The following is a 57,671-nucleotide window of genomic DNA, read 5'->3' as shown; positions in this document are numbered from 1 at the left end:
TTACCGGAACAAATGGTAAAACTACCACCTCTTATATGTTAAAGCATATCTTAGAGAGCACAGGAAATAAATGTGCTTTATTTGGTACTGTACAAAATGAAATCAACGGCAAAGTATGCAATTCTGCCAATACCACACCATGCCCGCTACAGCTGAATAAACAATTAAATGCAAGCCGGGATGAATATATCTTGATGGAAGTTTCTTCACATGGAATTGCCCAGCATCGTGTTACCGGTGTTGAATTTGATTATTGTTTATTTACAAACTTAGACCATGATCATTTAGATTTCCATAAAACCATTGATGATTATTTTTCTGTAAAAGCACGTTTATTTGACCAAATGAAACCTACTGGCAGAGCAATCATTAATCGGGGAGATCGATATGGCGAGATATTAGCAAACCGTTTATTAAAGAATAATTCCACATTCTATTCAATGGGGGATAAACCCCATCATGACCTTCACCTTACATCCATCCAAACCCGAAAAGGAACCTTCGCATTACAAAAGAATTCTATTCACACACTTCACCTTCAAATTGAGGGCAAACATAATATATTAAATGCTGCGCTAGCGTTTTTAACGGCAAGTGAGATCGGTATTCCTCCCCAAGAAATTATTCAAGCACTGGAGAGCTTTTCAGGAGTTCCAGGACGCTTTGAAAAAATCACCCACCCAAAAGGTACCACTATCGTCGTTGATTATGCACATACAGCAGATGCCTTCAATTATTGTTTAGAGACAGCGAAAGAAGAAGGGGCAAACCGTATATTCCATGTCTTTGGTTTCCGAGGAAATCGAGATACAACAAAACGTAAGGACATGATCCAAAACTCCAAAAGTAATAGCGATGTACAAATTCTTACCTTCGATGATTTAAATGATCTGAGCCAGGAAGAGATGAAAGAAGCATTAGAGCAAGTGAATGATGGATGCCTGATTATTCCTGACCGCACCCTTGCAATACAAAAAGCCATAGATGAAGCAGATGCAAATGATTGGGTATTTATTACTGGAAAGGGAGCTGAGATGTACCAGCAAGACTTTGAATTGCCGACGAGTTCAGATATTGATACTGTAAATTTTCTTGTTGAACAATAAGTGTACTCTCAAAACACATCTCCCCCAATTGTTGGAGATTTCATATAAATGCCCCACAATTGCCGGTTGTGGGGTTTTAAATATTTTTTATTTGGTACCACTTTTTATCTGAATAAAGAAAGAATAAACCAGCAGACGACGAATATGACTATCCCATAATAGGTTCTCATTCTCCATATCCTGCATATACCGAATAAGGCTAATAAAAGGGCTGTCGTATAAATACCAAGGCTTAAAAAGCCAATCATGGTTCCGAGCGTGCTGCTCATAAATAAACTTACAATAAAAAGAAAAATCGATATGATAAATAATACTGTCATTCGCACTGCATGTTTAGAACGAGGAGAGAATATAAGTGTGAGCGCATCAAGAAATAGACCAATAAGAAGACCAGCTAAGAAGACACCAGTGAATAGATGCATAGTCTCACCACTTTCTGAATTTTCCGTTTCCTTATATAATATGCAAGTTGAAAGACAAGAAACGTTTTAAATGCCTAATCCTCGTATAAAAAAATAAAACACAACCATGCTATAAAAAATGTGGCCAATCAAATAAAGGAGGATTACATCATGTCAGAACAAGTAGATGCCTATGTGTCAGTAATGCATAAATATTATAATTTTTCTCCAGACCTAGCACCTTGGGAATTCCAAATAAATACGAATACTGAAATGTTAAAGGTACTTGATTTACTTTTTAGACAAATGCAAGGATGGGAAGCAAGTGGTATGTGGCGTGCACACCTTCCAGCTGTTCCTTATCATCTTGATGCACAAAACAATGAAGTAGATAAACGGTTGGCTAAAGTTTATGCCATCATTCATGAATACGGCGATGAAGAGACTAAGAAATTTATTGAAGGAATGCCTTATTACAGTTGATGGATTGATTTACCTTCGTTACACTTATAAAAACAAGGAGTGAGCGAAGGTATGTTTACATATACAGATTTAAATGGCTTTGGTTGTGAACTCTCTTTTAAAAAGAATTCTTTTTCCATAAAACCTCAACATGTGTTGGTATTAGCGAAATATAAAGGGAAATGGTTGTTGACCGAGCACCCTCTTCGCGGTCTTGAATTTCCGGGCGGTAAGGTAGAGAAGGGGGAAATGTTAGAAGATGCGGCAAGAAGGGAAGTATATGAAGAAACAGGGGCCGTGCTCTCAGATATAGTTTGGTTTGCCACTTATATAGTTCACGCAGAAAGGCCTTTTACGAAGGCGGTATTTATAGCCTCTGTCCAAGCAATCGAACAAAATCACCAGTATAAAGAAACAGCTGGCACATGTCTGTTGGATGATGAAGAATTAGATCACTGTAACAATCTAAGTTTTTATATGAAAGATGCAGGGATGAAAAAAATGTTAGAGAAGGTGAGTGAACGTGAATATCAATGGTGATATCCATTACATGAGGGATTATCCATCGCCCAATCCAAATGTCAAACTTGCCGAGATTACATATTGGTCGGAAGGTTTAAAAGTGAAAGGGCTTCTTGCTACGCCTATACAAAATCCAAAGAGTGAAGGAATCCTATATTTGCGAGGTGGGATTCAAAATGTAGGGATGGTACGTCCTGCTCGCATTACACAGCTTGCGGCAAATGGCTTTGTCGTATTCGCGCCGTATTATAGAGGTGTACGCGGTGGTGAAGGAAAGGATATGTTTGCTGGCGAAGACCGCTTTGATGCAGTAAATGCTATCGAAGTGCTGAAGCGTTTCTGTGACAGTGAGAGAATTCATTTGTTCGCATTTTCTAGAGGTGGGCTTATGGCTCTTTGGACTGGTATTATTCGAAATGACATCACGTCCATTGTTACATGGGGAGGCGTCTCTAACATTGAGTACACATACGAAGAACGGGTTGATATGCGTCGGATGATGAAACGCGTATTCGGAGGTTCTCCTATGACCAATCCAGCTGCATATGAAGAGCGGACGCCGTTAGACCGAATAAAAGAAATTAATGCTTCTGTCTTAATTATTCATGGGATGAAAGATGACAATGTGAGTTTTAAGCATGCTGAACTACTTGAAGAGCGCTTAAAGGAATTAAATAAAAGAGTTGAAACCTGGTATTATCCCGAATTCACTCATTACTTCCCTGGTGTAGCCAATCGCAATGTCCTCCGAGGGGCATGCCAATGGATGAAACTACAATAAAATAAGTAGGTGAAAAGATGGGTTATCTTAAAGCGACAAATGATGTAAGGCATAAAAGTGATACCTTGCCGTTTAAAAAACGCTATCCTTTCTGGCAGGAATTATGGGAGGCTTATTCTGGACCCTATAATGAGCTGCAGGTGCAAAATTGGAAGGAAGAAAGCAAGGCAATTCAAGAACTGGAACAATTCAGTTTTAGTTCACAGGATGAAGGCTTAGTAAAAATTCAGCGTGTCACCTTAAATGATAAAATAAGAGATTATTTTATTCACCACTCAGCCGATTCAAAAGAACAGTTAAAATGGTTTTCTATTCTGTTCCATGATGATCATGGAATAGAAGGCATAGAAATAAGAAATTATGCAGAAGAGATTTTCTTTAATCAACTAACGAGAGAAGATGCCGAACCTATTCTTGAGATGTTTAAGAAATACGATACAGAAGCAGAATTTTTTCCAGATGACACAGATTAAAAAACCAAAAATCCCCGGCTAGCCTTTTGGCCTGTCGGGGATTTTTTTGCGATTTGGATTTACTTATAGGTTGTAAGCGATAAGTTGTAGCAATTAAACGATTGGCGCGCCTTTTTCAGAAATATCTTTTGAAATGACGCCGAATTTTTTAAAGTTTTCATGGAACATGCCAGCAAGTTCTTTAGCTTTTTGATCATAAGCATCTTTATCCGCCCATGCATTACGCGGATTTAAAACTTCTGTTGGCACGCCTTCGATTTGTGTAGGCATAGATAGACCAAAGAATGGATCTTGCTCTGTGAATACATTGTCTAGCTTGCCGTCGATTGCAGCGCGAACCATTGTACGAGTATAAGAAAGTTTCATACGGCTGCCTTCACCATAGCTGCCGCCAGTCCAGCCTGTATTAACTAAGAATACATTAGCTTCATGAGCATCGATTTTCTCACCCAACATTTCTGCGTATACAGAAGCATGTAGTGGGAAGAATGGAGCGCCAAAGCATGTAGAGAATACTGGTTCTGGTTCTACGACACCGCGTTCTGTTCCAGGAATTTTGGAAGTGAAGCCAGATAAGAAATGATACATCGCTTGCTCTTTCGTTAATTTACTGATTGGAGGCAATACGCCAAACGCATCAGCTGTTAAGAAAATAATTGTTTTAGGGTGACCACCAACAGATGGACTTGCAATATTTTCGATATTTTGGATTGGGTATGCAGCACGTGTATTTTGAGTTAATGTAGTATCATCATAGTCAGGTATGCGTGTTTCTGGATCGATTGTTACATTCTCAAGCACTGTGCCAAATTTGATAGCATTATAGATTTCTGGTTCTTTTTCAGCAGAAAGGTTGACTGTTTTCGCGTAGCAGCCTCCTTCTATATTGAATACTCCATTGTCTGACCAGCCGTGCTCATCATCACCAATTAATTTGCGATTGCTGTCAGCAGATAAAGTCGTTTTACCTGTACCGGATAGGCCGAAGAATAATGCTACATCGCCTGATTCACCAACATTTGCAGAGCAGTGCATAGACAGAATACCTTGTTGTGGTAATAGGTAATTCATAATGCCGAAGATTGATTTTTTCATTTCGCCAGCATATTCTGTGCCGCCGATTAAAATAATGCGTTTTTCTAGAGATACGAGAATGAATGTTTCAGAAGATGTTCCGTCTACTGCTGGATCAGCTTTAAAGGTAGGAGCAGAAACAATAGTGAAATCTGCTTCATGTTCTTCTAATTCTTCAGCTGTAGGGCGGATGAATAATTGATGTGCAAATAAATTATGCCATGCGAATTCGTTCACAACACGAATGCCAAGACGGGATGAAGGGTCAGCACCCGCAAATCCTTTGAAAACAAAAATTTCTTCTTTTTCTTTTAAATAGTCTACTACTTTCGTATATAATGAATCGAAAACTTCTGAAGAAATAGGTTGATTGATTTTACCCCAATCAATTTTGTCTTTAGAGGATTCTTCTTCTACCATAAATTTATCTTTAGGAGAACGTCCTGTATATTTGCCAGTTACTGCGCGAACAGCACCATCTACCGTTAAGATTGCTTCTCCACGTGAAGTTGCTTTTTCCACTAATTGTGGAACTGAAAGCTGTTCTAAAATATTGCGCCCTTGTAATAAATCATTCAGTTCATTCGCAATTTCTACTGAATTCATCTGTGTACGTACCATCCTTTTTATATTATTACCCTTGCTAAGTGGGTGAGTATTAATCATTTCGAGAATTAGTATAACACATTAAGCGTATTAGTCTATACTAATAACTCGTTATTTTTTAAAAGTTTTCTATATAAATTAATTCATTAATTTACTTTACGAAAACGCTTAACTACATCACACAACAAAATTCATCAAAAATCAACTTTTTTCTTTATTTTTTATCGAAAATTTGACTTTCTTGTTCAATTCGCTTACTATATGCTATAGAACGGATACTCTTATCCCGAGCTGGTGGAGGGTCAGGCCCTAAGAAACCCGGCAACCTGCATTTTATCAAGTGGTAAATGCGCTGGTGCTAATCTGATGCAAGGAATATTCCTTGAACGATAAGAGTGAAAGGTGCTTACGAAACATATCCTTTCCTCATTGTGCGAATGAGCGAAAGGTTTTTTTGTGTAAAAATTGAGGCAAATTGATTTTGTTTCATATTAATATATAGCATGTATGTAAGGGCACTTTCTATATCCTCGTGTTTAAAAAGCAGCTAAAGCTTGGCGTTTAATCCATTTAAACGGACATGGGTAATGAGTACCGTATCACTTTCGAGAGGATCTCGTTGATTTAGGAGGAAACCAACCAAATGACTAACAGAAGATTATTTACTTCAGAAAGCGTAACAGAAGGACATCCAGATAAAATTTGTGACCAAATTTCGGATGCCATTTTAGATGCCATTATTGCAAAAGACCCGAATGCGCGAGTTGCATGTGAAACAACTGTCACAACAGGCCTTGTCCTTGTTGCAGGAGAAGTGACGACCTCAACATACGTTGACATCAAAGGAATTGTAAGAGATACAGTAGCTGAAATTGGTTACACACGCGGTAAATACGGTTTCGATGCAGAAAACCTAGCAGTACTTGTAGCAATTGGCGAACAATCACCTGATATTGCACAAGGTGTAGACCAAGCACTGGAAGCTCGTGAAGGAAAAATGTCAGATGCAGATATCGAAGCAATTGGTGCAGGGGACCAAGGGTTGATGTTCGGCTATGCTTGCAATGAAACACCTGAGTTAATGCCGCTTCCAATCAGCTTAGCGCACAAATTGGCACGTCGTTTAACAGAGGTTCGCAAGACAGGTCAACTTGCATACTTGCGTCCGGATGGAAAAACACAAGTAACAATTGAGTATGATGAAAACAACCATCCAGTACGTGTGGATACAATTGTTATCTCAACTCAACATGATGAAGATGTAACATTAGAACAAATTCAACAAGATCTTAAATCAACAGTAATCAATAATGTAGTGCCAGCTGAATTACTGGATGAAAACACAAAATACTTCATTAACCCAACAGGCCGCTTTGTAATAGGTGGACCAAAAGGGGATGCAGGTCTTACAGGACGCAAAATCATCGTTGACACATACGGTGGATATGCGCGTCATGGCGGCGGTGCATTCTCAGGGAAAGATGCAACAAAAGTGGACCGATCTGGAGCATATGCAGCACGTTATGTAGCTAAAAATATTGTAGCTGCAGGCTTAGCAGAGCGCGCAGAAGTTCAATTAGCATATGCGATCGGTGTAGCTCAGCCAGTTTCTATCTCTGTAGACACATTTGGTACAGGAAAGGTCACAGAAAGCGAATTAGTAGAAGCCGTGCGTGAGACATTTGATTTGCGTCCTGCAGGCATTATTAAAATGCTTGATCTTCGCCGTCCAATCTATAAACAAACAGCGGCTTATGGGCACTTCGGTCGTGTTGATTTAAATGTACCTTGGGAAAATACAGATAAAGCTGAAGAATTGAAAGCTAAGTTTAAATAAATTGAATTTCATGCTATGGAGGTTTTTCCTCCTTGAAGCGATAAGCTGATTCTTATGAGAACCCTGTCACATTTGTGATAGGGTTTTTGGTTTTTATTCTCCATTATTCTTAATAGGGTGTGAACAAACCATTCTTTAAAAATAAAATGAAGACAAAATAAAAACCGTGCACACAGAGATGAATATAATTTCGGTTCATAACCTTTTCTCTCTTTGAATAAGTTAATAAGAAGTTCAAGGAGGAGAGATGGTTGAAAAAAAATGAATTCTTTTTTCTCACATGGGCTGCTTTTTTAACCGGCTTTGGTTTTGTCTTAGTTGCGATTTGGAATACAGATTGGCAACTTGTTGAGCGAGGATTCTATACTATTTTGTTGGGGTGGATTACTTTTTCTGCTTTTTCACTTGTAAAGACAATTCGCGATCGGCACGACGGAATTAAAGTAACAAATGAATATTTGCTCCTTTGTTATTTATCAACGATTGCTTCATTTGGAATAGGGATGATAAGTGTTTGGAATACAGAATGGGAGCTTGTCGAAAAGGGATACTATTGGTTAGGGATCATATTTGTCTTATACACCTCTTTCGCGCTATCAAAGGAAATTCGTGACAGACAATATGGTAAGTCACTCAAAGGCAACATCAATGGAGAGGAACAAGAAGAATAAAAGTAAAGAGATGGCCTCCCTTTTGAGAGAAGCCATCTTTTTATTATCTTTCTGAATTTTGTTGGACAGATTTATAGAATTGGCCCTTTTCATGATATTCGTTGATAATGCGGACCATGTCTTTTTTATCTTCATCAGTTAATTCCCGTACAACTTTAGCTGGTCGTCCGAAAGCCATCGTATTCGGAGGTATTACTTTGCCTTGTGTCACAAGGCTTCCTGCCCCGATGAATGCTCCCTCGCCAATTTCTGCGCCGTCTAAAACAATGGATGCCATACCTATAAGCGCACCTTTTTTTACATGACAGCTATGTAGTGTCACTTGATGGCCAATTGTTACCTCATCTTCAAGGACAAGCGGTCGGCCGGGACTTTGGTGTAAACAGCACAAATCTTGTACATTCACTTTACTTCCAATAATAGTAGGGGACACATCACCTCTAATCACTGTATTATAAAATACAGATGAGTCTGGTCCAATTGTCACATCGCCAGTGATAACGACATGATCTCCTATGAAAACAGAAGGATCGATATTAGGTTTTTTGTCGTGATAAGGGTAAATCATCGAAAATTCGCCTCATTTCAAGCTATGATGTTATTAATATCGTAACAAATGGTAGATTGGAAGGAAACTGAAATCTGTAAAATACGTTAAAATAGAGTGATACGACAATCAGTGAATTTTATCATCTCTGATTGTTACCTAACCTATCAGGTATTGATGGTCGAAATAAAGAAGTATATCATTCCAATTTTTGGTAGCTATTAATACTGGAAAAGTGAAGAATTGAGGAGCGGAATAGAATGTGGAAATGGGAAGCAGAGGGACAAGCGAAAGCTGTTGTTGTTTTTATACATAGTGCATATGAACATCATCGGAGATATCCATGGCTTATTGAAAAGCTACGTGTATCTGGCATGCATGTTATCACAGGTGATTTGCCTGGACATGGCGAAGTGAGCCGGAAAAAGAAAGCGCATGATGAAGGATTTAAAGAGTACCTAAAGTTCATTCGACAAATGATGGAGGTTGCTATAAATTATAATTTACCAATCTTTATAATGGGGCATGGCCTTGGCGCAAGCCTTGCAATGGAATTAATACAAATACGGAAATACGAATGCGCAGGCATGATACTAACATCTCCATGGCTGCACCTTACACATCAGCCATCAAAATTTTCTAATGCTCTTTCAGGGATTAGCAAATTAACAGGGAATTTAAAGATACAGCATGATATACCAATCAAAAATCTTTCACGCAGTTACGAATTTTATAAAGAACAAAAGGACGATCCCTACTATTTTTCAGGCATTACGGTGGGGTGGTATAAAGAACTGCAGCAGTTTATGAAATCATTGTGGACAAAGAGAGAAACAATTCCGGATATCCCGGTCTTGCTAATGAATGGGGGCAGCGACAAAATTGTGTCTCCAGCCTATAGTAAAAAATGGCTTTCACAACAAGAAACGTCTGAATTCCAATATAAAGAGTGGAAATCTTGCTATCACGATCTTTATCAAGAACCAGAACGGGAAGATATCTATCAATATATGGAATCCTTTATGTTTAATGCTTTACGCAATATCGGGTATATTATCTAATTTAAATTAAATGGAAGTGTGTTTTTAAGAGGTAAAATTCTTTTGAGCCACAGCAAAAAAAATATAAATCTTGGCATATGCTTTAAATTTGCATATGTCTTTTTTTTGTCACATATTCAGATTCTAGGTGGCATATCATGTGTAAATCTTACTACTAAATGAGTTGAGGAGGAGTCGAAATGAAATAGCAAAACAAATTATATATTTATATGGTAGAAAAGTAAAAAAAGATTATTTCGAAAATTTTGTTTGCAATCTATCAATATTTAAAATATATTGAATTATAAGAAAACTATAAAGGGGTTTTTTTATGGGGGATTTTGTTGCAGCAATAAATGACATTTTGTGGGGGCCGTGGATGATTTACGGCATATTGGTTGTTGGATTAGTCTTTTCAATCATTATGAAGTTTCCACAGGTAAGATTTATTAAAGACATGGTTTTATTAATGTTCAAAGGGGAAAAATCGGAAAAGGGGATTTCATCCTTCCAGGCATTATCTATTGCCTTATCAGGACGTGTAGGTACCGGTAATATCGCAGGTACAGCTACTGCCATAGCATTCGGTGGTCCTGGCGCTGTATTTTGGATGTGGATGATTGCTTTTATCGGAGCGGCTACTGCATATGTAGAGTCAACACTAGCACAAATTTATAAAGAAGAACGAGATGATCAATATCGTGGCGGTCCTGCTTACTATATTGAAAAGGGAACAGGGAAAAAATGGGCTGGTATTATTTTTGCCATTGCAGCATTGATGGCGATGGCCGTCCTAATGCCTGGTGTTCAGACAAACGCTATTTCAGATGCTATGCATAATGCTTTTGGTGTTAGCCAGTGGATAACTGGATTGATTGTGACTGTTCTATTAGCAGTTATTGTTATCGGTGGAGTTAAAGCCATTGCAACTGTAGCACAATATGTAGTGCCATTCATGGCCATTTTGTATATGATTATGGCTGTTGTTATTATTTGTATGCATATTGGTGAAATTCCACATGTATTAAAGCTTATCTTTGAAAACGCTTTCGGATTCGATTCAGCTTTTGGCGGTATGCTTGGAGCAGCGATTGCATGGGGAGTAAAACGTGGCGTCTTCTCTAATGAGGCTGGCCAAGGTACAGGAGCTCATGCGGCAGCTGCTGCGGAAGTTTCTCATCCGGCTAAACAAGGCCTAGTTCAAGCTGCTTCTGTTTATATCGATACATTATTGGTTTGTTCTGCTACAGCATTTATGGTTCTATTTTCTGGTACCTTTAATGTATTCGATGAAGCTAAAAAGAAATTTATCTTCTTAGGAGACTTCGGATCAGGTACTATCGCTGATCAAGTATCCGCAGGTTCTGCCTATACGCAATTTGCGGTAGACCAATCATTCCCTGGGTTCGGATCAGGTTTTGTAGCAATAGCCTTGTTCTTCTTTGCTTTTACTACTACAATGGCGTATTACTATATTGCTGAGACAAATATTGCGTACTTATTTAAAGGGAAAACTCAAGTCATAGCAATGTGGATTACACGTATTGTGTATTTAGCAGCCAACTTCTATGGCTCATACAAAGCGTCAACACTAGCATGGGCTCTTGGAGATGTAGGCCTTGGATTGATGGTTTGGATTAATGTGATTGGTATCCTGATTGTTGCGAAACCGGCCATTAGGGCTTTGAAAGATTATGAAAGACAGAAAAAAGAAGGCAAAGATCCAGTATTCGATCCTACTCCTTTAGGAATAAAAGATGCAGATTTTTGGGTTGAATATAATAAAGAAAAGAATGCAAAAGATAATAAAAAACGAGATGCCATTTAGGCTCTCGTTTTTTTCGTTTAATATTGTTCTTGTTTTTTATAAATGCTATTTAGCGCACGCTCTTCTTCAGGAATTCGTACATACATCATCAACATGTTTAAAAGGGTGAAGAAAATAGCCGTTAAATATGCTTGGAATATCAATGGAATGACAAGAATTTCTAGGGCGACGATGACATAGTTTGGATGAGGAATCCATTTATAGGGACCCTTTTTTACCAATTGAGCGTTAGGCAATACAATAATTTTTGTGTTCCAAAAGTGACCGAGCGATTTAATTGCCCAGATCCGACCTAATTGAAGGACGATAAATACTGCAAGTAGCCATGGCCATATGGGACTCAATGTAGATTCCTTTACCATGTACTCGATGAAGAATGAAGCCAAAAAAGCGACATGGAGCATCACGATATATTTATAGTGTGCCTGCCCAAATTCAATTGCTCCTTGGTTTTTCATATAACGCTCATTATTTCTTGCCACACGGAGTTCTACTAGCCGTTGAATGCAAATTAGTGCAAATACGATTATAAATAGCATACATTCACTCCCATTCCAATAAAACAAGTTCACCGCTAAAACCTGGTCCAAGTGATGCCATTAAACCTTTTTCGCCTTTTGATGGCTTGTTTTCCATAATATATTTCAAGACATATAAAACAGTTGGAGAAGACATATTGCCGTGATGTTTTAAAATATGAGAACTAGGTGCTAACAAGTCATTTGGCAGATTGAGAGCTTTTTCATAGGCTGTAAGAACCTTTTTGCCACCAGGATGCAAAATAAATTGTGTGAGATCTTGTGCCTTGGAATCATGAGTATTTAAAAAGTCATGCACAAAAGGGGCAAACCAATTTTCAACAATTGGCGGGATACTCTTAGAGAAAATAACATGCAAGCCGTTATCCTCGATTCGCCACCCCATTACATCTTCTGAATGAGGCATAAGACGGGAAGCATTTCCTTTAATTGAAGGTAAAGCTTCTTTTGACGAAAGTGATGCTTCGTCACCTGCAACGAGAGCGCATGCTACACCGTCACCGAATAAAGATGTCCCGATAAAATTGCTTTTATCCAAATCATCTGGCTGGAATGTAAGGCTGCATAGCTCCAGGCATACGACAAGCACTACTGCATCAGGGTGTGCAAGGCAATAATCATTTGCTCGGCTAATCCCCGCAGCTCCACCACCGCATCCAAGTCCCCAAATGGGAATGCGGACTATATCATTGGGAAGTGATAGCTGGTTCATAACGCGTGCTTCAATACTTGGTGTTGAAATGCCCGTGCTTGATATGAAGATCATGGCATCGACTGCTTCTTTTTCTACTGATGCGCTTTCTAAACAGTCCTCGATTACTTTCGCTGTATACTCTGTAGCAAGTTCTACGTATAATTCATTTCTTTCTGAAAAACTGTGTTCTTCTTTATACCATTCGATTGGCATAGCCAGTTGGCGGTTATGTATTTCGCCATTTTTGAATACTTTCAAATAACGATCAAGTTTGGCTATTTTCCCAGAAAAAAGTTCTTTTATAAATTCCTCTGCCATATTTTGAGGTAATGCGTGGGGAGGGCAGTGTGTACTAACTGCATGGATTTTGGGCATTTTAGGATCTCCTTTTTCTTCTCGTATCAAAATAGTGTACGATTTACTATTTGGAAAAATACGTATTCCCTAAAATTAATTCTATAAAACTATGCACACTGTCTAACAGAAACATAACAATATGCTACAATAATGTTAATTGAGAAGGTGTCACAATAGGTTAGGAGGGTTTTTGTGGCTCATACATATACAATGGCAAATTTTGCACAAATCGTTGGCATTAATAAATCGACGATTCGGCATTACATTTCAATATTAGAAGATTACGGTTACCAAGTAGAACGTGACGGACGAAATTATCGGAAGTTTTCAGATCAAGACGTAGCAATATTGCAAGCATATAGTTCACTGCATAAAAATAAAGGATTAACCCTTAAAGAAGCGGCAGAGGTAGTAGTAGCCCCGAATTTTAACATCCAAGAGGTAAGCATTACTGTAGCCAATCCTGATGTCATTGATCGAAAAGAGGAAATCCAGCGATATGAGGAATTGAGCCATGCGATGGAGCTATTGGCAGAGCATATCCATGGAGTAGAAGTCCAAAACGCTCAGCTAATTCAATTGATTCAAGAAGAGCGAAAACAAAATGTATTGTTGGCAGAGCAAAATGATTCCATGAAAAGGGAATTTAGGCAAGTCGTTGAATCGCTCGCGCCATTGACTGAAAAAAGGCAAAATGATAACCGCCAAATGGACCGTATTGAACAGCAAAACAGTGCAATTATGGCTGTGCTCAATAAACTGAATGTATGGCAGCATACACAGGAGATTGAACAAAATGAGGAAGATAAAAAACAAAGGGTACAAGAGAATAGTATTCTTTCTCGCTTTTTTGGAAAGTAAATGAAAAAAGAGTTGTCCATAGATTTACGGACAACTCTTTTTCTTATGCCATTTGCTTCACTTTTTCTAAAGCAATGATAAATGGCGGATCATTTTTTTGGTTGATAAACTCATATCTCAATACGTGGATATATTTTTGCGGCAATGTACTCACATATTCTATCAGCGCATCTCGTTCTTCTTTCCCACCGTGATGTCCATGATAAACAACTAGAATAATCATGCCGCCGACTTTTAAAAGCTGTAGTAAGTCTTGGATGGCTTTTAAGGTTGTGGAAGGCGTTGTAATAATTTCATGATCACTACCTGGCAAGTAGCCGAGATTGAAAATAGCTGCCTGAACCGGTTTTAAGACATGTTTTGCTACATGTTCATGTCCATCTAAAATGGCTGTAACTCGATTTTCAAGGCCTGCTTCCCGTACGCGCTCTTCTGTCGAAGAGATCGCTTGTTGCTGGACATCAAATGCATAGACATGGCCCTCATTGCCGGCTAACTGTGCTAGAAAGGCCGTATCATAGCCATTTCCTGCAGTTGCATCCACTACTATGTCACCAGGATGAACGGTCTCTTTCAAAAGAAATTGTGCGTATTGCAGTACACGTTGAAGTTTCATCGTGTTCCCACTTCTTCTTTTTGATAATGCTTTCCTTGATAACTTCCTCTACGTTCTAGTTCAGCATCGATGCCATTTAATACTTCCCATTTGTTCACAGACCACATAGGCCCAATCATTAAGTCAATCGGTCCATCACCAGTAATTCGCTGTACGACCATTTCTGGCGGAATGACTTCTAATTGATCTGCGACAAGATTGATATAGGCATCCTTGTCCATCAACTCAAGCATACCTTTTTCATATTGCTTTACAAGTGGTGTCCCCTTTAATAGGTGAAGTAAATGAATTTTGATTGCTTGTACATCTAGCTTCGCCACTGCACGGGCAGTTTCCATCATCATGTCATAATCTTCAAGAGGTAGGCCATTGATGATGTGTGTACATACACGAATGCCATGTTTGCGGAGTTTCTCCACACCTTCCACATATGTCGTATAATCATGTGCACGATTAATTAAATTGGCTGTCTTATCATGCACAGTCTGTAGTCCAAGCTCGACCCATAAGTATGTGCGTTGATTCAATTCTGCCAAGTATTCCACGACATCATCAGGTAAACAATCAGGACGTGTTGCAATGCTTAATCCCATAACACCTTCACATGCTAAAGCTGCTTCAAATTTTTCTTTTAGGACAGGAAGCGGTGCATGTGTGTTCGTATAAGCTTGGAAATAAGCCATAGTTTTGCCGTCTTTCCACTTATGCTGCATTTTCTCTTTAATTTTTTCAAATTGAACAGAAATAGGGTCCACACGATCGCCGGCAAAGTCACCAGAGCCTGCTGCACTGCAAAAAGTACATCCACCAAATGCAACAGTGCCGTCACGATTAGGACAATCAAAGCCTGCATCAAGCGCTACCTTGTATACCTTGCAGCCAAATTCATCACGCAAATAGCGATTCCATGTATAATAACGTTTCCCATCAGAGGGAAACGGGAAATCAGTATAATTAATATCAGTCATAGTATAATTTCACTCCTCAACTATCTATTTTAACATGACAACGTCAAAGGGGAAAAATTTCTTTTATCTCGCTTTAACTTTCAGTAAGACTTCTACTTCAAAACGTAAGCTTAGCAAAGAAGTTTAAGAGGGGGGTTTAACTGCCCATAAAATTTCAGTAAAGATGGGAAAAACCTTATCTCGCGTGAACTTTCACTTTATGTGAAATGCTATAGAATAGAAAAAACAATATTCTTCTATTTAGAGGGAGGAGATTGAATAGAGAAAAAACTCGAAAAAAAGTGGTTTGGGAATATCTTGGCAACTATAATTATTGACCTGCTAGAAGACAATGGAAACGGTCGTTTAATATTTGAGCTTAAATATGAAAAGATGGTTGTAAATAGGATCAAAGATTTGTTACTATTGCTTAGATATTCGAAATAAATGGGGGACTTGGAATGCCTAGAAGTGTTTGGTTATTAATCATCGGTATGCTGATTAATACTGTCGGCAGCTCATTTTTATGGCCGATGAATACGATTTATATGCATGATGAACTCGGACAGTCGCTTACAATAGCCGGGCTCGTTCTGATGGCCAATGCTGCAGCTGGTGTAGTAGGCAATCTTTTAGGCGGGTATGTCTTTGACAAATTTGGCGGCTTTAAGTCCATCATGATAGGAACAATCATATCCATTATTGGCCTTACGTGTCTTGTGTTTTGGCATGGCTGGCCGCATTATGTGTGGTTTTTGACATTGATAGGTTTTAGTGGTGGGATTGTATTTCCGAGTATGTTTGCTATGGTCGGAACAGCATGGCCAGAAGGCGGGAGAAAAGGATTTAATGCCATTTATCTCGCTCAAAATTTAGGGGTAGCATTTGGCCCAGCTCTTGCAGGTATTGTTGCAAAGCATAGCTTTGACTATTTATTTATTGCCAATCTAGCTATGTATATCGTCTTCTTCTTTGTGGCATTCACATATAAAGGGATTTCTACAGAATACGCCATTGCGCCTGCATCTGTAATAAGTGAAGGCTCAAAAGTAAAAGATCGTTCATCATTTTACGCATTGAGTATTTTGGGGATTGGTTTCTTACTTAGTTGGCTCGTCTATACCCAATGGACAACAACAATTTCATCTTATACACAAACATTGCATATTTCTCTGAACCAATACAGCTTGCTTTGGACAGCGAATGGTTTGCTAATCGTACTGGGCCAACCATTGATCAATCCGATTATTAAAAAAATGGGCGAACGGTTCAAGGAACAAATTTTTCTTGGTTTAGCTATTTTCGTCATTTCCTTTGTAGTGGTTAGCTTCGCGGGAACATTTAAAATGTTTTTAGTGGCGATTATCATTTTAACATTTGGTGAAATGTTTATTTGGCCGATTGTACCGACAATTGCCAGTACGTTAGCACCTAAGGGAAGAGAAGGGTTTTATCAAGGTATGGTCAATAGTTTCAGTGCTATAGGCAAAATGATTGGTCCATTCTTAGGCGGTGTTCTAGCAGACCAATATGGCATGAAGATTACGTTTTATGTATTAATCGGGATTCTGCTCATTGCTTTTATCCCATACATGCTTTATGATCGACCGTTAAAAAATAAAAACAAAGTGGAAAAAGAAACGGTATAATTCATTGAATTTGTTAAATCTCTTGTCAATTACAGTATATTGAATTAGAATAGGATTCAATATATGTAATGACAGCGAATGGGAATAGTAGGTTGCACTTGATTTTTTTAGAGAGTTGGCGGTAGGTGAAAGCCAGCAAATCATTCAACTGAACTCGCCCAGGAGTCGCTATGGTGAACCATTGATAGCCATTGCCGTTAATCCGCGTTAAGGAATCAAGTTGAGTGTTTTACACTAATTTGGGTGGTACCGCGGGAGATATAGGCTCTCGTCCCTTTTATAGGGACGAGAGTTTTTTTATTTTCAAGAATATGAGTATGGAGGGTCAAGAATGAATTTTAATCATCAAGAAATTGAAAAGAAATGGCAGAAGTATTGGGCTGACCACAAAACTTTTAAAACAACAAATGAAGAATCGAAGCCGAAGTTTTATGCATTGGATATGTTTCCATATCCCTCAGGTGCAGGCTTGCATGTAGGGCACCCAGAAGGTTACACAGCAACAGATATCCTTTCACGCTTTAAGCGTCTGCAGGGTTACAACGTGTTGCATCCAATGGGATGGGACGCATTTGGTCTTCCAGCAGAGCAATATGCTCTTGACACTGGAAATGACCCAGCTGAGTTCACACAAAAAAATATTGATACATTTAGACGCCAAATCCAAGAATTAGGCTTTAGTTATGACTGGGATCGCGAAATCAATACGACTGATCCAAACTATTATAAATGGACACAATGGATCTTTATTCAGCTATATAAAAAAGGTCTTGCTTATATCGATGAAGTAGCAGTCAACTGGTGTCCAGCACTTGGCACAGTACTTGCGAATGAAGAAGTAATTGATGGCAAGTCTGAGCGCGGCGGACACCCTGTAGAACGACGTCCAATGAAACAATGGATGTTGAAGATCACAGCCTATGCAGATCGTTTAATTGATGATTTGGAAGATGTGGATTGGCCAGAGAATATTAAAGATATGCAACGTCACTGGATCGGTCGTTCTGAGGGTGCTGAAGTAGACTTCTCTATTAAAAATTCAGATAAGCAGTTCCGTGTATTTACTACACGACCTGATACTCTATTTGGTGCAACTTATACAGTTCTTGCACCTGAACATGCACTTGTGGATGAAATTACAACTAAAGAACAGCGCGAGGCTGTAGAAGCATATCTAGAAAAAGTCAAAGTTAAGTCTGATTTAGAACGTACAGATTTAGCGAAAGAAAAAACAGGCGTATTTACAGGTGCCTATGCAATCAACCCAATCAATGGTCGAGAAATACCGATTTGGATTGCAGATTACGTTCTAGCAAGCTATGGTACAGGTGCGATTATGGCAGTACCAGCACATGATGAACGCGACTTTGAATTTGCGAAACAATTCAACCTACCAATCATTCCTGTATTAGAAGGTGGCGATGTTTCTAAAGAAGCCTTTACAGGTGATGGCCAACATATTAACTCTGATTTCTTGAATGGATTAGACAAAGAAGAAGGCATTCAAAAGGCAATTACATGGCTTGAAGAAAATAAAGTAGGCGAGAAAAAAGTTTCGTACCGTTTACGCGACTGGTTATTCTCCCGCCAACGTTATTGGGGAGAGCCGATTCCAATCATTCATTGGGAAGATGGCACCATTACAACAGTAAAAGAAGAAGATTTACCATTGGTGTTGCCGAAAACAAAGGATATCCATCCATCAGGTACCGGTGAATCGCCATTGGCCAATATTGATGAATGGGTAAATGTCGTAGATCCTGAGACAGGTAAAAAAGGCCGACGTGAAACGAATACAATGCCTCAATGGGCAGGTTCAAGCTGGTACTTCCTGCGTTATATCGACCCGCATAATAACGAACAATTGGCAGACCCAGAGTTATTGAAACGCTGGTTGCCTGTCGATATTTATATCGGCGGCCAAGAACATGCAGTGCTACACTTGTTGTATGCACGTTTCTGGCATAAAGTGCTTTACGATTTAGGGGTAGTACCAACAAAAGAACCTTTCCAAAAATTATTCAACCAAGGGATGATTCTTGGTGAAGGTAATGAAAAAATGTCTAAATCTAAAGGTAATGTTGTCAATCCGGATGATATTATTGAAAGCCATGGAGCTGATACACTAAGACTTTATGAAATGTTCATGGGACCACTAGAAGCATCTATTCCTTGGTCTACGAATGGCTTAGATGGAGCACGCCGCTTCCTAGATCGTATATGGAGACTCTTCATCAACGAAGAAACGAGCGAGCTTTCTGAAAAAATTAAAACATCGAATGATACAACTTTAGAAAAAGTGTATCATCAAACAGTTCAAAAAGTGACGGACAATAACGAGCATATTCGTTTTAATACTTCTATTTCTCAAATGATGGTATTCATTAACGAATGTTACAAAGCTGATGTGGTGCCTCGTGAGTATGCAGAAGGATTTGTTAAGATGCTTGCACCAATTGCACCGCATATAGCGGAAGAATTATGGGCAAAATTAGGTCATAGCGAAACCATCACATATGAAGAATGGCCAACATTCGATTCATCTAAATTAGAAGATGATGAGATTGAAGTGGTTGTACAAATCAATGGCAAAGTTCGTGCTAAATTGATGGTTTCTAAAGATGCAGGACGTGAAGAATTAGAGAAAACGGCGCTTGAAAATGATCAAGTCCAAGAACAATTGGCAGGCAAAGATATTAAGAAAGTGATTGCTGTGCCAGGCAAATTAGTCAATATTGTCGCGAAGTAATTGGCGAAATAAAAACCTTCTTCCTAGTTGGAAGAAGGTTTTTTGCTAAAATAATCCAACATAAAAACGAAACCTTCTGTGACTAAATACGTATAATTAAGGACGAAAAAAATTTGAGAAGAGGTCTATAAATGGAATCACAATTTCCAAAGGTCCTTCGTTTCTTCACTCTGTTATGGTTGTTTACAGCGATAGGATTATTTGCAGGGGTTTACGTACCACAACCGATGGTTTTGCCAATCAGCATAGTAACAGTCATCTTATTGATAATTGTTATGGTTAGCCGTGCTGCTCGGAAGGCGAGTAAATTCATATCTGTGCTGTTTGCGTTTCTAACTGGCATTACGCTGTATAGTTTGCTGAATTTCTATATTGGAGCGTTAGGCGGAAAGCTTGTTTTGCTTATATTTGGCTCTACTGCACTTATTTTTATCGTAGCAGGGCTCATCGGCTATAATACAAAACGAGATTTTTCTAACTGGTGGAAATTCTTATTCATCATACTCATCGGAATATTAATTTTTTCAGTGATTAATATCTTTGTAGGATTTAGCGATATGATGATGATCGTTCTTAGTGGAATTGGAGTGTTACTCTTCATCGGCTATACGCTATATGATATGAACCAAATTGCAAAAAGTGTCATATCGGATGAGGAAGTACCGCTAGTGGCATTAAATTTGTATTTGGACTTCATTAATTTATTTACCAATCTACTGCGACTCATCTACCATCTGAAACGAATTTTTGATGATGATTAGTAGATTAGTTTTCGGGTAAGGGATTACTATTGACGGAAAAGGGCTGTGGAATATGAAATTATTGTTAATTATTATACTTTGTCTAGTCATCTTGTTTTTATGTTACGGCCCACTCCCGACCGTTTTTATTCGCATAAGCAAGCTAGGGATTTACAAGACCATTCCTGGAAAACAGATTGCGTTAACATTTGACGATGGACCACACGGAGTTTATACACCGGAATTACTGGACTTATTAAAAAAATATCACGTAAAAGCTACATTCTTTGTAGTTGGAGACCATGTGAGAAGAAACCCTCAAATTGTTAAACGGATGGCAGATGAAGGGCATACTATAGGTATTCATCATAATCAACATGTTTCCAATTGGTTAACTGGTCCATTAGAACTGAAAAAGCAATTAACGTTGGCTAATCAGGCAATCGAAGAAGCGACAGGGGAACCGGTACAATTTTACCGTCCGCCATGGGGACATTTTAATTTGTTTACATTATTCGTCGGAAAAAAATATAAAAAAATCATGTGGTCCCATATTTTTGGTGACTGGAAAGTAGAAAAAGCACGGAATGGTTTGCTAGAAGAACTGAAGCAATATGCAAGTCCTGGTTCTATCTTTGTATTACATGATAATGGCGACACACAAGGCGCTGAAAAGGAGGCACCCTCATATATGCTGCGAAATTTGGAGCTTTTTTTAGAAGATTGTCACGAAAAAAATATAGAATTCATCACACTGAAAGATGTGTGGGAATAAGTTGCTATGAATATTGATCAATTAATGCAATATTTAAGTCTTTATGGATATGTTATTCTTTTCATTTGTTTATTTTTCGGAATTGTCGGTATTCCCGCTCCTGAAGAATCATTGTTATTTTTGACAGGAGTTCTAATAAGTTATGGAAAGCTGTCAATGGCTCATTCGCTCATTTTTATAGAATTAGGTGCCTTCATTGGTATGATAGTAGCTTATCTTTTGGGCAAATACCTAGGGGCTCCTTTCATCAATCGCTTTGGCAAATATATTGGACTCAATTCGGAGCGGTGGGCGAAGATTGAAAACAAATATAATAAGAATGCATATAGAACAATTACTTTCGGCTTTTACCTGCCGGGCATGCGTCAAATCAGCCCGTACTTTGCAGGAATAACCAAGACGCCACTTAAGCCATTTATTCTTTTTTCTCTCATTGGCAGTATTATCTGGACCATGCCTTTTGTTTTGTTGGGTTATTTTACTGCGAATACGATTTATATTAATCCGGATTATGTACCATATTTAGGAATTATATTATTTATACTATTTATTGTTTATTTTATTGTGAAAAAGATAATAGGACGATCTAAGAAAAATAAGTCAAGTAATGATTCTGATCAATGACTGTTTTTTAGTTAGAGAGAGCGGGTAATGACAGATAGTAAAGAAGGACAAATTCCCTTCAACCTTATCTTAAAAATCGTGCTATTTGAAAAGGGGTTCTTCGATATGAAAAAAATATTATTCTTTCCGCTATTGCGGATGCAATCCGGCCATCATCAAGTCGCAGATGCTTTAATGGACATGGTGAGGGGCCGCAATGAAGAATATGAGATAAAGAAGATTGATTTGATTAGTTATTGGCATCCAGGATTAGAGAAAATGCTCTCTCGAAGCTATTTGAATTGGATTCGCCTATTTCCTAACTCTTATAATTTTATTTATAGTAAAAGATACTGTACAGCAAACCAGCCAAAAAAATTCTATGAAAACCATTTTTTAAAGAAGATGGAGCAACTGATTGAACTAGAAAAACCTGATGCTATCGTTTGTACACATGGCTTTCCATCATGTCTGATCAGCCGATTGAAAATGCAAGGGAAATGTGAGGTCCCTGTTATCAATGCCTATACAGATTTTTTTATTAATGGTATTTGGGCAAAAGAAGGCATCGATTTACACTTTGTACCGAGCAAGGAAGTGAAAGAGCATCTAATTCATGAATTTGGTATCCCTAGAAAACATATTATTGTTACAGGCATACCCGTTCATGAGGAAATTAAAAAAGGGACAAGTAGAAATAAGAGAAATGATAGACCCCATATATTAGTAGCTGGCGGTAATAGCGGTCTTGGCGGGATATCAAGCCTGACTACTGAATTAAAAAAGCATCCTGAATTTCAATTTTATATTCTTTGCGGAAACAACAAAAAACTCTACGATGAAATTCATGGATGGAAAGAAGCACATATTAAGCCGCTGTCATATATTAGCTCAAGAACAGAAATGGACAAGCTATATGATAAAATGGATGCCATTATTACTAAACCTGGAGGTGTGACGATTAGCGAGGCTTTACGTAAAAAGCTACCAATCATCGTTCATTCGCATCTTCCGGGCCAAGAAAAAATTAATTTAGATTATTTAAAGAAACATAATCTTGTCGTAGAATTATCCAAAGAAATGCCTATTGAATCTCAATTAAATGCTATTTTGAATGATAGCCAAATATTGGAATCATGTGCACGTTCAATAGAATGTTATGAGGATGAAATAGAATTAGAGCTAACAAGCCAACTACATGAAGTCTTTAAATGGCTTCTTGGCAATGGCAGGACAATACAACCTGCATACGAATACAGCCCGACTCTTCAATGGGAGATGGTTAGAGGATAACCCAAATGAAAAGGCCTTAGCATGATACTCATTATGCTAGGGCCTTTTATGTTTGATGATCGGCTGAAGATGATAGAGAACTTCTTCGTCTTCCATTAATTTAAAGCCATTACGGCCAGCTTTTTTAATATCATAAAGGAGGGCGTCTGCTTTATGCATAAACTCTTCAATCTCATCGTTCGTCTTAATCTTTCCTCTATAGGCTCCTGCGCTGAATGTAAGTTGGTCTGATACCTTGGATGCTGCATTAGAAAGGTTGAATTGTTGAATATCCCTGAGCACTCGTTTATAAATAATCACGATTTCTTCCGGTCGTTGATCAGGTATCAGCATGATAAATTCCTCGCCTCCCATCCGCGCAGCAAAAGAGTTTGTAGAGAGAGCTATATGATTTAATACTGTTGCCACACGAGATAGCACCATATCCCCATAAGCATGTCCATAGTAATCGTTGTAAACCTTAAAATAATCAATATCGAGCATTAAAACGGTAAGTGTATAAGGATGAACCCGTTCCTCAAGAGCAGCTTTGTATTGATGAAAGCCTCTTCTGTTAGCGATTTTTGTCAGTTCATCAGTTGCAGATAACCGTTGCAATTCTGTATTGGCTGCAGCAAGTTCATTTGCTAATTGTCTTGAGCGAGTAGACTCCCTACATAAATATTTCTCTTGTTGAAAGGAAGTAATAAAGTTTTGATAATTAAAATGGGCAACAACAAGTAAAACAGGAGTAAGAAATATAGCCAGGTGCATCTCGAATGTATATCGAATGTATGGTTCGTCTAAAGTAAAGTAGTTTAATATATATGCGATTACTGCTACGATTAAAGGTGCTATAAAATAACGAAGACGCATGATAAAGAAACTAGCACAAATCACTAATGACATAATATAAGCAACTGTATGATGTTGATAATGAAAGTCTATTAGTGAGATACTTAAACTAAGGATCAAGAGCCAACAAATATAGTAAGCCGTAATTTCTTCGAGCTGTTTATAATAGTCAAGGCTGCCATTTTGATTGAACTTTTTTGGATTTGCTAATAGTAAGACCATGAAATTGGAAAGAAACATTAAGCCATAAGGAATTATATAAACACTATGGTAATGGGGGTAACTCTTGAAAAAGAAATGGCACCAAACTGTAGCAAGCACTAGACCTAAGCTTACCCACAGAAAGAATTTGGCCAGAGCGTACATGCGTTTGAAATTCTGCTGAGCTAATTGTTTATAGAAATTAGGATCATTTTCAAACTGAATAGAAGATGGCTCTTTTGGAGTCGTTTGCATGCAAATTATTCACCCCTTTAAAAATAATAATAATTTTGCATTCTTACTATAAGAATAGGCTTTAATATGAGAGAAATAAAGAGGTAATTAATGTATATTCATATATTTAGTCAAAAAATTGACAAACAAGTGAATTTATTCATTATCTATCGAAAAATCAATAACTAAATAAATCCGAACTAAATGTAAAATTACATTTGTTCGGTTTTATTTTAATTATTTTCTATTGCGAAAAGTATTTTGTAACATTGGTGTCCAAGCCTCATCTTTCATTTAATCGATGGATGAGGCTGCACTCATTCCAGCTATTCGGCCTGTTACAAGTGCAGATGTAATGTTATAGCCGCCTGTATAACCGTGAATATCTAAGACTTCTCCACAGAAGTAAAGCCCTGTTTTCTTTTTAGATGCCATTGTTTTTGGTTCAATCTCTTTCACAGAAACACCCCCGCCAGTAACAAAGGCTTTTTCTAAAGGCTGAGTGCCGTTGACCAACATTTCAAAACCAACCAACTCATTTGCTAGATGGCGTGCTGCTTCTGAGGAAAGTTCTGCTCCTGTTAGCGAATCGTCGATATTTGCCTTCTCCATTAAGAAGATCAGCCAGCGCTCAGGCACAATCCCTTTCCATATATTTTTTAATGCCTTTTTAGGCTCTTTTTTCGCCAAGCTTAATAGATACTGAAAAGCAGATTCTGCATTATAGCCAGTTAGCCCAGCAATCCGAATTCGGACAGGCTTGCCGCCATTTTTCTTCATTTCTTTTACAACAAATTGGCTGCAACGCAAAATAGCTGGTCCACTTAAACCAAAATGGGTGAACAACATGTCCATTTTGTGCGTTATAATAGTTTTGCCTTTTTTGTTTAAGACTGAAACTTCAGCGTCGCGAAGAGCTAGTCCTTGCAACTCTTTGCTTTTAATAAACGTCTCATTGGAGATTAAAGGGACTTCCGTCGGATATAGATCTGTTACAGTATGTCCCGCCTGCTCAGCCCAAGGATAGCCGTCACCAGTGGAACCCGTTTGTGGGACGGCTTTGCCGCCGACTGCAACTACAACCGCCTTTGCTTGCAGATCTGTACCATCTTTTAAGCGGACGCCTCTTATTCTTTCGGCATCCATCAATAATTTCGCAACGGTAGTATCTTGACGGATTTCGACTTTTAAGCGTGCTAATTCCCTAAGCATTGCCTCCACTACATCTTGGGCTCGATTGGAGACAGGGAACATGCGTCCATGGTCTTCCTCTTTCAAAGAAACACCTAGATTTTCAAAGAAAGAAATAATATTTTCATTGTTATAAACAGAGAAAGGACTATATAAAAAACGGCCATTGCCAGGAATATGTTTAATAATTTCATCAATCGGGAGTCGATTTGTGACATTACAGCGTCCACCGCCTGATATTGCAAGCTTTCTCCCTAATTTATGTCCTTTTTCTACTAAAAGAACTTTTTTATTCTCAGTGCCTGCAGCGATGGCAGCCATGAGACCTGAAGGGCCACCGCCAATTACGATTACATCATACATAAAATGGAACTCACTTTCTTTTTTTATATTTATTATACATGATAAAAGAAAACTATTTGAGTAATTGCATGGCGAGTTGTAAACTAACATTTAGGTTTATTATTTTAATGGGCAATAAAAGCCAATACGAAAAGTAGCGGCTCGAGAAATTGTCAATCAAAGCCCGGTTAAATTGGATGATTCCGAATTGGAAGGATTGTTGGGTAATATGTCTTCATTAATGAAAGGAACTGCCATTCTAACGATTGGTATGTTTTTATCGAAAGTCTTGGGCCTCGTTTATATTTTTCCGTTTTATGCGATTATTGGGCAGAAAAACGTGGCTTTATATTCGTATGCCTATGTTCCGTATACAATTATGCTATCTGTAGCCATCTCAGGCGCACCGATTGCAGTATCAAAGTTTGTAGCGAAGTATAATAGCCTTGGTGATTATGATTCAGGGCGTAAGCTTGTCCGCTCGGGCTTGCTTATTATGACCATTACAGGTTTTTTATCTTTTTTAGTTCTATATTTTATGGCTACTCCAATAGCACATATGGTCATCAAAGATGAAGAACAAATTTTTAATGTAGCTCAAATTGCCGGCGTTATTCGTTGGGTAAGTTTTGCATTGATTGTGGTTCCTTTCATGAGCTTAGTGCGAGGTTTCTTCCAAGGTTACGACCATATGGAACCAACTGCCATATCACAATTAATTGAACAAATTGTTCGTATTATTGTTCTCTTAATCGGATCTTTCTTAGTCATGAGGGTTTTTCATGGTACAGCGCAAACAGCTATTTCATTCGCTGTATTTTCTGCTTTTATAGGAGCTTTGGGTGGTTTGCTCGCCCTTTGGTATTACTGGCGAAAGTTTAAGCCAGAGTTTAATTTGAAGCTACAGAACAGCGTTTCAACAGGTCAGCTTTCTTATAAAAGTATCTATAAAGAAGTTGTGACTTATTCCATTCCATATGTATTTGTAGGTATTGCCAATCCTTTATTCCAGCTAGTGGATATGCTGACGTTTAATACAGCGATGTCTAATATCGGACTAGCAAAGGTATCGGATGATTATCTAGGAATGCTGAATTTTACAACACAAAAGATTGTGATTATACCTGTCATGCTTGCGACAGGGTTTTCTATGGCACTTGTGCCGGCAATCACCAATTACTTTACAAAGAATCAGCATAATGCCTTGATCAATACAATGGATAAAACCTATCAAATTCTTTTATTTATCACGTTGCCAGCAGTAGTGGGTATATCGATATTGTCTGCAGACATTTATCATCTGCTTTATTCAGAGAGCGCAGTTGCTTCAAGTATTTTAGCTGCTTATGCGCCGGTTGCCATTCTGTTTGCATTTTTCCAAGTGACGGCTGCGCTGTTACAAGGTATCGATTATCAAAAATGGATTGTCTTTAGTTTATTGACAGGTATTCTTGTGAAGCTATCTCTGAATATACCTCTGATTGAGGCGATGGAAACACAAGGCGCGATTCTTGCAACAGCTATTGGTTATATGGTGTCAATCGTTATTAACATCCTTGTATTGAAAAAAGCGTTACATTATAAGTCAAAAGTGGTTGTAAGAAGGTCAGTGCTTATTATTCTACTGACGCTCATTATGGCTGCCTCTGTCATCGTTACACATAAGCTACTTGTTCTGATGTTTGGTGTAGCGCATTCTAAAATTGCTGCGCTACTGTATCTCATTGTATGTATTACGGTGGGTGGTCTCGTGTATGCCTTTTTATCGCTCCGCACAAAGCTTGCACAAAAGTTGTTAGGTGATAAGATTGCAAAAATTGCACGTAAATTTGGAATGTAGGAGAGAGTTTTATGCGTTTAGATAAATTATTGTCAAACATGGGTTATGGTTCACGGAAAGATATAAAGAAATTACTAAAAACAAAGGCAGTCTCTATCGACGGGGAAGAGGCCAAAGATCCTTCATTACACGTGGATCCTGAAAAACAGAGCATAACGGTGCTTGGCGAGCGTGTCATCTATCAGGAGTTCATTTACCTAATGATGAATAAACCTGCAGGCGTCGTCTCTGCGACAGAGGATTTATATGATCAAACGGTTATTGATTTGATTGATCCTTTCTATGCGCATTTCGAACCGTTTCCTGTAGGTCGTTTGGACAAAGATACGGAAGGCTTCCTTCTTTTAACGAATGATGGATCTCTTGCACATCGATTGCTGTCACCAAAAAAACACGTGCCGAAAGTATACTATGCAACAATTGATGGCTGTGTAACTGAAGAAGATGTAGTGGCATTTCGCCAAGGTGTGGTATTGGAGGATGGTTACCAAACAAAACCAGGCGAATTAAAAATTATAAAATCAGGTGCGTCATCAGAAATCGAGTTAACGATATCAGAAGGAAAGTTCCATCAGGTCAAAAGAATGTTCGAAGCGGTGAGCAAAAAAGTAACCTATTTGAAACGACTATCGATGGGGAACTTAGAACTTGATGAGAGTTTAGAAACTGGAGAGTATAGAGAGTTAACGCCAGAAGAGATTGAACAGATCGATGGCTGGAACTAGTGAGTAATTTGTTTTTTATAAAAAAATAAGCACCAAAAAGAATGACCAAGCGACGCAGCATGGTCATTCTTTTTTTTACGTAAATTTAATTTCATTCATAACATAAGACGAATGGCCATCAGCATATTGGCTCGGTTCATCGTCTATTCAACGAAAAGCGTGAGATCCAACTCGTCGAATCTTTCTAAGATGTCATTTTCACTTTCTTACGCGTCGTTGTCCATCTGCCTCGACTTGGGCTTTCGACCAAATCATTAAAGGCTAACACATTCAAATCTCTCTGAATGGTGCGAGGAGTGATGCCGAATTCATCGACAAGGTCTTGTGTAGTCACAGTTCCCTTACTGTGTATATACATGTACACGTCCTTAATTCGATTGAGCATCCGATCAGTTGTGTGTTTCAATATTGAACACTCCTTCATCTTAATTCTAAAAGACTAGCGGACGACAATAATTGCGAGGTATTCAGGCTCCTAATTTAGTTTGCCTTAGACATCCCCTTTTCAAATTGGTTTGTCAAAAGTTATTTGACAATTTCATTATAACGAATCTTTTAGTTGATTTCCAACCTTTTGTTTGATTTAAGAAGTTTGGCACATACATAAATAGAGCCATAGACGAACGAAAATATTAGAAAATGGAAAAAGGTTCGATTTTTGGTTTGTCCTATGTGAATACTCTCAAAACAGTGTAAAATATAGTTGGAATGTAAAGGAGGAATAAAAACTATGGAATGGTTACAAAAAGCACAGGAAAGACAAGATGAACTAATTGCAGAGTTGCAAGAATTAGTGAGAATCGAAAGTGTCTTGGATGAGAGTATGGCTACAGAGGAGATGCCGTTCGGCGAAGGGCCGAGAAAAGCGTTGGATTGGATGCTTTCACAAGGTGAGAAGCAAGGATTAAAAACAAAAAATATTGATAATATGGTTGGCTACATAGAAATGGGAGAAGGCGATGAATTAGTCGGTATTCTCTGTCATGTTGATGTAGTGCCAGCAGGAAGTGATTGGGTGCACCCTCCATTTGGTGCTGTAGTAGAAGATGGCAAGTTATTTGGACGAGGCGCCATCGACGATAAAGGACCAACAATGGCTGCATGGCTTGCGATGAAGATGGTGAAAGATGCAGGTATAACATTAAACCGCAGAGTCCGGATGATTGTAGGATCAGACGAAGAGTCAGGCTTCCGTTGCGTTAAAAGATATGTAGAAAAAGAAGAAATGCCTACATTAGGCTTCGCGCCAGATGCAGACTTCCCGATTATTAATGCTGAAAAAGGAATCGCTGAGATTTCTTTCCGTCAACAAGCATCTTCAAAAGAAAACGAACAATTAATTTCATTCCATGCGGGGCATCGAATGAATATGGTGCCGGATTTTGCTGAAGCCATTGTACGCAATATGCCTGAAGAAGCTGAAGTTATTTTTAATGCCTATTTAGCTTCATCACAATTGGAAGGATCTATCGAAAAGACAGAAGAGGGACATAAATTAGCAGTAAAAGGTAAATCAGCTCATGCAATGGAGCCGAACGCTGGGATTAACGCTGCGGTAAAACTTGCTCAATATCTAAACACAGTGTTGACAACACCTCAATCTAAAGAATTTACAGGGTTCATCGTAACAGCTTTCGCAAATGAAACAAGAGGTCATGCGCTAGACCTTGCATTCACTGATGAAATGTCAGGCGATACAACGTTGAACGCAGGCATTGTGACATTTGAAGAAGGAAAAGGTGGAAGAATAGATGTCAGTATGCGCTATTCAGTAACATATCCTTATGAAGAGAAAATCGCTGCTGGTAAACAAGCGACTGCTAAACTTGGATTTGATCTAGTCGTGGATGATAATTCAGAACCACACTATGTAAAACCAGAAGAAGAATTAATTCAAAAGCTTTCTAAAGTATATGAACGAAATACGGGTGAGAAAGCGGAATTATTATCTATTGGCGGAGGCACATATGCACGTGAATTGCCAACAGGCGTAGCGTTCGGCATGTTGTTCCCAGGCGAACCAGACGTCGCTCACCAAGCAGATGAATTTGTAGTAATTGAAAATCTCGTAAAGGCTGCTGCCATCTATGCAGATGCAATCGTGGAGCTTGGAACGAAATAGTGATAGGAAACCTCCGTCTAATTTAGATGGAGGTTTTTTGGTTGTTGATGAAATAGTTGTTTTGTGAAGAGGAACCAAGACAGCATTTAAAGGAAATTAGTTCAGGAAGGATAATTGTATACCAGCAGTACATAATAAAGCCAAGTATGAAAATTAGTGTGTAAAGTAGGAGTGATCTTTCTATGTATTTTACTAAACGTTTTTTATACATAATTTTACTATCCTTTATCATGTCATTGCTTTTCTGCAAATTTGACCTTTTTGATGCCTCAGCGAAGCAAAAAGATTACACTATCTCACCAAATACGAAACCCCTCAATAAGAAAATGCAAGGCTATTCCACTTATACAAAAGAAACGAAAAACTACTACACCATTCGATCTTATTTAGAGGAGCTGGAAAAAAAGGGTGGAGGCAAGCTTGTATTAAAAAAGGGCAAATACTCTATTACCAATACATTATTCGTACCTTCAAACGTAACTATTCAACTAAATAGCGGAGTGATTTTGAAAAAGAGTATGAATACGGGAAGCGGGAATACATTAAAGCCTTCGTATTCCATGTTCCAATTGGTAGCACCTAGCGTGGTAAAGAAGATTGGCATGCAATATGATTATACCGGTTCTACTAATATCAGTATAATAAGTGATGGAAAGGCCACCATTGATTTGAATCATCAAAAAAATGTAAATGGAATAATCGCTGGACATAATGAGAACCTGCTTATTAAGAATATTCAATTCCTTAATGCGAATGAAGGGTATTTTATACAATTAGCCGGTACAAAACATGCGACCATTCAAAACAACACCTTCCTTCATCAACATTCTTCTTCCAAACCAGTCATCAGTTTGGATACAGCAGAAGAAAAGGATGGCAACTACCAGGTCAGCTGGAGTATGTACGATGGAACGCCGAATGTGCATACGACGATAGAACAAAACTATTTCTACGATATTTACCAAGCGATTAGTTCAAAAAATGCTACAGATGGAAAGCCTCAAAACAAAATCGTAATTCGAAAAAACAAAATAGCTCACGCAAGCTCGAATATGATTGTGATGAACAACTGGCGTCTTTCAACAGTTGAAGACAACACTCTAGAAGATGCAAAAGGCTATGGGGTTTATGTTTTAGGTTCCTACAAGCCTGTCATCCGTCTGAACCAATTGAAAAAAATGAAGATTCCCGTCAAGCTAGCAGAGTATACTTCGAATGGCACAGTGAGCGAAAACACGGTCACTCTTAGCAATAAAAAAGCACTTGCTTCGAATAAGGGTGAACAGCTTAAAGAATATGCCATCCCCATCGAACACGACCAGTTTTTAGAAAAAATTGAGATTACCAATCTAAAGGATCTTAATAAGGCTGTATATACTGTCACACCAAAGTCAGTTACCTTAAATAAGGAATACCTCTTACGTAATTCTTATACAGACAAGACAAAGCAGTATTACGCATTGCGCTCATACATGGAGCAGCTTGAGAAGCAAGGTGGCGGAAAGCTTGTTTTTAAAAAAGGAAAATATACAATTACCAATGTTTTATATGTGCCGTCCAATGTGACACTTGAGTTTGAAGATGGCGTCGAAATAATTAAAGGTGATCATACGGGGAGTACGACCATCAACCCTTCTAATTCCATCTTCCAGCTGATCCGGCCTTCTTTATCGAAGAAAGAGCGAGTTGTAGGTGGCCATAAAGGTGAAAAAAACATTCGCTTTATTGGCAAGGGGAAAGTGATTTTTGATCTGAAGTTCAAATTATTCAGCTTTGCGATTATCATGGGGCACAATAAAAATGTACAGATACAAAATATACAGTTCAAAAATATGAACGGCGGCCACTTTATTGAAATGGACGCCTCGGAAAATGTAATCATTCGAGATAACGAATTTTTCAATTCCATTCCATCAGCTCGACATGTGAAAGAAGCGATTAACCTAGATACGCCGGATAAAACGACTCTTGGGTGGAGTTCTGAATGGAGCAATTTTGATCGAACAGCCAATAAACGGATTCTAATTCTCAACAATCAGTTTAAGAATTTAGATCGAGCTATCGGAACTCATAAATATTCAGAGGGACATCCACATAAACAAATCGTTATTTATGGAAATATAATTGATACGACCAGAAATGATGCTATACGGATTATGAACTGGATGAACCCAACCATAGCAGAAAACGTAATAAAAAATGTGGCCAAAGGCGATCCAGAAAAACGTGGTATTCTATCTAGTGGAGCGATTCACCCCAAAATCCAATATAATACTTTTGAAAAAGTGGGCCGACCTATCCAATTTATTGCTTGGCAAAATACAGGGCCAGGGGAACAATATAAAGAAATTAAAGACAAGCTTTCAAATGCTGAAAAGGAATTACTTAAGACAAATGATTTGATAGATACAGAAGAAGTATTTGCCCGCATTAACAATGAGTATCTAGAGTACAACAATCCAGAAAAAATCTTGTTATTAAACTGGCGCTAATAATGGGTATATAAAAAACATGGTAAAATAAATTTGCGAGATACCCCCATTTTTATGGGGGGTACATAAAAAGAAAACTTCATATGGGAGGTGTTCATTTGGCACAGCTAGTAAAATTGCAAGATTATGTTTCTAGATATGAAAAAGACTTAAAGAGATACACAACCCAATTTGTCCGCCTTAAAAAGGTACAATGGATCCGTATGAAAAGCGATTGGGAGACAGGTAACATTCATGGTGAGCTTGAGGTAGAAGAAGCAGAAGAAAAACCAAAAAAGAGCTTTTTGCCACGTTTTTTCCGTAGAAAAAGTAAAAAAACACAGGATGATGAATACATCGAAGATGGTACAGAAGCTTTTTTTACAAAGAATGAAAAAGAATTAAATGGAGAGTTGGCTCCAGATATGCACGAAGAAGAAAACGCATATACATTTCAGCCGTCTTTCTATTTCGCACCGCAAACAATGGATGATTTAAAACGTATGTATATTGATCAGTTGTTTCAGTTTCAAATGAAATGGGCGAGCTCAACTTTGCGAGAGGAATCACATCTAAACCCGAGATACACACGAGATACGTTGCTGCGTGCATTTACACAACGTTTGCCAGATAGCTATTTATTATTATATCGACCTGTTTTTCAAATCAAACGGGCTCCTGTAGAAGCGGGTATTATCTTGTTAACTCCTACACAATGTCTTTGTATCGGAGTCCTGGAAGAGGAGGTCCAAGCAGCTTTTATTCCAGATGGTAGCCGCTTTTGGACGAAGAAAATTGGCAAGATTGACAAAAAGATTTTAAGTCCGCTAATTGGATTAAATCGAACAGAAAGTATTGTAAAGCAAATTTTTCGAGAAAATGGCATTGAGATGCCTATCAAAAAAATTGTGCTATCTAGAAATGGTTATATTAATGATACAAATACGAGCTTTGGTATCGAATATATCGATAAAAAAACATATCCAGATTGGTTTAGCTATTTGAAGAAAAATTCATCACCTATGAAGGCAATGCAATTAAAAGCAGCGCAATCACTTTTGCAAAACGTATTAACTACTTCGTACAATAAGATTGACCCAGGTGAAGATGCAGCTTCGCAATATTAGTAGGATTTGCAGAGATTAAAAGAAAAAAATACTGATCTTTGTCATCTTTTTGGCCGTAAAGCCCTTGACTCAACCTATAACTTCTTGAATAATTAAATGTTGATTATATGAATAAAAGAAATGAGGAAATATAATGAGAGTTCGTAATAAACCGTGGGCTGGAGATTTTATCAAAGCACACCCTGAAATCATTATACCAAATCCAGAAGAATATAAAGGAAATTGGCAAAAACTATTTGGTAATGACCATCCGCTTCATATTGAAGTAGGATCCGGCAAAGGTCAGTTTATCACCGGAATGGCACTTCAAAACCCAGACATTAATTATTTGGGAATTGAATTATTTGATAGCGTTATTGTAAAAGCTGCTGAAAAGGTGATCGCTGCGGGTACACCAGAAAATGTGCGTTTATTGCTTATTAATGGCGCTGACTTAGAGAAATACTTTACTAAAAACGATGTAGATCGCCTTTATCTAAACTTTTCGGATCCATGGCCTAAATCAAGACATGCCAAACGCCGTCTAACGCACGAAAGCTTCTTGAAAATATATGAATCCATCTTAGTTGATGAGGGAGAAATCCATTTTAAAACCGATAATAGAGGGTTGTTTGAGTATTCATTAGTCAGCCTGTCTCACTACGGCATGCTGCTAAATAAAGTCTCACTTGACTTACATGTGGAAATGCCTGAATATAACGTGATGACAGAGTATGAAGAGAAATTTTCTGCGAAGGGACAACCGATCTATCGTCTTGAAGCTCAATATCAGCTTAAAAAATAGCTAATATATTTTAACTTTCGCGAATATGAAATAGAAAAAGCGCATGGTAGATCAAGCCATGCGCTTTTTATTAGGAAGAATTTATTGGAAAACGTTTTCTACTAAAGAATAGAATAATGGCCCCTATCATAAGCAATAGATATACTCTAAGTTTTCTAAATTATGTTACAATTATAACGGTAGCTACTATCGGTGCTGTCTTAAGTTGAGACTACTAGAAGAAAAAATAAGAGATTATTATTGATTTCTTCATGAGCATAACCGATTTTTCAGTGGTCTTATTACACAAAGGGGGATTTTCAATGGATACATTTCAATTTCATGATATGACGTTAACGTGGTTAAAAGGGGGAGTAACCTATTTAGATGGCGGCGCGATGTTTGGCGTTGTGCCAAAGCCTTTATGGTCAAGAAAATATCCTAGCAATGAAAAAAATCAAATTGAACTTCGAACAGACCCGATTTTGATTCAGTATAAAGGGAAAAATTTATTGATTGATGCAGGTGTGGGCAATGGGAAATTTACAGAGAAGCAGCTGCGCAATTATGGTGTGGAAGAGCAATCGAAAATCGATGATAGTTTAAAAGAGTTAGGACTTACAACAGAAGATATTGATATTGTGCTCATGACTCATTTGCACTTTGATCATGCATGTGGATTGACCAAGTGGCAAAATGATGAATTGGTGTCTACGTTCCCTCATGCTAAAATTATGGCCTCACAAATTGAGTGGGATGAGATGAGAGAACCGAATATTCGTTCAGCAAATACGTATTGGAAAGAAAATTGGAAGCCAATTATAGGACAAGTTCAAACATTTGAGGAAGAATTGGAAGTAATGCCTGGCATTACAATGTTCCATACAGGTGGTCATAGTGAGGGACATGCTATTATCCGGCTAACACAAGCAGGAGAAACAATCATCCATATGGCGGACATAATGCCCACACATGCGCATCAAAATCCGCTATGGGTACTCGCGTATGATGATTATCCAATGACATCTGTCTTTGCAAAAGAAAAACTGGTAGACGAAATACTAAAGAACGGCTATTGGGTAAGTTTCTATCACGATGCCCATAAACGATTAATCAAATGGGATCAATCTGGAAAAGAGATTATTGCAGAATTGCCGCGTACGAGAGAGACACATACAACAGCATAACAAAAAATCCCTCATCTTATATGTAAGATGGGGGAATAGATTAATAAATTATACTTTTACTAAATCGACTACTGAACCTGTTCTTGCATCTGCTGAGAATTCAAAGTTCACGGTTTCTCCTTCTTGCACACGAGATATACCGCCTTTGTATACAGGAATTTCAATGTTTTCTTTGTAAACTGTTTCTGGTTGCATATAAATCCATGAACCATCAATAGGACCTTGTTCTTTAAAAGCTTCTTTTATATTGTTGAGAACATGGTCTGCATTTTCGTACGGACTTACTTTTTCGCCGACCCGTTTTACTACATAAGCAGCTGAAATACCAGTTGCAACGCCTAATAAGAAGTCTCCTAATTTCATTATAAATGCCCCCTTTTCATATATACAGTGTATCACAAATAGATTGAAATGAACATTCAGAGGGTAATAGGATAGGTGGTCATAAAACTTCGCAATTCGAAATATAGAAGTGGAATTTTCCTACTATTTTGTCTACAATAAAAGAGACTGTATAAAGGGAGGCTTCACTGTGAAACAAGATACATTAGAGATGTTTAAGACACTTACTGAATTGCCAGGAGCTCCAGGCAATGAACATGCTGTACGTGCATACATGCGAGCAGAATTATCTAAATACGCGGATGAAATTGTACAAGATAACTTAGGTGGCATATTTGGACTAAAAAAAGGTGACGAAAAAGGTCCACGCATTCTTGTAGCTGGACATATGGATGAAGTAGGATTCATGGTGACAGGCATTACGGATAATGGCATGATTCGCTTCCAAACACTTGGCGGCTGGTGGAACCAAGTTATGCTCGCACAACGTGTGGAGCTTTATACGAAAGACAGCAAGATCCCAGGTGTGATTGCTTCAGTACCGCCACACCTATTAACATCAGAAATGCGAGAGAAACCAATGGAGATTAGCAATATGCTGATAGATATCGGTGCTGACAACAAAGAAGAAGCTGAAAAGGCGGGTGTCCGTCCAGGTCAACCAATTCTTCCAATCTGCCCATTCACACCTATGGTCAATCCGAAAAAGATTATGGCCAAGGCTTGGGACAATCGCTATGGCTGCGGTCTTTCCATTGAATTATTAAAAGAATTAAAAGATGAGGTATTGCCGAATACGCTTTATTCAGGCGCAAATGTAATGGAAGAGGTCGGCCTGCGAGGTGCAAAAGTAGCGGCTAATATGATTAAACCTGATTTATTCTTCGCATTAGATGCAAGCCCTGCAAATGATGCCACAGGTGATAAAACACAATTTGGCCAACTAGGTAAGGGAACATTGCTTCGCATATTGGACAGAACGATGGTTACGCATAAGGGCATGCGAGAGTATGTTCTTGATACAGCAGAATCCAATAACATTCCTTATCAATATTTCGTTTCACAAGGCGGCACGGATGCAGGTGTAGTCCACACTTCAAATGATGGTATACCTAGTGCAGTAATTGGCGTTTGCTCACGCTACATTCATACGCATGCTTCTATTGTGCATACAGATGATATTGATGCAGCAAAAGAATTGCTCGTTCAATTAGTAAAAAATGCGGACCGTTCTACACTAGAATCAATCCGTCAGCAGTAGTCATAGATATATACCAGTGCTTGGATTGTGGAAACTATTCATGCCTATTTGATATAGTAAGGGGAGATTTCCTAATAAGGGGATCTCCCCTTAACTTATTGCGAGGAAGTGTTTATGATGAAAGTAGGAATTGGTACAGCAAATAAAGCAAAAGTATCAGCGGTAATTTCAGTGGTGACAAAGCATTTTCATGATATATTAACGTTCGAACATTTATCGGTTTCTTCTGATGTTTCTCCTCAGCCTATGTCTACTGAAGAGACAAGGAGGGGCGCTATCAACCGTGCGAAAAAAATGTTGGCAGAGTCAAATGCAGATCTAGCCTTCGGTTTAGAAGGCGGCGTTACGATAATAGAAGATATCATGTACCTATGCAATTGGGGAGCCTTAGCTTTGCCGAATGGCAAGGTGTTAACTGCTGCAGGAGCTCAAATTCCTTTACCGCAAGAAATTGCCAGCAAACTGACTGGCACACAAGAGCTTGGCCCAATAATGGACGAATACACAAAACAGCTGGATACTAGGCAAACTGCCGGTGCGATTGGCGTTTTTACAGATGGATTGATTGACCGCAAAGAGATGTTCGAACATATTCTTCAAGAGCTAGTCGGTCAATACTTTTTCTATCAAAAAAACTCGAAATAGCATGAAAAAACATGATAGTTGCATTGACCTATCGGGCATTCTACAATGAAATTAGTAAAAGTACGAATGGAGGAATGGACATGTTCCGTCAATGTACAAGACTAATGATTTGCAGTGCGTTTGTATTCACTGTAGCAGCATGTAGCAATAATGTGGATACAAAAATTTCAAAAGGCTTTGAAAGTGCAGACCAAGTTTTTGAGCAAAAACCAAAGACAAGTACTGCCTCAACAGAACATCTGCAATTTTATTTGCCAAAGGACTTTACGATTAAATCATCTTCGGATGAAACAAATATACTTCTTAAAAAAGGTGATGAAACTTTTTCATTATTCATTAACCCGCATGAGCCAAAGCAAAGCAAGCAGTTTTACAAGGCTATACAACAAAAGGAAAAGGATGCCATTGTAAAGGAACAGACTTATGAGAAAGACGGTCAATTTGGCTTTGCAAGTGTGTTAGAGGACGATAATCACAATTATCGGGTAGTCGCAGGTACTGGCGGAGTCAAAATTACTGGCGTATCAGGCCAACAAAATATTGACCATACGATTCCTGAGCTAATGGAAATTGCCCATTCTGTACAAATAAAAAATAAGTGAGGTAACGATTAAATGGAAACACTACAATCTGTCGAACAATTTCATGAATTAAAAGGACAAGGGAAGCATGTCTTCTTATTTACTGCTGGCTGGTGTCCGGACTGCCGCTTTATTGACCCATTTATGCCAGAGGTTGAAAAGAAATTTAGCGAATTCACATTTGTTTCAATCAACCGTGATGACTTTATTGATTTATGTGTGGAATTGAATGTATACGGCATCCCAAGTTTTATCGCTTATTCTAATGGGGAAGAAACTGGCCGTTTTGTTTCAAAGGACCGCAAAACTCAAGAGGAAATCGAAAAATTCCTGCAAGCACAATAAAATTCGCAGAGGGACAGTGAGCTATCTGGACTTTTGATAAACAGTAATTTTCCAAAAGGAGTGAGTACGATTAAAGCGAAAGAATTAGTAGCTATTTTAAAAGACCGTCTAGGGGAAACTCACTATGAATGGAAACTAGAAAATAAGACCAACAAATTGCGAATAGACCAACGTTCAACTGGCAAGGGGATGGATCTTTCTCTTGGTGATGTGCTAACTAAATATGATGAGCGCAAAGATAAAGCGATTGATGAAGTTGTCTATACCATTGAACAGACATTCGAGGCATTGAAAGCAGAAAAAGAGCAGGGATTCAAAGATCTCTCGAATGTCTATCCAGTCATTCGTTCTGGTTCTTTTCCTAAGAAGTCTAAAGAAGGACAACCGTTTCTCACCTCAGAACATACAGCTGAAACGGTTATCTACTATGCACTTGATTTAGGCACTACATATAGGCTTATAGATGAGTCAATGCTCAGTCAATTAGGTGTGCCTGCTGAAAGAGTAAAAGAATCTGCACGTTTTCAAGTTCGTAAACTTCCTACTCATGTAAAAAAAGATGAGGTAGGCGGCAATATCTTTTACTTTTTGAATGAAAATGATGGCTATGATGCAAGCCGAATTTTAAATGACGCTTTCTTAAAGGAAATGCAAAGCCAAGTAGAAGGGGATATGACGGTGTCTATCCCTCATCAAGATGTTCTCATTATAGGAGATATAAGAAATAATACTGGATATGATGTGCTTGCACAAATGACCATGCATTTCTTTTCGGTTGGGGCTGTGCCTATTACCTCATTGTCCTTCATATACGAAGATGGCAAACTAGAACCGATATTTATATTGGCTAAAAATAGAGTGAAGAAGGAGCAAGGAGAATCATGATCGTATCATACAACAAAGAATTTGTAGGGGATGTTTTACTCGTTCAGCTTTCAAGTGAACCTATTGTAAAAACAGAAATCGAAAAACATAACGACCTAGTATTTTTAAAAGAAAAGGCAACAGGTGAAGTCAAAGGCTTTAATCTATTCAATGCAAGCAACTATTTGAAAATTGAAGAAGCTGGGAATGTATCCATTACAGAGGAACTGATCTCTGAATTGAAAGATGCCGTCAATAAAAATGATGCTCATTTAGACTTTGATGTTGATCTGTCTCCTAAATTTGTTGTTGGCCATGTGAAAGAAGTATCTGAACATCCAAATGCAGACAAATTACATATTTGTAAGGTAGATGTTGGCGAAGAAGAACCTCTACAAATTGTATGCGGAGCACCAAATGTTGCGGAGGGGCAGCGCGTTGTAGTAGCAAAAGTAGGAGCAGTTATGCCTTCAGGAATGCTTATCAAAGCTTCAGCGTTACGAGGAGTAGATTCATACGGCATGCTTTGCTCAGCACGTGAATTAGCTATCCCTAATGCTCCTCAAGTTAAAGGAATTATGGTACTTGAGGAAGATGCAAAAGTGGGAGCAGCATTTGAAGTATAGTTATCCCGCCATTATAGCCTTATTGGTTGTTTAAAGTAGGGGATTTAAATAGAGCTTGAATTAAAATATATACAACCGTCTCCAATTCAATTTGGAGGCGGTTTTTTTCAAAGAGATCATCGTTAAGGAAATCTACTGTCCTAGGCTCTGGGTGTTGGATTGACCTAAAAATGAACAAGTAACTCTAGTAAAATATCCCCGCGATTTTTTTCGAATCACCAAATTCTACGTGAAAAAATAGGGAGTTGTGACAGATTCGTCTCAAACGCGTTGCATGAAGCTATTTGTTACTGCTAAAATGTAGTCAATGATTTAGAAAAGAGTGGTGCATATAATGAGTTGGTTTAAAAAAATCGTAACTCGAATTCTAGGCGACGAAGCAGAAGAAACGCCAGGAAAAAATCAGACCTACAATGAATATGAAGAAGATCAACCTTATCAATCATATGATCAATTTGAAGAAAACAATTCTGAAGATTACTATAATGAAAATGAATATGACTATACTGCTTATAGAGATGAAATGATAGAAACAGAACAATCTCAGGAACCGCATCCGTCATTTAACTTTCCAATGGTTTCAGATGAATATGTGAAAGAAAGTAATGAGGAAGATGCTGAGGACTATAATATTCCTCCAGCAGAGACGTCTGGACGCTTTGAACAGCCAAGGCAGCAGACGAAAATCCATTCAACTTGGCAAGATAGACAACAATCTACTGTAAGACCTAAAGACTATTCTCCATTTAGTCGAGAGCCTAGAGGATTAAAAGGTGTAGTGGAAAAGCAAAGTAGGGAAACCTATAACCCTTTTCGATCAAGTAACGCTAAGCCTATAAAACCAGCTCACGAGCCATACAAGCAAGAGATGAAGTATGAAAAGAAGGCATTCAAGCAAGAGACCAAGTATGAAAAAAAGGCAATTTATCCTTCTCAAGAAAAAGAGATAAACAAAGATAGAGAGAAAGAAAAAGCGGATGCGAAGCAAGTAGACTACCCAGTGAAAAAGAAGTTCGTCCCAACAGATGTGCCTTCACCAGTCTATGGTTTTAAGAGACCAAAGCCTCCAAAAGATATTCATAAACTAATAGATGAAAAGGAAAAAAAGGCAAAAGAGCCCCTTCCAAAGACAACAGAAGCTTTGATTGATAGTCATATGAACAAGCAAAAGACTATTAAAAATGAAACAACAAAAGCAGATTTACCTGCTAGCGGGTCCATAATAAAGCCTGAGTTGCCAAAAAATCTAGACAAGGGAATAGAAGAACAAGTAGGACAGGTTCCAAATAATACATCTCAACATATAGTTGAAGAAAAGACTAAAATTCAGCAATCGCCTACACTAGAAAAATTGCCTGCCAAATCAGAAAGTGAACACATGATTGTAGAAACAAATAGGAGTGGGAAAGAAGATCATAAGCATGAAGGCGAATGTAATGAAATTGTGCAAGGACCTGTACATGAAGAAAAAGCGCAGGTAATTGAAACCAACGTTGAAATTGCAGCTGATGCAATAGAAGAACAGGAAGTAATAGAAGAACAGGAAGTAATAGAAGAACAGGAAGTAATAGAAGAACAGGAAGTAATAGAAGAACAGGAAGTAATAGAAGAACAAGAAGTAATAGAAGAACAGGAAGTAATAGAAGAACAGGAAGTAATAGAAGAACAAGAAGTAATAGAAGAACAAGAAGTAATAGAAGAACAGGAAGTAATAGAAGAGCAAGAAGCAATAGAAGAACAGGAAGCAACAGCAGAACTAGAAGAACTAGAAGTAACAGAAATACCAGAAGAGATAGTACAAAACAAAAATTCAGGTAGCAAAATTCCATTTAATGTGGTCATGCTAAAAACAGATAAGAAAAAATTAGATCCATTTAGCAACATAGATATATCATGGTCAGGAAAGAAGTTGCCAATTAACCAGCCTGTTGTAGAAGGAATAACTAACCCTGTCAACGATGAGACTGTACAAGAAATAGAGACGTTGAATCGGGAAGAAGCAACAGAGGCAAATAGTGTAACTGTTGAAGAGCATGAATTACTAGAAGTACAGAAAGCTGAATTAGAAACAGTGCAAGCATTTGAAGGAGAAATACCTGTAAATGATGAAGATGAAATACCAAATGCAACAGAGCATTCAGGTAGCAGAGTTCCATTTAATGTGGTGATGTTAAAGACAGATAAGGAAAAGCTAAACCCTTACAGCAACATTGAGACACCATTGAGGAATAAAACATCTTTCAGTACTCCTTCAAAACAAGAAGCTGTACAGCCTAAAGAAGTGCCAGCAGCTTCAATGCCAAAGCAATCAGAAATAGAAGAAGAAATCCAAGAAGAGATTATCGAAAAGTCACCAGAGGTTTTGCAGGAATCTTATCCAGCTCAGATAGATACGGAAACAGCTTCTATCGAAGACAAAAAAGAGAAAGTCGAATACAAACCTTCTACAGTCAACGAGCATTTGGACGAAGCAATCGCTTATTTAAAGCCGCCTGAAGAGCAAACTGAGGATTTTGGTTGGATGGATGCACAAGGTGAAAAACTGATTGAAGCATTATCTTACTTCCAAATCGATGGGGAGATTGTTCAAATTGTGCAAGGGCCTGCAGTCACACAGTTTGAAATAACGGTAGGCCACGGTGTGAAGGTAAGTAAAATCCGGAATTTGGCGGATGACTTAAAGCTGGCACTTGCAGCAAGAGATATACGTATTCAAGCTCCAATACCTGGTAAAAGCTCAATAGGTATTGAAATACCAAATCGTGCATCACGTGCTGTCCGACTTACCGAAGTTGTAAAACATTCTTCTTTCATTAACTCAGATTCTCCTCTTGAAGCAGCACTCGGATTGGATTTGACAGGAGAACCGATGACGATTGATTTGCGGAAAATGCCGCACGGAATGATTGCAGGGGCAACAGGGTCTGGTAAATCCGTTTGCATTAATTCACTATTGGTTAGCTTATTATTAAAAGCAAGCCCACAGGATGTTAAATTAATGTTGATTGACCCTAAAATGGTGGAATTAGCGCCATTTAATCATATTCCGCATTTAGTAAGTCCTGTCATCACTGATGTGAAAGCAGCAACTGCTGCACTAAAGTGGGCTGTGGAAGAGATGGAGCGACGATACCAGCTATTTGCACATGCTGGAGCGAGAGATATTACCCGCTACAATAAAATGGTAGAAGCAGAACGTAAGTTTTCTCTAAAGATGCCTTATTTAGTCATTGTAATTGATGAATTGGCTGATTTAATGATGATGTCTCCTCAAGAAGTAGAAGAATCCATTTGCCGAATTGCACAGAAAGCTAGAGCTTGTGGTATTCATCTTGTACTTGCGACCCAAAGGCCGTCTGTTGATGTTATTACAGGATTGATTAAATCTAATATTCCTACACGAATTGCATTCTCTGTATCATCACATGTGGATTCACGTACGATTTTAGATAGCCAAGGCGCTGAACGATTATTAGGTAGAGGCGATATGCTTTATTTAGGTAACGGAATGTCTGCTCCGGTTCGTGTACAGGGAACATTTGTAACGGATGATGAGATTGAAGAGGTTACATCCTATGTAAGGTCGTTAGGCGAACCAGATTACTTATTCCAACAAGAAGAGCTACTAAAAAAAGTTGACTCTATTGAAGAACAAGATGAACTATTTGAAGAAGCCTGCCGATTCATTTGTAGGGAAGGAACTGTTTCTGTATCCTCATTGCAAAGAAAATATCGCATAGGTTATAACCGTGCAGCAAGATTAGTAGATATGATGGAGGCGCAAGGTTTTATTTCAGAATCCAAAGGCACTAAACCAAGAGATGTCTTTTTGACTGAACAAGATCTTGAAAACATATTCAACGGCTCCCATGTATAATATCACGCGTAATTCCCATACTTTATTTACTTTATAAGCATAATGTATACCGCAATAACAGGCGCTTGGCCCCACCGTTAAGTGAAAGTTTCATTTTATTGAAATATACGGATAGTTTAGAACCGCATAGTTTCATGTTATAATGGTAGTTGTTTTAATAAGGCATCGACATAAAAAGAGTTATATATAGAAGATGGCTGGTTGCTTATTTTAGACTAATCTGCCATCTCTTCATCCTTTATGCTTTTGAAAGGATTGTTGAATGACATGAAATTTATAGCGAGCCGTTACAAAGATTTGATTATTCAAGGGTAAGGAGACTTTCCCGGGAGGTTTCAACATGACAGTTTATCATTTTACAGGTATTAAAGGTTCAGGAATGAGTTCACTTGCACAAATATTATTCGATTCAGGTGAATCTGTGCAAGGGTCTGATATTGAAAAACATTTCTTTACTGAAGAACCGCTAAGAAAACGAAATATTACAATTTTGCCGTTTGACCCTGATAATATTAAGGAAGGGATGACTATTATTGCGGGAAATGCTTTTCCAGATAGCCATCCAGAAATTATACGGGCAAAGGAAATGAACTTGGAAGTAATACGCTACCACACATTTTTGGGCGAATATTTGGAAAAATTTACTTCCATTGCTATTACGGGAGCTCATGGTAAAACATCTACAACCGGTTTAATGGCTCATGTACTGGAAGGAGCTACTCCTACATCTTATCTTATAGGAGATGGTACTGGTGGAGGAATGAAAGATGCTAAGAACTTTGTTATGGAAGCCTGTGAATATAGGCGCCATTTCCTAGCTTATCATCCAGATTATGCAGTAATGACAAATATAGATTTCGATCATCCAGATTATTATAAGGATATTGATGATGTATTTAGTGCATTCCAATCAATGGCATTGCAAGTGAAAAAGGCGATTGTCGCTTGTGGTGACGATGAGTACTTACAAAAAATTCAAGCCAATGTTCCAGTTGTATATTATGGTTTTGGCTCACAAAATGACTTTGAAGCACGCAATGTAGAAAAAACAACAGAAGGTACATCTTTTGAGGTGTATGTTCGCAATGAATACTATAGTAAATTCTTCATTCCAATGTACGGAGATCATACAATCTTAAATACATTGGCTGTTATTTCGCTTTGCCATTATGAAGGTATTCCAGCAGCCCTTATTCAAGAGAGACTGCATACGTATCATGGAGTAAAACGCCGCTTTACTGAAACAGAACGAGGAAGCCGCATATTAATCGATGACTATGCGCATCATCCAACTGAGATTAGTGCGACCATAGAATCAGCCCGCCAGAAGTACCCTAATAAAGAGCTGATTGCAATTTTCCAACCTCATACGTTTACACGTACGCAAGCTTTCTTAAAGAATTTTGCTGACAGCTTAAGCGGGGCAGATTGTGTTTATTTGTGTGATATTTTTGGCTCAGCTCGTGAAAAGGGAGGCGCCTTATCAATCGAGGATTTGGCGAACTTAATTGAGGAAAGCCATTTGTTAAACAAAGAAAACATCAACGAATTGTTAAGCCATGAAAATGCGGTATTTTTATTTATGGGAGCTGGAGATATACATAAATTCCAGACCGCATTCGAAGAACTTTTACAAGAAGCATAGTAAAGAAAACTGCAGTACAGACTTTTCTGTTTCTGCGGTTTTTTTATGGTTAAAAGCGGTTATATATAAGGCAATTGGCTCTTTTATCAGCTTAGTTAGAGTTTTAACTGGCAGGAGTTCAAGAAAGTTTGTAGAATGTAATTAGGTAAGTGATGTTTAAATACACTTATTTTGTGGAAAAATCCAATATATACAGAAATGGAGGGTTTAAAAATGATTGTCATTTTATACATCGCTGCGTTGCTAGTGGGAATAGGAATTCTTATTTTGTGCATTAGTTTAGCTAAGACACTAGGCGCCTTGAAGAAAACAATGGATCATGTTGCTGGTACAATGGCTGGCATCGAAGGACAAATGCAAGGCATTACACGAGAAACTACAAACCTACTAGAAAAAACAAATCTACTTGCTGCTGATATTCAAGTGAAATCACAAGAATTGAATTCTGTTGTAACAGCAGTTAAAGGATTTGGAGATTCAGTGAAAGGATTAAGTGATTCAGTTAAACATGTCACTTCTTCTGTTAACACGAATGTCTCAAGAAATAGTGAGCAAATCGCACAAGTTATTCAATGGGGAAATGCTGTTTTAGGCATTCGTGCACAAATGAAAAAGCAAAAAGCTGCGAATACCATCTATGATGATGCAGCAACAAGTAATAATCGTAATATCTAAAAGGGGGCTACTTTTGATGGAACAAAAACCAAATTATGGCGACGTAAGAAAAATAGGTTATGAGAATCAGGATCAAACATATTTGCCAAAACCCTATGAATCACGTTCGGACGCTTTATACGCGGTAGATGAAGACAGCGTCAATATGAAAGACTTTGTCATCGGTGCTTTTGTCGGCGGTATTGTAGGGGCTGCAGCAGCTTTATTCTTAGCTCCAAAAGCAGGTAAAGAGCTTCGCAACGATGTAGTAGTACAAGCAGGCCAATTAAAAGAAAAAAGTGCTGGCATTACAAACTCTGCAAAAGAAAAAACAGCAGAGATTTCTAAAAAAGTCCAAGTGCAATCTGGCCAATTGGTTGATAAGGTGAAATCATTGAAACCAGCTGCTACTCCGCCGCTTGATGATGGAACTGTTTCTTCAGAAGGTGAAGAGCCGCTTGATATTATGGAAACAATGGAGAAAACAATTGCTGAGTATGAATCAGAAAACAATGAACCTACGGCAGTAAGCAATGCTGTAGAAGAAGCAATGTCAGCAATAGAAGAATCTCAGAAAAAATAAAAAATACGCCAGAGTTAATTACTCTGGCGTATTTTTTATGCTTCAGGTTTTTTAATTCACAGCAGGAACTAACTGAATAGATAATTGATCTCCCCCAAATATCTCTGCTTCTACAGTAGAAGGTTGGTTATTTCGAAGAAGTGTAAATGTGCCCTTGAATTGTTCGGGCATTTTCCAATCAGCATATCGAAACACATCACGGAATTTAAAGGAGTCAAGTTGGATTGCTTTTAACTCTACATGATCGTTTCTATTTAATTGTGTTGTAAAGGGAACAGGTTCACCATTAACGATAGCTTGATAGCATTCTTTTTCTAATCGTACCTCTCTCTGTTGAAAGGATACAGTTATCTGTTTAGCAGACAAAAGATTCATCTGCGCCATTACAGTTTGTACCGAGGGACACTCTCCCTTCTTAATATGAATCACATCGCCGTCTTTCACTTTAGACTGGATGGATGCAGGAAGATTGTTGACTAAAATTGAACCTTCAGCATTTTGGATAGTATAGGATTGTCCATCCAATGAAATAGGGAATGGCACTAGCCACTGGACGAGATGACTTTGTCCCGTTAGTCGTAAACACTCTTCTATGGTATGGGAATGGTCAAATACCAAAACATCTCCATCTGATAGGCTTGCAGCGACATCTGCGTTTTGTGTATTTAATCTAATGCTTGGCTCGATTTCATGCAAACTATCATTTATAGTTATTTTCGCTGGACCGTTATACTCAATAATATCTGCAATGGTAGCAGTACCGGCTTCTCCATCTTTACCTTCGATTAAATATATGCTATCACCATTTTTAATTGGTTTTTTGATACTCGCTTTTTCGTTATTTACAATGATCTCAGTCGGTTCGCCGTGACCGCCGGGTACAAATATATCCTGCCCATTTACATTGACACACATGGCTAGTCCAGGCTTTCCGTATAGTCGATTAATATTGATATTGGCAGATAGCAAGGCATCTGCAACGGTCATTTCTTTTAGCTCGAATAAGCGGACTGTTTGCTGATTCACTTCGACAGACATGTACCTGATCGGTGTATTTTTTGCAGCCATCGCAATACCAATAGGTGTCACTAGCTCAGGTGAAGCCGACACATGTTCTTCAAATGTCAATTTTTGAATCGCATCAATTCCACGAACAGCAGCACGATTAGAAGGAATCTGAAGGAATTTGCAGATTTCGGTCGTGATCTCGGGAGTCAGGCTTCCACCCCCTACCAGAAGTATTGCTTTTGGGGGAGTATGATTATTTAAATGAAAAATCTCTTGGCCAATAGCTTCCGCAAGCGATGTGACAGCAGGGCGCAAGACATCAACGATTTCTTCTTTCGGATAGCTTTGCTCAAAACCAAGAATATCAGCAATCAGCACTTCTTCCTGTGTTGATAAGGCTCTTTTCACTTCTTCTGCAACAGGGAAATCCAGTATATAATGATCGCTTAAGGCTTCTGTAATCTCATCTCCGGCAGTTGGTACCATGCCATATGCTACAACAGTTCCTTTATTTGTGATAGCGATATCAGAAGTGCCTGCTCCTATATCAACCAATGCAATATTTAATCGACGCATTGTAGAGGGGATTAGCGCATTGATTGCTGCAATCGGTTCTAACGTAAGGCCTTCCATTTCTAAATCTGCGCGCTTTAAAGCAGCAATTAACGATTCGACTACGACTCTAGGAAGGAAAGTCGCAATGACTTCTACCTCTGCCTCTTCTCCTTGCTGATCTAGCAGGCTACCAATTTCTTGGCCATCTAACCGATAGTATAAAACAGAGTAACCTACGCAATAATAATGACTGCCTTTCTTTTGTTCTTTATGCTCTAGTAACTGCTGGCTTGCTAATTGTACAGCTGCTAATTCAAGACGATGAATATCATCTTCTGTAAGAGGCTGACGGTTGATTAAATTAAGCTTTGTTGAGGCCTGCTCTGTTTTTAAGGCTCTTCCTGCTGCAGCTACACTTACTTTAAGAAGAGGACCATGTATTTCCTCTAATTCTTCTTTAATTTCTTTTATAACAGAAGAGACATGAATCACATTATGTATTTGGCCATCTACCATGGCACGTTCCTTATGCTCCTTTGAAATTAAATCAACAACATGGAACTGTTCGCCCTGTTGTTCAAGAATAATGCCGACAACGGAGCGGGTGCCGATATCTAACGCAAAAAATTTACTAAACACATACACACAACCTTTCCAAAAAATGAATATAAGTAAGAATAACTTTATCGCGTTGAAGCGTTAAAGAAAATATGCGTGACATTCATATTAAAAACGATTATAATAATCCTATTATCATAAAATGTATCATAGTTTTCAGACTTCTGAAAGGTCTGGATACACGGGAGAGAGGAGAAACGGCATGAGTCATCAAAATTTAGATCACCTGCGTAACCGCGTTGATGAATTAAACCTTGAGATATTACGTTTAATCAATGAACGTGCTGAAGTAGTTCAAGAGATTGGAAAAATTAAAGAGAAACAAGGTGTCAACCGTTATGATCCCCTTCGTGAACGGCATATGTTAAATCTATTAAAAGAACATCACGATGGTCCGCTGAGCCAAGGGACTGTTGAACATATCTTTAAGGAAATCTTCAAATCTGCATTGAAGCTTCAAGAGACTGATCATAAGAAAGAACTGTTAGTTTCACGGAAGCAGAAGAAAGAGGATACGATTGTAACGATTAATGGCGAAACAGTCGGCCAGGGCTCACCAACATTCGTATTTGGCCCTTGCGCAGTAGAGTCATATGAACAAACGGCCCTTGTGGCAGAGGCTATCAGTCATAAAGGATTAAAATTAATGCGAGGCGGGGCATATAAACCACGTACTTCTCCTTATGATTTCCAAGGGTTAGGCTTAGAAGGGCTAAAAATCCTAAAAGAAGTAGGGACTAAATATGGTCTAGGTGTGGTTTCTGAAATTGTTACGCCAGCACATTTGGATGAGGCGCTTGATTATATAGATGTTATTCAAATTGGTGCGCGTAATATGCAAAACTTTGAATTGTTAAAAGCCGCTGGTGAAACGAAGAAACCTGTGCTATTAAAACGCGGTCTTGCCGCTACGATCGATGAATTTATCAATGCAGCTGAATATATTATTTCTAAAGGGAACGACCAAATCATTCTTTGTGAACGCGGTATCCGCACATATGAAAAAGCAACTCGCAACACATTGGATATCTCAGCTGTTCCTATTCTGAAACAGGAAACACATTTGCCAGTATTAGTGGATGTTACGCATTCCACTGGACGTCGTGATTTGCTATTGCCTTGCGCAAAAGCTGCCATTGCGATTGGAGCAGACGGTGTTATGGCAGAAGTTCATCCAGATCCAGCTGTTGCTTTGTCAGATTCACAGCAGCAAATGAGTATTCCGCAATTTGATGAATTCTACAATGAAATGCAACAGTTCATGAAAAATTATCAAATCGAAAAGTAATAAATAATGGAATGGCAAGCAGTGCCACTACTTAGATTGGATACAATCTTACCTATTTTTAAAGACAAGCGGCGATTCGTTAGTTGAGTCGTCGTTTTTAATTTCTTGAAAAACGTTTTCATTCTATCGTATTATAGAGGGTATAACAAAGTGTAGCATTACATAGCGGAAGAATATTCTGCTTTCACTGTGTATTGGAGGACCCAAACGGGCAGTGATGTGCAGTTGACTTTTTATCAAAGCGAAAGGTTATACTGTCTGTTAACACGACATAAAGAAGGAGGCAAAAAATTGACCGTTACAATATATGATGTAGCACGCGAAGCAAATGTTTCGATGGCTACGGTTTCACGCGTGGTCAATGGCAATCCAAATGTGAAACCCACAACAAGAAAAAAAGTCCTCGATGTAATCGAACGCTTAGAATATAGACCAAACGCAGTAGCGCGTGGATTAGCAAGCAAAAAGACGACAACTGTAGGCGTTATTATCCCTGATATTTCAAATGTTTTCTATGCTGAATTAGCGAGAGGAATAGAAGATATCGCGACTATGTATCGTTATAATATTATCTTATCTAACTCTGACCAAAGGGAAGAGAAGGAGTTGCAGCTGCTAGATAATATGTATGGCAAACAAGTTGATGGGATCGTGATGATGAGCGACCAAGTAAGCGAAGAGCTGCAAAATAAAATGAGCCATTCACCTGTCCCAATCGTACTTGCAGGTACATTAGACGAGATGAAGGAAATAGCATCTGTCAATATTGATTATTTGCAAGCGGCCTATGAAGCGGTGAAACATCTAATTGCCAATGGCCACCGCCGCATCGCCTATATATCTGGACCTTTCTCTTCAACCATTAATAAAAAATTTAAGTTTGAAGGTTATAAGAAGGCCTTAGAAGAAGAGGGCATTGCATTAGATGAAGATCTTGTTATTGCAACTGAGGATTCATACGATAGCGGTTTGGAGGATTTTGAAACACTTAGCCAACTAGCCGATCCACCAACTGCCTTTTTCGCTGGAAGCGATGAATTGGCCATTGGCATCATCCATGGAGCACAGGATCTAGGCAAGAGTGTGCCAGAGGACTATGAAGTCATCAGCTTTGAGAATTCAAAGCTTGCACGTATGGTAAGACCACAATTAACTAGCGTTGTTCTTCCTTTGTATGACATCGGAGCTGTATCGATGCGTTTATTAACAAAATACATGAACAAAGAAAATGTAGAAGATGGCCAAGTTATATTGCCATATCGCATGATTGAAAGAAATTCTACTAAATAGTGTGTAAAGAAAAAGACGTCATTCTCTAATAGGGAATGCGTCTTTTTTATATTAATGAGAGTTTTGTTTTGTGCGTATTTGATATAGTGCTTTATCTAATATTTGTTGGTTCTTTTCACTAATCTCAGCTTTGCGTGGAATCGAATCATACATATTTTCCGGATCATCCCAAGTTGGAATAAGGCGTACAGGGGATTCTTTTTGCCACTGGTCGAGCCAAGATTGAGGGATGTTGCCTATTGGTGTACCCTTGTCCGTCATTTCTGTCCAAACCATGGACCAAGCTCTTGGTACTACGCGCCAGATATCATATCCTCCACCGCCAACTGCAATCCATTTACCATCGCAGAATTCATGTGCCAGTTCATGGGCTAGCTTAGGTATTTCTCTATAGATATTCATTGTACCGCATAGATGTGTTAATGGGTCAAAATAATGAGCATCGGCTCCATTTTGAGAAAGAATGACATCAGGTTTAAAATACGCCGTAATTTCCTTTAATGCTGTTTGATAAACATCTAAGAAAGATTCATCCTCAGTGAAGGCGTCTATCGGAAAATTAAAGGATGTCCCATATCCAGATCCATTGCCACGTTCAGTTACAGCCCCGGTACCAGGGAACAGGTAGCGCCCCGTTTCATGGATAGAAACTGTACAAACGTTGGGGTCGTCATAAAAGCTCCATTGCACGCCATCACCATGGTGGGCATCGGTATCTATATATAAAACACGTGCGTTATACTTTTGCTGCATATATTTAATAGCGACTGTACTATCATTATAAATGCAAAATCCAGAAGCCCGCGCTTTAAAACCATGATGTAGTCCGCCACCGAGATTAAGGGCGTGCTGTGATTTGCCTTGCATGACAAAGTCGCAGGCTGTCAATGTAGCGCCGACAATTTTAGAACTGGCTTCATGCATATTTTGAAAAATCGGCGTATCTTCTGTTCCGATACCAAAAGGCTCTCCAAGCTTTGCTGTTAGATGACCATGCCCTGCCATTTTTACGGCTTCAATATAGCGCGAATCATGTCCAAGCAAAAGCTCCTCATCTGTTGCATCGCGAGGAGTTATGATATCCTCATCATCTAACGCATGAAAGCTTTTCAAAAGGTCTACTGTAAGTTCAAGCCTCTTCTGATTGAAAGGATGTGTTTCAGAGAATTTATAATCCAACTGTTCAGGTGAGTATACGAATACCGCTTTTTTCATTGGCGAGATTTGGTTGGAATATTGGGCCATAGCACATCAAATCCTTCCTTGCGTAGCTCATCAATAATTGGAAGCGGATTCATTATTTTTAGCCGAATAGACAATATTTTATTTTCATCGTCTTTCGAATCCGGATAGATTAAAACACTTAATATACTTGCGTGATGATTAGCAAAAATTTTGGTAACTTCGTGTAGCGCGCCGATTCGGTCTTGGACTCGTATCTCCATTTGTGAGCTTGGCTTAGTCGCACCCGTAATTTCAATATAAGTGTAAAGTAAATCTGTTCCTGTGATGATGCCAACCAGTTCTCCTTTGCTGACGATTGGCAAGCAGCCGATGCGATGCTCATAAAGAATAAGGGCTACCTCTTCAACAAGGTCTAGAGGATGCCCAATGATAGGGTTTGTTATCATTATTTGATCCAATGTTCGGTGATAAAGTGATGTGTCACCATCTTTTAATAGGGAAGAAGGTAATGCATTTTTTAAGTCTCTTTCTGTTACTAAGCCTAAGAGTTTTCCATTCTCATCTACAACTGGCACATGGCGAATCTTACTTTCTTTCATAAGCTTTGCAGCATCTGCCATCGTGTTAGTAGGCTGTAATGTCAGTACTTGTTTATTCATAATCTCTTCAATTAACATATGGTCACCCCTTTAGGTATCACTTGTTATAGCGATTGACTATGCGTAAGGAATTAAATCTATCAATCGATGTTTGGTCCACACGTTTGCCGATTCGAACCATCAAACAATTGGCAGGATGTGAGGCAATCTCAGGCTCATCCGTTGCAGCAACCTCTAGCCCGCCTGCCTGCATCATCTTAATCATCATGTCTCGGTATTGCCAGATTGTAAGCCCTGTACGCTTTAAATCCCAATGCCAATAATATTCCGTCGTAATGACTATATAATCTTCCATCATATCATCAAGCATCGACACCTGAAGCAGGCTTTTGCCGATCCGATTTCCTCGATATTCTGAGGCGACCTCTATGGCGCCTAATTCTATTAAGTTTTCTAAATTGCCTTCCGACCATCTTTCTAATGGATCTGGATGAAGGAATGTGGCGTATGCGATAATTGTATTATCCAACCGAGCAATCATCATTCGGCCCTCTGGTCGTTTCGCTATTTCTATAATAGCAGCAAATTGTTTTTCAGGTGTCCGAAAAGCCGTCAAATCTTGATGGAATGAAAGTTTTTGTAATTCCTCTGGCGGGACAGGGCCTTCAATTATAATCTTGCCATGCGCTGTGTCTAGTTCTCTCGCATGATAACGCCGGATGTGTTCCATTCATTCACCACCTTCAGTGAGTTATTATAAGTATTATACATGACTAAAGCAGAAAAAAACGGAGGAATTAAGAATATTGTATGGATGATTTCAGAAAGGGGAATTTGTGCAATCTACAAAAAAGAATTAATATTCTTGTAAAAATGTACTATAATAAAAGATGGTTGGAGGGAGAAAGTTCAACTAAAGGGGTATTTATAGAGCTGGTCTGCATCCGCTTTCTATGGATTCATGAACAGCAAAAAAGCATTTCACCGTATGGGAGCGGTTGAAATGCTTTTTTTTGCTTTTTAATCATCATCTGGCTCAGTTTTGTGGCCGTCATCTTTTTTGTCGTCTGATGCATTGTTTGAGTTATTTTGATTGTTATTTGACGCATTTTCGTCTTTATCTTTGTCTTTATCTTTATTTGGATTTGTTTGACCCGTTTGATTTGATTGGCTGCTGCCTTGGCCGATAGACTTATCCTCTGAATTGCTAGTAGAGGAATTGTTATTCTGTTGAGTATTTTGTTTGTTTCGTGTCGTAGACTGTGTTGATTGAGAATTGCTATTTGGCTTGTTTGCTGAGCGATTTTGCGTTTGTGATTTCTTTTCTTTCAATGGTTTAGGTCCATAGATTTTTGAAGGATCCCCGCCAAACGGAGCCAACATATTTTGGATAAATGTATCCGATAAGCGACCACCAGAAAAACCAGTTTCAGGTCCGGGTACCATCACATTTGCATTGAATAAATCGGTTCTTGAGTGTCCAGCACATGCAGATGTAAGAGCATTCCCTGTATAGCCACAGAATGTTCGGCTGACTACTCCAGTAGGTTGCTTAAATGTTTTTCCTCCTGCAGTTGCAAGACCTGGGTTTGTATCATACAAGGCATTCATTAGGCGAGCCCATAATAAGTTTACACGTGTACTTGGAATGCCATAAACAGCATTGCCTTGATTTAATGTTTGTGGTTGATCATACCCCATCCAAACACCTAAGGAAATGTCAGGATTATAACCTACAAACCAAACATCATTATAGTTTGTTGAAGTACCTGTTTTTGCTGCAAAGTCTGCTCTGAATTTCAAATTGCTATTGGCGGTTGTTCCGGTGCCTGATTTTAATACATCGCGAAGCATATCAGTTGTAATATAGGATGTTTGATCACTATAAACTCGTTTAGATTTTACTTTGTGTTTATACACTACTTTGCCTTCATTATTAACTATCTTGCTGACCATATATGCATCAACAAACTTTCCTCCATTAGCAAAAGTAGCATATGCATTTGTGTCTTCCTCAACAGATATACCATTAGCTATGCCCCCGAGTGCAGCTGCATAAGCCGTATAATCAGATGGTGCTATACTTGTAATCCCGTTTTTCTTTAATAGCTCCATAGGTTTCCGATTCATAATTTTTGCGTACAAACGGACAGCAGGCAAGTTTTGAGAGTCTTTTAATGCTTCCCGGGCAGATATCAAACCGCGTTCATCTGTCTCTGTATAGTTTGTAGGCTTATATGCATTTTCCCCAACACCAATTTGGAATTTCACGTCAGGAACCGGACTTCCAGCTCCAATCAAGCCATATTGAATGGCAGGTGCATAGACGAGCAAAGGTTTCATTGTCGAACCATTTGAGCGAGTAGTTCGAGATGCATGGTTGACCTCTTTAATATTATGATCCCGACCACCGACGAAGCTGAGAATCTTACCTGTTTTATTCTCTATCACAATACTACCTACTTGAACAGGATCTGGGGTAGTGCTAACCTTACCTGTTTCTTGGTCAGTTTTTTGGGTGCTAAGTGTTGGACCATAATACGGGAAATTATTTTTAACTTCTTGCATATGATCATACATTTTTTGGTCGATAGTTGAATAAATTTTATAGCCTTTTGACCTCAGTTCACGGTCAGCTAAAATGGTGTATTTCTCTTTTAGTTTGTCTTCATTCTTTAGTCGATTTGTATCGATACCATCTTTTTTAGCTAAAATTCGTGCCATAATTTCTTTGGCTCTATATTCAATTTCATACGTAACATAAGGATACTTTTCTTCTGCTTGTACTTCAGGCTTCCTAAAGTCTTTCACAATATTATATTTTAATGCTTTTTTGTACTGCTTATCAGTTATATAGCCTGTATCGTTCATTCTGTACAATACAGTTTTCATCCGATTAATACCTAGGCGTAGGTTTTCTTTATCTTTTAACACACCTTTTTGTGTGAATGGTGTATACGCGTAAGGTGATTGTGGAATCCCTGCGATATAAGCTGATTGAGCTAGGTTTAGTTTTTTAGCACTTTTATTAAAAATACCTTGTGCTGCTGTTTCAATGCCGGCAATATTCCGTCCACTGGCATTCCGACCATAAGGAATAACATTCAAATAGGCCTGTAATATTTCATCCTTTGACATAAAGTGTTCTAAACGCATAGCTAATAGTAATTCTTTCGCCTTCCGTTCATAGGACACTTCATTTGTAAGTATTTGGTTTTTGATTAATTGCTGTGTTAGAGTTGAACCGCCTGTTTGGGTAGACGAGTTGCTAACATCTTGAAAAACACCTCGTAATACTGCTTTCGGTACAATTCCATTGTGCTGATAGAAGTATTCATCTTCTGTTGCAAGCACTGCATCAATAACATAAGGAGATATTTTGTCTAGCGTTGTTCTTTGACGCTCAAGGTCAGTCCTCATTTTTCCTAAATATTTATTGCCAGCAAAATAGAGGGTACTCGTCTCCTCATAATTAAAGATTGCTTGTCGCATTTCGC

The 57,671-nt window shown here is 38.4% G+C and carries 51 protein-coding genes, 1 riboswitch and 1 other annotated feature (2 of these 53 running past the window's edge); of the genes, 35 read left to right on the top strand and 16 right to left on the bottom strand.

The genetic code is table 11. The features are described 5' to 3' along the window. Positions 1-1,106, top strand: partial view of a UDP-N-acetylmuramoyl-L-alanyl-D-glutamate--2,6-diaminopimelate ligase gene (locus AC6CHJ_RS10965; RefSeq protein ID WP_392992622.1) — the 3' portion only. It extends 319 nt beyond the left edge of the window; the window shows 1,106 of its 1,425 coding nt (coding positions 320-1,425); its start codon lies beyond the left edge, outside the window; its stop codon occupies positions 1,104-1,106. 104 nt (positions 1,107-1,210) lie between these two features. On the opposite strand, the gene AC6CHJ_RS10960 is transcribed toward AC6CHJ_RS10965, so the two are convergent. Further along, on the bottom strand, positions 1,211-1,528 hold the full coding sequence (locus AC6CHJ_RS10960; protein ID WP_147196090.1) for a hypothetical protein: 318 nt from the start codon (positions 1,526-1,528) through the stop codon (positions 1,211-1,213). A 150-nt stretch (positions 1,529-1,678) separates the two neighbouring features. Between AC6CHJ_RS10960 and AC6CHJ_RS10955 the strand changes: the two genes are divergently transcribed. From AC6CHJ_RS10955 to AC6CHJ_RS10940, 4 genes are read left to right on the top strand one after another with little or no spacing between them, the layout of a single operon-like run. Then, a complete protein-coding gene (locus tag AC6CHJ_RS10955) occupies positions 1,679-1,990 on the top strand; it encodes a transposase (protein ID WP_498288484.1) in 312 nt (103 codons plus the stop codon). Between the two features lie 51 nt (positions 1,991-2,041). Further along, positions 2,042-2,509 (top strand): RNA deprotection pyrophosphohydrolase, encoded by a 468-nt coding sequence (gene ytkD, locus AC6CHJ_RS10950; protein ID WP_249774620.1) that lies wholly within the window; start codon positions 2,042-2,044, stop codon positions 2,507-2,509. Next, positions 2,493-3,272 carry an alpha/beta hydrolase family protein gene (locus tag AC6CHJ_RS10945; RefSeq protein WP_498288482.1) on the top strand — a complete coding sequence of 260 codons (780 nt, stop codon included), beginning with the start codon at positions 2,493-2,495 and terminating at the stop codon, positions 3,270-3,272. Before ytkD ends, AC6CHJ_RS10945 begins: the two co-directional genes overlap by 17 nt. Positions 3,273-3,289: 17 nt before the next feature. Continuing rightward, complete coding sequence (locus AC6CHJ_RS10940) at positions 3,290-3,745, top strand: hypothetical protein (RefSeq protein WP_147196084.1); 456 nt, start codon at positions 3,290-3,292, stop codon at positions 3,743-3,745. Between the two features lie 93 nt (positions 3,746-3,838). Here AC6CHJ_RS10940 and pckA read toward each other — a convergent pair whose 3' ends face one another. Next, positions 3,839-5,425 carry a phosphoenolpyruvate carboxykinase (ATP) gene (gene pckA / locus AC6CHJ_RS10935; RefSeq protein ID WP_066789099.1) on the bottom strand — a complete coding sequence of 529 codons (1,587 nt, stop codon included), beginning with the start codon at positions 5,423-5,425 and terminating at the stop codon, positions 3,839-3,841. A 278-nt stretch (positions 5,426-5,703) separates the two neighbouring features. Continuing rightward, a riboswitch (SAM riboswitch) is annotated at positions 5,704-5,821 on the top strand. 247 nt (positions 5,822-6,068) lie between these two features. On the opposite strand from pckA, the gene metK reads away from it, so the two are divergent. Both metK and AC6CHJ_RS10925 read left to right on the top strand, forming a co-directional pair. Continuing rightward, positions 6,069-7,262, top strand: a complete 1,194-nt coding sequence (metK, locus tag AC6CHJ_RS10930) for a methionine adenosyltransferase (protein ID WP_066789097.1) — start codon at positions 6,069-6,071, stop codon at positions 7,260-7,262. A 251-nt stretch (positions 7,263-7,513) separates the two neighbouring features. Next, the gene (locus AC6CHJ_RS10925; protein WP_498288480.1) at positions 7,514-7,933 is read left to right on the top strand and encodes a YiaA/YiaB family inner membrane protein; all 420 of its coding nucleotides are present in this window, start codon (positions 7,514-7,516) and stop codon (positions 7,931-7,933) included. Between the two features lie 43 nt (positions 7,934-7,976). Here AC6CHJ_RS10925 and AC6CHJ_RS10920 read toward each other — a convergent pair whose 3' ends face one another. Continuing rightward, positions 7,977-8,501 carry a gamma carbonic anhydrase gene (locus AC6CHJ_RS10920; RefSeq protein WP_066789085.1) on the bottom strand — a complete coding sequence of 175 codons (525 nt, stop codon included), beginning with the start codon at positions 8,499-8,501 and terminating at the stop codon, positions 7,977-7,979. 239 nt (positions 8,502-8,740) lie between these two features. On the opposite strand from AC6CHJ_RS10920, the gene AC6CHJ_RS10915 reads away from it, so the two are divergent. Together AC6CHJ_RS10915 and AC6CHJ_RS10910 are read left to right on the top strand one after the other, a co-directional pair. Continuing rightward, positions 8,741-9,541, top strand: a complete 801-nt coding sequence (locus AC6CHJ_RS10915) for an alpha/beta hydrolase (protein WP_150284850.1) — start codon at positions 8,741-8,743, stop codon at positions 9,539-9,541. Between the two features lie 310 nt (positions 9,542-9,851). Then, positions 9,852-11,348: an alanine/glycine:cation symporter family protein gene (locus tag AC6CHJ_RS10910; RefSeq protein WP_150284849.1), complete on the top strand. Its 1,497-nt coding sequence runs from the start codon at positions 9,852-9,854 to the stop codon at positions 11,346-11,348. A gap of 17 nt (positions 11,349-11,365) precedes the next feature. Here AC6CHJ_RS10910 and AC6CHJ_RS10905 read toward each other — a convergent pair whose 3' ends face one another. After that, the gene (locus AC6CHJ_RS10905) at positions 11,366-11,887 is read right to left on the bottom strand and encodes an isoprenylcysteine carboxyl methyltransferase family protein (protein WP_498288477.1); all 522 of its coding nucleotides are present in this window, start codon (positions 11,885-11,887) and stop codon (positions 11,366-11,368) included. Between the two features lie 4 nt (positions 11,888-11,891). Then, positions 11,892-12,956 carry a type III polyketide synthase gene (locus AC6CHJ_RS10900; protein ID WP_150284847.1) on the bottom strand — a complete coding sequence of 355 codons (1,065 nt, stop codon included), beginning with the start codon at positions 12,954-12,956 and terminating at the stop codon, positions 11,892-11,894. Between the two features lie 174 nt (positions 12,957-13,130). Between AC6CHJ_RS10900 and AC6CHJ_RS10895 the strand changes: the two genes are divergently transcribed. Continuing rightward, positions 13,131-13,799 (top strand): MerR family transcriptional regulator, encoded by a 669-nt coding sequence (locus AC6CHJ_RS10895; RefSeq protein ID WP_066789073.1) that lies wholly within the window; start codon positions 13,131-13,133, stop codon positions 13,797-13,799. A 43-nt stretch (positions 13,800-13,842) separates the two neighbouring features. Here the strand turns inward: AC6CHJ_RS10895 and mnmM are convergent, their stop codons facing one another. After that, positions 13,843-14,415, bottom strand: a complete 573-nt coding sequence (mnmM, locus tag AC6CHJ_RS10890) for a tRNA 5-(aminomethyl)-2-thiouridylate-methyltransferase MnmM (protein WP_150284845.1) — start codon at positions 14,413-14,415, stop codon at positions 13,843-13,845. Continuing rightward, positions 14,412-15,383 carry a tRNA modification radical SAM protein MnmL/YtqA gene (gene mnmL, locus AC6CHJ_RS10885; RefSeq protein WP_066789067.1) on the bottom strand — a complete coding sequence of 324 codons (972 nt, stop codon included), beginning with the start codon at positions 15,381-15,383 and terminating at the stop codon, positions 14,412-14,414. Before mnmL ends, mnmM begins: the two co-directional genes overlap by 4 nt. 440 nt (positions 15,384-15,823) lie before the next feature. On the opposite strand from mnmL, the gene AC6CHJ_RS10880 reads away from it, so the two are divergent. The 6 genes from AC6CHJ_RS10880 to AC6CHJ_RS10855 all read left to right on the top strand — a co-directional run bounded on the left by AC6CHJ_RS10880 (position 15,824) and on the right by AC6CHJ_RS10855 (position 23,171). Continuing rightward, complete coding sequence (locus AC6CHJ_RS10880) at positions 15,824-17,011, top strand: MDR family MFS transporter (RefSeq protein ID WP_498288475.1); 1,188 nt, start codon at positions 15,824-15,826, stop codon at positions 17,009-17,011. Positions 17,012-17,076: 65 nt separating this feature from the next. Continuing rightward, positions 17,077-17,290, top strand: a binding site (T-box leader). Positions 17,291-17,342: 52 nt separating this feature from the next. Then, a complete protein-coding gene (leuS, locus tag AC6CHJ_RS10875) occupies positions 17,343-19,760 on the top strand; it encodes a leucine--tRNA ligase (protein WP_498288474.1) in 2,418 nt (805 codons plus the stop codon). 131 nt (positions 19,761-19,891) lie between these two features. Next, positions 19,892-20,521: a Bax inhibitor-1/YccA family protein gene (locus AC6CHJ_RS10870; RefSeq protein WP_147196064.1), complete on the top strand. Its 630-nt coding sequence runs from the start codon at positions 19,892-19,894 to the stop codon at positions 20,519-20,521. A 52-nt stretch (positions 20,522-20,573) separates the two neighbouring features. After that, a complete protein-coding gene (locus AC6CHJ_RS10865; RefSeq protein ID WP_147196062.1) occupies positions 20,574-21,275 on the top strand; it encodes a polysaccharide deacetylase family protein in 702 nt (233 codons plus the stop codon). A 6-nt stretch (positions 21,276-21,281) separates the two neighbouring features. Continuing rightward, the gene (locus AC6CHJ_RS10860; protein ID WP_498288472.1) at positions 21,282-21,899 is read left to right on the top strand and encodes a DedA family protein; all 618 of its coding nucleotides are present in this window, start codon (positions 21,282-21,284) and stop codon (positions 21,897-21,899) included. Positions 21,900-21,926: 27 nt separating this feature from the next. Then, positions 21,927-23,171: an MGDG synthase family glycosyltransferase gene (locus tag AC6CHJ_RS10855; protein ID WP_498288471.1), complete on the top strand. Its 1,245-nt coding sequence runs from the start codon at positions 21,927-21,929 to the stop codon at positions 23,169-23,171. Positions 23,172-23,207: 36 nt separating this feature from the next. Here the strand turns inward: AC6CHJ_RS10855 and AC6CHJ_RS10850 are convergent, their stop codons facing one another. Continuing rightward, positions 23,208-24,461, bottom strand: coding sequence for a GGDEF domain-containing protein (locus tag AC6CHJ_RS10850; RefSeq protein WP_498288469.1), 1,254 nt, complete (start codon positions 24,459-24,461; stop codon positions 23,208-23,210). A 273-nt stretch (positions 24,462-24,734) separates the two neighbouring features. Then, positions 24,735-25,994, bottom strand: a complete 1,260-nt coding sequence (locus tag AC6CHJ_RS10845) for a BaiN/RdsA family NAD(P)/FAD-dependent oxidoreductase (RefSeq protein WP_498288467.1) — start codon at positions 25,992-25,994, stop codon at positions 24,735-24,737. Between the two features lie 208 nt (positions 25,995-26,202). Here AC6CHJ_RS10845 and AC6CHJ_RS10840 point away from each other — a divergent pair, with 208 nt between their 5' ends. After that, a complete protein-coding gene (locus AC6CHJ_RS10840; RefSeq protein ID WP_147196149.1) occupies positions 26,203-27,813 on the top strand; it encodes a putative polysaccharide biosynthesis protein in 1,611 nt (536 codons plus the stop codon). 11 nt (positions 27,814-27,824) lie between these two features. Continuing rightward, complete coding sequence (locus AC6CHJ_RS10835; RefSeq protein ID WP_249774611.1) at positions 27,825-28,538, top strand: pseudouridine synthase; 714 nt, start codon at positions 27,825-27,827, stop codon at positions 28,536-28,538. Positions 28,539-28,722: 184 nt separating this feature from the next. On the opposite strand, the gene AC6CHJ_RS10830 is transcribed toward AC6CHJ_RS10835, so the two are convergent. Beyond that, positions 28,723-28,944, bottom strand: a complete 222-nt coding sequence (locus AC6CHJ_RS10830; protein ID WP_066789033.1) for a DeoR family transcriptional regulator — start codon at positions 28,942-28,944, stop codon at positions 28,723-28,725. 324 nt (positions 28,945-29,268) lie between these two features. On the opposite strand from AC6CHJ_RS10830, the gene pepV reads away from it, so the two are divergent. From pepV to AC6CHJ_RS10805, 5 genes are all read left to right on the top strand, one after another. Further along, positions 29,269-30,660, top strand: coding sequence for a dipeptidase PepV (gene pepV / locus AC6CHJ_RS10825; RefSeq protein ID WP_147196049.1), 1,392 nt, complete (start codon positions 29,269-29,271; stop codon positions 30,658-30,660). Between the two features lie 182 nt (positions 30,661-30,842). After that, on the top strand, positions 30,843-33,152 hold the full coding sequence (locus tag AC6CHJ_RS10820; RefSeq protein ID WP_498288466.1) for a right-handed parallel beta-helix repeat-containing protein: 2,310 nt from the start codon (positions 30,843-30,845) through the stop codon (positions 33,150-33,152). Positions 33,153-33,250: 98 nt separating this feature from the next. Beyond that, the gene (locus AC6CHJ_RS10815; protein WP_147196045.1) at positions 33,251-34,258 is read left to right on the top strand and encodes an NERD domain-containing protein; all 1,008 of its coding nucleotides are present in this window, start codon (positions 33,251-33,253) and stop codon (positions 34,256-34,258) included. Between the two features lie 133 nt (positions 34,259-34,391). Then, the gene (gene trmB, locus AC6CHJ_RS10810) at positions 34,392-35,042 is read left to right on the top strand and encodes a tRNA (guanosine(46)-N7)-methyltransferase TrmB (protein ID WP_498288464.1); all 651 of its coding nucleotides are present in this window, start codon (positions 34,392-34,394) and stop codon (positions 35,040-35,042) included. A 302-nt stretch (positions 35,043-35,344) separates the two neighbouring features. Then, positions 35,345-36,208, top strand: a complete 864-nt coding sequence (locus AC6CHJ_RS10805; protein WP_498288462.1) for a YtnP family quorum-quenching lactonase — start codon at positions 35,345-35,347, stop codon at positions 36,206-36,208. 48 nt (positions 36,209-36,256) lie between these two features. On the opposite strand, the gene AC6CHJ_RS10800 is transcribed toward AC6CHJ_RS10805, so the two are convergent. Further along, positions 36,257-36,571, bottom strand: a complete 315-nt coding sequence (locus AC6CHJ_RS10800) for a peptidase M4 (protein WP_066789000.1) — start codon at positions 36,569-36,571, stop codon at positions 36,257-36,259. Between the two features lie 169 nt (positions 36,572-36,740). On the opposite strand from AC6CHJ_RS10800, the gene AC6CHJ_RS10795 reads away from it, so the two are divergent. The 10 genes from AC6CHJ_RS10795 to AC6CHJ_RS10750 all read left to right on the top strand — a co-directional run bounded on the left by AC6CHJ_RS10795 (position 36,741) and on the right by AC6CHJ_RS10750 (position 47,631). Further along, positions 36,741-37,811, top strand: a complete 1,071-nt coding sequence (locus AC6CHJ_RS10795; protein WP_498288460.1) for a M42 family metallopeptidase — start codon at positions 36,741-36,743, stop codon at positions 37,809-37,811. A 117-nt stretch (positions 37,812-37,928) separates the two neighbouring features. Continuing rightward, the gene (locus AC6CHJ_RS10790) at positions 37,929-38,456 is read left to right on the top strand and encodes a DUF84 family protein (protein ID WP_498288458.1); all 528 of its coding nucleotides are present in this window, start codon (positions 37,929-37,931) and stop codon (positions 38,454-38,456) included. 80 nt (positions 38,457-38,536) lie between these two features. Next, complete coding sequence (locus AC6CHJ_RS10785; RefSeq protein ID WP_498288456.1) at positions 38,537-39,058, top strand: hypothetical protein; 522 nt, start codon at positions 38,537-38,539, stop codon at positions 39,056-39,058. A gap of 12 nt (positions 39,059-39,070) precedes the next feature. Continuing rightward, complete coding sequence (locus AC6CHJ_RS10780; protein ID WP_066788983.1) at positions 39,071-39,382, top strand: thioredoxin family protein; 312 nt, start codon at positions 39,071-39,073, stop codon at positions 39,380-39,382. Positions 39,383-39,442: 60 nt separating this feature from the next. Beyond that, entirely contained in the window at positions 39,443-40,267 is an 825-nt protein-coding gene (locus AC6CHJ_RS10775) for a DUF1444 family protein (RefSeq protein WP_498288454.1), read from the top strand. After that, positions 40,264-40,872, top strand: coding sequence for a YtpR family tRNA-binding protein (gene ytpR / locus AC6CHJ_RS10770; RefSeq protein ID WP_498288452.1), 609 nt, complete (start codon positions 40,264-40,266; stop codon positions 40,870-40,872). Before AC6CHJ_RS10775 ends, ytpR begins: the two co-directional genes overlap by 4 nt. Positions 40,873-41,206: 334 nt before the next feature. Further along, positions 41,207-44,749, top strand: coding sequence for a DNA translocase FtsK (locus AC6CHJ_RS10765; RefSeq protein ID WP_498288450.1), 3,543 nt, complete (start codon positions 41,207-41,209; stop codon positions 44,747-44,749). Positions 44,750-45,089: 340 nt separating this feature from the next. Then, positions 45,090-46,394 (top strand): UDP-N-acetylmuramate--L-alanine ligase, encoded by a 1,305-nt coding sequence (gene murC, locus AC6CHJ_RS10760; protein ID WP_066788974.1) that lies wholly within the window; start codon positions 45,090-45,092, stop codon positions 46,392-46,394. A 213-nt stretch (positions 46,395-46,607) separates the two neighbouring features. Beyond that, complete coding sequence (locus AC6CHJ_RS10755) at positions 46,608-47,069, top strand: DUF948 domain-containing protein (RefSeq protein WP_147196039.1); 462 nt, start codon at positions 46,608-46,610, stop codon at positions 47,067-47,069. 16 nt (positions 47,070-47,085) lie between these two features. Beyond that, on the top strand, positions 47,086-47,631 hold the full coding sequence (locus AC6CHJ_RS10750; RefSeq protein WP_066788967.1) for a YtxH domain-containing protein: 546 nt from the start codon (positions 47,086-47,088) through the stop codon (positions 47,629-47,631). 51 nt (positions 47,632-47,682) lie between these two features. Here AC6CHJ_RS10750 and pilM read toward each other — a convergent pair whose 3' ends face one another. Further along, complete coding sequence (gene pilM, locus AC6CHJ_RS10745; protein ID WP_392992680.1) at positions 47,683-49,833, bottom strand: pilus assembly protein PilM; 2,151 nt, start codon at positions 49,831-49,833, stop codon at positions 47,683-47,685. A gap of 181 nt (positions 49,834-50,014) precedes the next feature. On the opposite strand from pilM, the gene AC6CHJ_RS10740 reads away from it, so the two are divergent. Continuing rightward, a complete protein-coding gene (locus AC6CHJ_RS10740; RefSeq protein ID WP_392992683.1) occupies positions 50,015-51,100 on the top strand; it encodes a bifunctional 3-deoxy-7-phosphoheptulonate synthase/chorismate mutase in 1,086 nt (361 codons plus the stop codon). 291 nt (positions 51,101-51,391) lie between these two features. Next, complete coding sequence (gene ccpA, locus AC6CHJ_RS10735) at positions 51,392-52,390, top strand: catabolite control protein A (RefSeq protein ID WP_066788961.1); 999 nt, start codon at positions 51,392-51,394, stop codon at positions 52,388-52,390. A 51-nt stretch (positions 52,391-52,441) separates the two neighbouring features. Here the strand turns inward: ccpA and AC6CHJ_RS10730 are convergent, their stop codons facing one another. The 4 genes from AC6CHJ_RS10730 to AC6CHJ_RS10715 form a co-directional block, all read right to left on the bottom strand. Further along, a complete protein-coding gene (locus AC6CHJ_RS10730; protein ID WP_392995596.1) occupies positions 52,442-53,605 on the bottom strand; it encodes an acetoin utilization protein AcuC in 1,164 nt (387 codons plus the stop codon). Then, entirely contained in the window at positions 53,602-54,252 is a 651-nt protein-coding gene (locus AC6CHJ_RS10725; protein WP_392992686.1) for an acetoin utilization AcuB family protein, read from the bottom strand. Before AC6CHJ_RS10725 ends, AC6CHJ_RS10730 begins: the two co-directional genes overlap by 4 nt. Before the next feature lie 19 nt (positions 54,253-54,271). Continuing rightward, positions 54,272-54,904: a GNAT family N-acetyltransferase gene (locus AC6CHJ_RS10720; RefSeq protein WP_066788955.1), complete on the bottom strand. Its 633-nt coding sequence runs from the start codon at positions 54,902-54,904 to the stop codon at positions 54,272-54,274. A gap of 290 nt (positions 54,905-55,194) precedes the next feature. Continuing rightward, a protein-coding gene (locus tag AC6CHJ_RS10715) for a transglycosylase domain-containing protein (protein ID WP_249774600.1) crosses the window boundary here: on the bottom strand, positions 55,195-57,671 show its 3' portion. 208 nt of this gene lie beyond the right edge of the window; only the last 2,477 of its 2,685 coding nucleotides appear in the window; its start codon lies off the right edge, out of view; it ends in the stop codon at positions 55,195-55,197.

The organism is Rummeliibacillus sp. GQ308, from assembly GCF_059759115.1.
The sequence above is the reverse complement of the archived record's forward strand: the minus strand, read 5'-3'. Positions and strand labels throughout refer to the sequence as shown.

Bases quoted from the DNA above. Each gene is read 5' to 3' on its own strand.
- AC6CHJ_RS10915 (WP_150284850.1), top strand. From the start codon at position 8,741: ATGTGGAAATGGGAAGCAGAGGGACAAGCGAAAGCTGTTGTTGTTTTT.
- AC6CHJ_RS10955 (WP_498288484.1), top strand. From the start codon at position 1,679: ATGTCAGAACAAGTAGATGCCTATGTGTCAGTAATGCATAAATATTAT.
- AC6CHJ_RS10960 (WP_147196090.1), bottom strand. From the start codon at position 1,528: ATGCATCTATTCACTGGTGTCTTCTTAGCTGGTCTTCTTATTGGTCTA.
- AC6CHJ_RS10905 (WP_498288477.1), bottom strand. From the start codon at position 11,887: ATGCTATTTATAATCGTATTTGCACTAATTTGCATTCAACGGCTAGTA.
- AC6CHJ_RS10920 (WP_066789085.1), bottom strand. From the start codon at position 8,501: ATGATTTACCCTTATCACGACAAAAAACCTAATATCGATCCTTCTGTT.
- AC6CHJ_RS10835 (WP_249774611.1), top strand. From the start codon at position 27,825: ATGCGTTTAGATAAATTATTGTCAAACATGGGTTATGGTTCACGGAAA.
- ytpR (WP_498288452.1), top strand. From the start codon at position 40,264: ATGATCGTATCATACAACAAAGAATTTGTAGGGGATGTTTTACTCGTT.
- pepV (WP_147196049.1), top strand. From the start codon at position 29,269: ATGGAATGGTTACAAAAAGCACAGGAAAGACAAGATGAACTAATTGCA.
- AC6CHJ_RS10765 (WP_498288450.1), top strand. From the start codon at position 41,207: ATGAGTTGGTTTAAAAAAATCGTAACTCGAATTCTAGGCGACGAAGCA.
- AC6CHJ_RS10785 (WP_498288456.1), top strand. From the start codon at position 38,537: ATGTTCCGTCAATGTACAAGACTAATGATTTGCAGTGCGTTTGTATTC.
- AC6CHJ_RS10855 (WP_498288471.1), top strand. From the start codon at position 21,927: ATGACAGATAGTAAAGAAGGACAAATTCCCTTCAACCTTATCTTAAAA.
- AC6CHJ_RS10720 (WP_066788955.1), bottom strand. From the start codon at position 54,904: ATGGAACACATCCGGCGTTATCATGCGAGAGAACTAGACACAGCGCAT.
- AC6CHJ_RS10790 (WP_498288458.1), top strand. From the start codon at position 37,929: ATGAAAGTAGGAATTGGTACAGCAAATAAAGCAAAAGTATCAGCGGTA.
- AC6CHJ_RS10900 (WP_150284847.1), bottom strand. From the start codon at position 12,956: ATGCCCAAAATCCATGCAGTTAGTACACACTGCCCTCCCCACGCATTA.
- AC6CHJ_RS10845 (WP_498288467.1), bottom strand. From the start codon at position 25,994: ATGTATGATGTAATCGTAATTGGCGGTGGCCCTTCAGGTCTCATGGCT.
- AC6CHJ_RS10840 (WP_147196149.1), top strand. From the start codon at position 26,203: ATGTCTTCATTAATGAAAGGAACTGCCATTCTAACGATTGGTATGTTT.
- mnmL (WP_066789067.1), bottom strand. From the start codon at position 15,383: ATGACTGATATTAATTATACTGATTTCCCGTTTCCCTCTGATGGGAAA.
- AC6CHJ_RS10780 (WP_066788983.1), top strand. From the start codon at position 39,071: ATGGAAACACTACAATCTGTCGAACAATTTCATGAATTAAAAGGACAA.
- AC6CHJ_RS10755 (WP_147196039.1), top strand. From the start codon at position 46,608: ATGATTGTCATTTTATACATCGCTGCGTTGCTAGTGGGAATAGGAATT.
- AC6CHJ_RS10910 (WP_150284849.1), top strand. From the start codon at position 9,852: ATGGGGGATTTTGTTGCAGCAATAAATGACATTTTGTGGGGGCCGTGG.
- metK (WP_066789097.1), top strand. From the start codon at position 6,069: ATGACTAACAGAAGATTATTTACTTCAGAAAGCGTAACAGAAGGACAT.
- AC6CHJ_RS10740 (WP_392992683.1), top strand. From the start codon at position 50,015: ATGAGTCATCAAAATTTAGATCACCTGCGTAACCGCGTTGATGAATTA.
- AC6CHJ_RS10750 (WP_066788967.1), top strand. From the start codon at position 47,086: ATGGAACAAAAACCAAATTATGGCGACGTAAGAAAAATAGGTTATGAG.
- trmB (WP_498288464.1), top strand. From the start codon at position 34,392: ATGAGAGTTCGTAATAAACCGTGGGCTGGAGATTTTATCAAAGCACAC.
- leuS (WP_498288474.1), top strand. From the start codon at position 17,343: ATGAATTTTAATCATCAAGAAATTGAAAAGAAATGGCAGAAGTATTGG.
- AC6CHJ_RS10820 (WP_498288466.1), top strand. From the start codon at position 30,843: ATGTATTTTACTAAACGTTTTTTATACATAATTTTACTATCCTTTATC.
- AC6CHJ_RS10880 (WP_498288475.1), top strand. From the start codon at position 15,824: ATGCCTAGAAGTGTTTGGTTATTAATCATCGGTATGCTGATTAATACT.
- pckA (WP_066789099.1), bottom strand. From the start codon at position 5,425: ATGAATTCAGTAGAAATTGCGAATGAACTGAATGATTTATTACAAGGG.
- ytkD (WP_249774620.1), top strand. From the start codon at position 2,042: ATGTTTACATATACAGATTTAAATGGCTTTGGTTGTGAACTCTCTTTT.
- AC6CHJ_RS10940 (WP_147196084.1), top strand. From the start codon at position 3,290: ATGGGTTATCTTAAAGCGACAAATGATGTAAGGCATAAAAGTGATACC.
- AC6CHJ_RS10800 (WP_066789000.1), bottom strand. From the start codon at position 36,571: ATGAAATTAGGAGACTTCTTATTAGGCGTTGCAACTGGTATTTCAGCT.
- AC6CHJ_RS10865 (WP_147196062.1), top strand. From the start codon at position 20,574: ATGAAATTATTGTTAATTATTATACTTTGTCTAGTCATCTTGTTTTTA.
- mnmM (WP_150284845.1), bottom strand. From the start codon at position 14,415: ATGAAACTTCAACGTGTACTGCAATACGCACAATTTCTTTTGAAAGAG.
- AC6CHJ_RS10725 (WP_392992686.1), bottom strand. From the start codon at position 54,252: ATGTTAATTGAAGAGATTATGAATAAACAAGTACTGACATTACAGCCT.
- AC6CHJ_RS10730 (WP_392995596.1), bottom strand. From the start codon at position 53,605: ATGAAAAAAGCGGTATTCGTATACTCACCTGAACAGTTGGATTATAAA.
- AC6CHJ_RS10850 (WP_498288469.1), bottom strand. From the start codon at position 24,461: ATGCAAACGACTCCAAAAGAGCCATCTTCTATTCAGTTTGAAAATGAT.
- AC6CHJ_RS10805 (WP_498288462.1), top strand. From the start codon at position 35,345: ATGGATACATTTCAATTTCATGATATGACGTTAACGTGGTTAAAAGGG.
- murC (WP_066788974.1), top strand. From the start codon at position 45,090: ATGACAGTTTATCATTTTACAGGTATTAAAGGTTCAGGAATGAGTTCA.
- AC6CHJ_RS10870 (WP_147196064.1), top strand. From the start codon at position 19,892: ATGGAATCACAATTTCCAAAGGTCCTTCGTTTCTTCACTCTGTTATGG.
- AC6CHJ_RS10860 (WP_498288472.1), top strand. From the start codon at position 21,282: ATGAATATTGATCAATTAATGCAATATTTAAGTCTTTATGGATATGTT.